This window comes from Pseudoalteromonas sp. T1lg22 (assembly GCF_002964645.1).
In the GTDB taxonomy this organism is placed as follows: Bacteria; Pseudomonadota; Gammaproteobacteria; order Enterobacterales; family Alteromonadaceae; genus Pseudoalteromonas.
In genome coordinates this window covers 176,283-233,953 of sequence record NZ_PQBY01000023.1, presented here as the reverse complement: position 1 = coordinate 233,953, position 57,671 = coordinate 176,283, and the positions used below count along the sequence as shown (strand labels likewise).

Annotated in this window: 50 protein-coding genes and 1 pseudogene (1 of these 51 only partly in view); 28 read left to right on the top strand and 23 right to left on the bottom strand. The window is 49.8% G+C overall.

The genetic code is table 11. The annotated features are described in order from the left end of the window. The 3 genes from C2M24_RS14040 to C2M24_RS14030 form a co-directional block, all read right to left on the bottom strand. A protein-coding gene (locus tag C2M24_RS14040) for a YeaH/YhbH family protein (protein ID WP_105200605.1) crosses the window boundary here: on the bottom strand, positions 1 to 1,015 show its 5' portion. It extends 272 nt beyond the left edge of the window; only the first 1,015 of its 1,287 coding nucleotides appear in the window; it begins with the start codon at positions 1,013 to 1,015; the stop codon falls past the left edge of the window. 29 nt (positions 1,016 to 1,044) lie between these two features. Then, on the bottom strand, positions 1,045 to 2,967 hold the full coding sequence (locus tag C2M24_RS14035; protein WP_105215658.1) for a PrkA family serine protein kinase: 1,923 nt from the start codon (positions 2,965 to 2,967) through the stop codon (positions 1,045 to 1,047). Between the two features lie 226 nt (positions 2,968 to 3,193). Then, on the bottom strand, positions 3,194 to 3,778 hold the full coding sequence (locus C2M24_RS14030; RefSeq protein WP_105200604.1) for a Fe-Mn family superoxide dismutase: 585 nt from the start codon (positions 3,776 to 3,778) through the stop codon (positions 3,194 to 3,196). 337 nt (positions 3,779 to 4,115) lie between these two features. Between C2M24_RS14030 and C2M24_RS14025 the strand changes: the two genes are divergently transcribed. The 4 genes from C2M24_RS14025 to C2M24_RS14010 all read left to right on the top strand — a co-directional run bounded on the left by C2M24_RS14025 (position 4,116) and on the right by C2M24_RS14010 (position 11,758). Continuing rightward, positions 4,116 to 4,457 carry a Grx4 family monothiol glutaredoxin gene (locus C2M24_RS14025; RefSeq protein WP_105200603.1) on the top strand — a complete coding sequence of 114 codons (342 nt, stop codon included), beginning with the start codon at positions 4,116 to 4,118 and terminating at the stop codon, positions 4,455 to 4,457. Positions 4,458 to 4,702: 245 nt separating this feature from the next. After that, on the top strand, positions 4,703 to 5,533 hold the full coding sequence (locus C2M24_RS14020) for a substrate-binding periplasmic protein (RefSeq protein WP_158683771.1): 831 nt from the start codon (positions 4,703 to 4,705) through the stop codon (positions 5,531 to 5,533). Between the two features lie 343 nt (positions 5,534 to 5,876). Beyond that, positions 5,877 to 10,334: a glutamate synthase large subunit gene (gene gltB / locus C2M24_RS14015; RefSeq protein ID WP_105215654.1), complete on the top strand. Its 4,458-nt coding sequence runs from the start codon at positions 5,877 to 5,879 to the stop codon at positions 10,332 to 10,334. Between the two features lie 8 nt (positions 10,335 to 10,342). Next, the gene (locus tag C2M24_RS14010; protein ID WP_105215652.1) at positions 10,343 to 11,758 is read left to right on the top strand and encodes an FAD-dependent oxidoreductase; all 1,416 of its coding nucleotides are present in this window, start codon (positions 10,343 to 10,345) and stop codon (positions 11,756 to 11,758) included. Between the two features lie 77 nt (positions 11,759 to 11,835). Here the strand turns inward: C2M24_RS14010 and recN are convergent, their stop codons facing one another. Continuing rightward, a complete protein-coding gene (recN, locus tag C2M24_RS14005; RefSeq protein WP_105215650.1) occupies positions 11,836 to 13,509 on the bottom strand; it encodes a DNA repair protein RecN in 1,674 nt (557 codons plus the stop codon). A gap of 246 nt (positions 13,510 to 13,755) precedes the next feature. Continuing rightward, on the bottom strand, positions 13,756 to 14,640 hold the full coding sequence (gene nadK / locus C2M24_RS14000; protein WP_105200598.1) for an NAD(+) kinase: 885 nt from the start codon (positions 14,638 to 14,640) through the stop codon (positions 13,756 to 13,758). Positions 14,641 to 14,728: 88 nt separating this feature from the next. On the opposite strand from nadK, the gene C2M24_RS13995 reads away from it, so the two are divergent. Next, positions 14,729 to 15,673, top strand: a complete 945-nt coding sequence (locus C2M24_RS13995) for an HrcA family transcriptional regulator (RefSeq protein ID WP_105215648.1) — start codon at positions 14,729 to 14,731, stop codon at positions 15,671 to 15,673. Between the two features lie 59 nt (positions 15,674 to 15,732). Continuing rightward, positions 15,733 to 16,308 (top strand): nucleotide exchange factor GrpE, encoded by a 576-nt coding sequence (grpE, locus tag C2M24_RS13990; RefSeq protein ID WP_105215646.1) that lies wholly within the window; start codon positions 15,733 to 15,735, stop codon positions 16,306 to 16,308. Between the two features lie 30 nt (positions 16,309 to 16,338). Here grpE and C2M24_RS13985 read toward each other — a convergent pair whose 3' ends face one another. Further along, positions 16,339 to 17,532 carry a multidrug effflux MFS transporter gene (locus tag C2M24_RS13985; protein ID WP_105200595.1) on the bottom strand — a complete coding sequence of 398 codons (1,194 nt, stop codon included), beginning with the start codon at positions 17,530 to 17,532 and terminating at the stop codon, positions 16,339 to 16,341. A gap of 212 nt (positions 17,533 to 17,744) precedes the next feature. Here C2M24_RS13985 and C2M24_RS13980 point away from each other — a divergent pair, with 212 nt between their 5' ends. Both C2M24_RS13980 and C2M24_RS13975 read left to right on the top strand, forming a co-directional pair. Next, positions 17,745 to 18,539 (top strand): M48 family metallopeptidase, encoded by a 795-nt coding sequence (locus C2M24_RS13980; protein WP_105215644.1) that lies wholly within the window; start codon positions 17,745 to 17,747, stop codon positions 18,537 to 18,539. Positions 18,540 to 18,554: 15 nt separating this feature from the next. Beyond that, the gene (locus C2M24_RS13975; RefSeq protein ID WP_105215642.1) at positions 18,555 to 19,088 is read left to right on the top strand and encodes a hypothetical protein; all 534 of its coding nucleotides are present in this window, start codon (positions 18,555 to 18,557) and stop codon (positions 19,086 to 19,088) included. A 62-nt stretch (positions 19,089 to 19,150) separates the two neighbouring features. On the opposite strand, the gene efpL is transcribed toward C2M24_RS13975, so the two are convergent. From efpL to C2M24_RS13960, 3 genes are all read right to left on the bottom strand, one after another. After that, positions 19,151 to 19,717, bottom strand: a complete 567-nt coding sequence (gene efpL / locus C2M24_RS13970) for an elongation factor P-like protein EfpL (protein ID WP_105200592.1) — start codon at positions 19,715 to 19,717, stop codon at positions 19,151 to 19,153. A 42-nt stretch (positions 19,718 to 19,759) separates the two neighbouring features. Then, a complete protein-coding gene (locus tag C2M24_RS13965; RefSeq protein WP_105215640.1) occupies positions 19,760 to 20,554 on the bottom strand; it encodes a nucleoside-binding protein in 795 nt (264 codons plus the stop codon). Positions 20,555 to 20,652: 98 nt separating this feature from the next. Beyond that, the gene (locus C2M24_RS13960; protein WP_105200850.1) at positions 20,653 to 21,966 is read right to left on the bottom strand and encodes a Na+/H+ antiporter NhaC family protein; all 1,314 of its coding nucleotides are present in this window, start codon (positions 21,964 to 21,966) and stop codon (positions 20,653 to 20,655) included. A 389-nt stretch (positions 21,967 to 22,355) separates the two neighbouring features. On the opposite strand from C2M24_RS13960, the gene dapB reads away from it, so the two are divergent. The 5 genes from dapB (at position 22,356) to C2M24_RS13935 (ending at position 29,341) form a co-directional block, all read left to right on the top strand. Beyond that, positions 22,356 to 23,168, top strand: coding sequence for a 4-hydroxy-tetrahydrodipicolinate reductase (dapB, locus tag C2M24_RS13955; RefSeq protein ID WP_105215638.1), 813 nt, complete (start codon positions 22,356 to 22,358; stop codon positions 23,166 to 23,168). Positions 23,169 to 23,374: 206 nt separating this feature from the next. Then, entirely contained in the window at positions 23,375 to 24,511 is a 1,137-nt protein-coding gene (gene carA / locus C2M24_RS13950) for a glutamine-hydrolyzing carbamoyl-phosphate synthase small subunit (protein ID WP_105200589.1), read from the top strand. An 18-nt stretch (positions 24,512 to 24,529) separates the two neighbouring features. Then, positions 24,530 to 27,748 (top strand): carbamoyl-phosphate synthase large subunit, encoded by a 3,219-nt coding sequence (gene carB / locus C2M24_RS13945; RefSeq protein ID WP_105200588.1) that lies wholly within the window; start codon positions 24,530 to 24,532, stop codon positions 27,746 to 27,748. Between the two features lie 49 nt (positions 27,749 to 27,797). Next, the gene (gene greA, locus C2M24_RS13940; protein ID WP_105200587.1) at positions 27,798 to 28,274 is read left to right on the top strand and encodes a transcription elongation factor GreA; all 477 of its coding nucleotides are present in this window, start codon (positions 27,798 to 27,800) and stop codon (positions 28,272 to 28,274) included. Positions 28,275 to 29,083: 809 nt separating this feature from the next. After that, entirely contained in the window at positions 29,084 to 29,341 is a 258-nt protein-coding gene (locus tag C2M24_RS13935; RefSeq protein ID WP_105215636.1) for a hypothetical protein, read from the top strand. Positions 29,342 to 29,531: 190 nt separating this feature from the next. Here the strand turns inward: C2M24_RS13935 and C2M24_RS13930 are convergent, their stop codons facing one another. Then, positions 29,532 to 32,693: an efflux RND transporter permease subunit gene (locus tag C2M24_RS13930; RefSeq protein WP_105215634.1), complete on the bottom strand. Its 3,162-nt coding sequence runs from the start codon at positions 32,691 to 32,693 to the stop codon at positions 29,532 to 29,534. Positions 32,694 to 32,696: 3 nt separating this feature from the next. Further along, positions 32,697 to 33,869 (bottom strand): efflux RND transporter periplasmic adaptor subunit, encoded by a 1,173-nt coding sequence (locus tag C2M24_RS13925; RefSeq protein ID WP_105200585.1) that lies wholly within the window; start codon positions 33,867 to 33,869, stop codon positions 32,697 to 32,699. A gap of 129 nt (positions 33,870 to 33,998) precedes the next feature. Here C2M24_RS13925 and C2M24_RS13920 point away from each other — a divergent pair, with 129 nt between their 5' ends. Then, positions 33,999 to 34,247, top strand: a complete 249-nt coding sequence (locus tag C2M24_RS13920) for a YkgJ family cysteine cluster protein (RefSeq protein WP_105200584.1) — start codon at positions 33,999 to 34,001, stop codon at positions 34,245 to 34,247. Positions 34,248 to 34,278: 31 nt separating this feature from the next. Here the strand turns inward: C2M24_RS13920 and C2M24_RS13915 are convergent, their stop codons facing one another. Then, positions 34,279 to 34,827, bottom strand: coding sequence for a DUF4136 domain-containing protein (locus C2M24_RS13915; RefSeq protein ID WP_105200583.1), 549 nt, complete (start codon positions 34,825 to 34,827; stop codon positions 34,279 to 34,281). 344 nt (positions 34,828 to 35,171) lie between these two features. Here C2M24_RS13915 and C2M24_RS13910 point away from each other — a divergent pair, with 344 nt between their 5' ends. The 3 genes and pseudogenes from C2M24_RS13910 to C2M24_RS13900 all read left to right on the top strand — a co-directional run bounded on the left by C2M24_RS13910 (position 35,172) and on the right by C2M24_RS13900 (position 37,664). Beyond that, positions 35,172 to 35,381, top strand: coding sequence for a cold-shock protein (locus C2M24_RS13910; protein ID WP_105215632.1), 210 nt, complete (start codon positions 35,172 to 35,174; stop codon positions 35,379 to 35,381). Positions 35,382 to 35,564: 183 nt separating this feature from the next. Next, positions 35,565 to 35,870, top strand: coding sequence for an H-NS family histone-like protein (locus tag C2M24_RS13905; RefSeq protein WP_105200581.1), 306 nt, complete (start codon positions 35,565 to 35,567; stop codon positions 35,868 to 35,870). A gap of 52 nt (positions 35,871 to 35,922) precedes the next feature. After that, a pseudogene (locus C2M24_RS13900) lies at positions 35,923 to 37,664 on the top strand (DEAD/DEAH box helicase). A gap of 19 nt (positions 37,665 to 37,683) precedes the next feature. Here the strand turns inward: C2M24_RS13900 and C2M24_RS13895 are convergent. Then, entirely contained in the window at positions 37,684 to 38,022 is a 339-nt protein-coding gene (locus tag C2M24_RS13895) for a ribonuclease E inhibitor RraB (protein ID WP_105200579.1), read from the bottom strand. A gap of 254 nt (positions 38,023 to 38,276) precedes the next feature. Here C2M24_RS13895 and C2M24_RS13890 point away from each other — a divergent pair, with 254 nt between their 5' ends. From C2M24_RS13890 to C2M24_RS13880, 3 genes are read left to right on the top strand one after another with little or no spacing between them, the layout of a single operon-like run. Next, a complete protein-coding gene (locus C2M24_RS13890; RefSeq protein WP_233999557.1) occupies positions 38,277 to 40,034 on the top strand; it encodes an autotransporter assembly complex protein TamA in 1,758 nt (585 codons plus the stop codon). Then, a complete protein-coding gene (tamB, locus tag C2M24_RS13885) occupies positions 40,031 to 43,792 on the top strand; it encodes an autotransporter assembly complex protein TamB (protein ID WP_105215630.1) in 3,762 nt (1,253 codons plus the stop codon). The genes C2M24_RS13890 and tamB overlap by 4 nt, the downstream gene beginning before the upstream one ends. 17 nt (positions 43,793 to 43,809) lie before the next feature. Then, the gene (locus C2M24_RS13880; protein WP_105215628.1) at positions 43,810 to 44,703 is read left to right on the top strand and encodes a peptidylprolyl isomerase; all 894 of its coding nucleotides are present in this window, start codon (positions 43,810 to 43,812) and stop codon (positions 44,701 to 44,703) included. Here the strand turns inward: C2M24_RS13880 and queF are convergent. Further along, positions 44,690 to 45,538 carry an NADPH-dependent 7-cyano-7-deazaguanine reductase QueF gene (gene queF, locus C2M24_RS13875; RefSeq protein ID WP_105215626.1) on the bottom strand — a complete coding sequence of 283 codons (849 nt, stop codon included), beginning with the start codon at positions 45,536 to 45,538 and terminating at the stop codon, positions 44,690 to 44,692. The genes C2M24_RS13880 and queF overlap by 14 nt on opposite strands. Positions 45,539 to 45,594: 56 nt before the next feature. Here queF and syd point away from each other — a divergent pair, with 56 nt between their 5' ends. Beyond that, entirely contained in the window at positions 45,595 to 46,137 is a 543-nt protein-coding gene (syd, locus tag C2M24_RS13870) for a SecY-interacting protein (RefSeq protein ID WP_105215617.1), read from the top strand. Positions 46,138 to 46,139: 2 nt separating this feature from the next. Here the strand turns inward: syd and C2M24_RS13865 are convergent, their stop codons facing one another. The 3 genes from C2M24_RS13865 to C2M24_RS13855 all read right to left on the bottom strand — a co-directional run bounded on the left by C2M24_RS13865 (position 46,140) and on the right by C2M24_RS13855 (position 47,559). Then, positions 46,140 to 46,913 carry a Zn-ribbon-containing protein gene (locus C2M24_RS13865; protein ID WP_105200574.1) on the bottom strand — a complete coding sequence of 258 codons (774 nt, stop codon included), beginning with the start codon at positions 46,911 to 46,913 and terminating at the stop codon, positions 46,140 to 46,142. Between the two features lie 2 nt (positions 46,914 to 46,915). Then, positions 46,916 to 47,182, bottom strand: a complete 267-nt coding sequence (locus C2M24_RS13860; protein WP_105200573.1) for a hypothetical protein — start codon at positions 47,180 to 47,182, stop codon at positions 46,916 to 46,918. 146 nt (positions 47,183 to 47,328) lie between these two features. Beyond that, positions 47,329 to 47,559, bottom strand: a complete 231-nt coding sequence (locus C2M24_RS13855) for a DUF2789 domain-containing protein (RefSeq protein ID WP_105200572.1) — start codon at positions 47,557 to 47,559, stop codon at positions 47,329 to 47,331. A gap of 68 nt (positions 47,560 to 47,627) precedes the next feature. Between C2M24_RS13855 and C2M24_RS13850 the strand changes: the two genes are divergently transcribed. Further along, positions 47,628 to 48,269: a GNAT family N-acetyltransferase gene (locus C2M24_RS13850; protein ID WP_105200571.1), complete on the top strand. Its 642-nt coding sequence runs from the start codon at positions 47,628 to 47,630 to the stop codon at positions 48,267 to 48,269. A 539-nt stretch (positions 48,270 to 48,808) separates the two neighbouring features. On the opposite strand, the gene C2M24_RS13845 is transcribed toward C2M24_RS13850, so the two are convergent. Then, positions 48,809 to 49,093: a DUF3301 domain-containing protein gene (locus C2M24_RS13845; RefSeq protein ID WP_442792519.1), complete on the bottom strand. Its 285-nt coding sequence runs from the start codon at positions 49,091 to 49,093 to the stop codon at positions 48,809 to 48,811. Positions 49,094 to 49,107: 14 nt separating this feature from the next. Continuing rightward, the gene (locus C2M24_RS13840; RefSeq protein ID WP_105215615.1) at positions 49,108 to 50,139 is read right to left on the bottom strand and encodes a DUF3549 family protein; all 1,032 of its coding nucleotides are present in this window, start codon (positions 50,137 to 50,139) and stop codon (positions 49,108 to 49,110) included. Between the two features lie 103 nt (positions 50,140 to 50,242). On the opposite strand from C2M24_RS13840, the gene C2M24_RS13835 reads away from it, so the two are divergent. Genes C2M24_RS13835 through C2M24_RS13825 form a run of 3 tightly spaced genes read left to right on the top strand, consistent with a single transcriptional unit; the run spans position 50,243 to position 51,865 of the window. Further along, on the top strand, positions 50,243 to 50,569 hold the full coding sequence (locus tag C2M24_RS13835; RefSeq protein ID WP_105215613.1) for a YqcC family protein: 327 nt from the start codon (positions 50,243 to 50,245) through the stop codon (positions 50,567 to 50,569). Then, positions 50,562 to 51,380, top strand: coding sequence for a tRNA pseudouridine(65) synthase TruC (gene truC, locus C2M24_RS13830; RefSeq protein ID WP_105215611.1), 819 nt, complete (start codon positions 50,562 to 50,564; stop codon positions 51,378 to 51,380). The genes C2M24_RS13835 and truC overlap by 8 nt, the downstream gene beginning before the upstream one ends. 41 nt (positions 51,381 to 51,421) lie before the next feature. Further along, the gene (locus C2M24_RS13825; protein ID WP_105200566.1) at positions 51,422 to 51,865 is read left to right on the top strand and encodes a flavodoxin; all 444 of its coding nucleotides are present in this window, start codon (positions 51,422 to 51,424) and stop codon (positions 51,863 to 51,865) included. 65 nt (positions 51,866 to 51,930) lie between these two features. Here C2M24_RS13825 and C2M24_RS13820 read toward each other — a convergent pair whose 3' ends face one another. Next, entirely contained in the window at positions 51,931 to 53,493 is a 1,563-nt protein-coding gene (locus C2M24_RS13820; protein ID WP_105215609.1) for a LysM peptidoglycan-binding domain-containing protein, read from the bottom strand. A gap of 92 nt (positions 53,494 to 53,585) precedes the next feature. Beyond that, positions 53,586 to 54,350 carry a hydroxyacylglutathione hydrolase gene (gloB, locus tag C2M24_RS13815; RefSeq protein WP_105215607.1) on the bottom strand — a complete coding sequence of 255 codons (765 nt, stop codon included), beginning with the start codon at positions 54,348 to 54,350 and terminating at the stop codon, positions 53,586 to 53,588. Positions 54,351 to 54,402: 52 nt separating this feature from the next. Here gloB and C2M24_RS13810 point away from each other — a divergent pair, with 52 nt between their 5' ends. Further along, a complete protein-coding gene (locus tag C2M24_RS13810) occupies positions 54,403 to 55,176 on the top strand; it encodes a class I SAM-dependent methyltransferase (RefSeq protein WP_105215605.1) in 774 nt (257 codons plus the stop codon). On the opposite strand, the gene C2M24_RS13805 is transcribed toward C2M24_RS13810, so the two are convergent. Beyond that, positions 55,153 to 55,950 carry an MBL fold metallo-hydrolase gene (locus C2M24_RS13805; protein ID WP_105215594.1) on the bottom strand — a complete coding sequence of 266 codons (798 nt, stop codon included), beginning with the start codon at positions 55,948 to 55,950 and terminating at the stop codon, positions 55,153 to 55,155. The genes C2M24_RS13810 and C2M24_RS13805 overlap by 24 nt on opposite strands. 100 nt (positions 55,951 to 56,050) lie before the next feature. Further along, entirely contained in the window at positions 56,051 to 56,515 is a 465-nt protein-coding gene (gene rnhA / locus C2M24_RS13800; protein ID WP_105200561.1) for a ribonuclease HI, read from the bottom strand. A gap of 66 nt (positions 56,516 to 56,581) precedes the next feature. On the opposite strand from rnhA, the gene dnaQ reads away from it, so the two are divergent. Beyond that, positions 56,582 to 57,295 carry a DNA polymerase III subunit epsilon gene (gene dnaQ, locus C2M24_RS13795; RefSeq protein WP_105215592.1) on the top strand — a complete coding sequence of 238 codons (714 nt, stop codon included), beginning with the start codon at positions 56,582 to 56,584 and terminating at the stop codon, positions 57,293 to 57,295. 148 nt (positions 57,296 to 57,443) lie between these two features. Beyond that, positions 57,444 to 57,581, top strand: coding sequence for a hypothetical protein (locus tag C2M24_RS16020; RefSeq protein WP_158677884.1), 138 nt, complete (start codon positions 57,444 to 57,446; stop codon positions 57,579 to 57,581). The last annotated feature ends 90 nt before the right edge of the window (positions 57,582 to 57,671 follow it).

Here is a 57,671-nt window from a genome sequence, read left to right as displayed (position 1 = left end):
AGATATTCCACTCACTGGAGGAATAGCGGGCGGCAATGATCTGGTGCATCAGCTTTAGGGCGCTGGAAACTATGGTGCCGCCAGTTTCTTGAGAATAGAAAAACTCTTGCTCATCGACCTCCTTGGCCTGGGTATGGTGGCGTATATACACTACCTCAATGTCTTTATAGGTGCGGGTCAGGAATAAGTAGAGCAGAATATAAAAGCGTTTCGCCATATCCTTGGTGGCCTGATCCATGGATCCGGACACATCCATCAAGCAAAACATCACCGCCTTGGAGGTGGGGTGGGGGCGTTTTTCATAGTTGCGAAAGCGCAGATCATAATTATCGATAAAGGGCACGGCCGAAATTTGGCGTTCCAGCTCTTCTATTTGCACCAGCAATTGATTGATACGAGTTTGCTCCGGCACAGGTTGTTGCTCTAGGTGCATAAGTTCTTGTTTGAGTTCGGCCAACTCACGCTTTTTCCCTGCTGTCATGGCCACTCGGCGCGCTAAGGAGCTTTGCAATGAGCGGATGATATCTATGTTGCTTGGCACCCCATCGCTACAAAAACCGGCCCTGTGGGTGCGCATCTGCACCAGCTTGTCGAGGCTGTTTTCCTGTAAGTTAGGTAGCTCTAGATCTTCAAAAAGGAGGTCGAGATATTCGTCCTTGGAGATGGAGAACACAAAGTCATCCGTGCCTTCTCCTTGGTCGCTGGCTTCGCCTTCACCGGCACCACCGCTTTGCCCTGCGGGAGGGCGCTTGATCCTGTCGCCGGTATTGAACTGATCATTGCCCGGGTGCACCTGCTCGCGAAAGCCGCCCTTGCCCTGATGAAACACCGGCTCTTTGATGTCTTTTGCGGGTATGGATATGCTCTCACCGCTGGACACATCGGTGACACTGCGTTTGTTTATGGCGTCTGAAACGGCTTCCTTAATTTGCTTTTTATAGCGTCGAATAAAGCGTTGACGATTAAGCGTACTTTTATTCTTGCCGTTCAGGCGCCTATCGATAAAGTGCGCCATAAAATTCCCCTCAACTTACTTCAAAGGCGTTATTGTGATTTGCGTACGCGCAAGTACCACTCAGATAACAGCCTTACTTGTTTCTGGGTGTAGCCCTTAGCTACCATGCGATTTACAAAGTCTTCGTGCTTCTTCTGATCTTCCGCCGAGGTTTTGGCATTGAAGGAGATAACCGGCAACAAATCCTCGGTATTTGAGAACATTTTCTTCTCTATCACGGTGCGAAGCTTCTCGTAGCTGGTCCACAAGGGGTTTTTGCCATTGTTGTGCGCCCGTGCCCGCAGGACAAAGTTGACGATTTCGTTGCGGAAGTCCTTAGGATTAGAGATGCCCGCAGGTTTTTCAATTTTTTCCAACTCGGCGTTCAGAGCGGCACGGTCAAATAGCTGCCCCGTATCCGGGTCTCGGTACTCCTGATCCTGAATCCAAAAGTCTGCATAGGTCACATAGCGGTCGAAAATATTCTGACCATATTCGGAGTAGGACTCTAAATAAGCGGTTTGCAGCTCTTTACCGATAAATTCAACGTATTGCGGGATCAGGTAGCCCTTAAGGTGCGATAAGTAACGCTCTTGTACCTCGGCACTGTATTGTTCACGCTCGATTTGTTGCTCAAGCACATAAAACAGGTGCACCGGGTTGGCCGCCACTTCGCTGTGATCAAAGTTAAAAACCCGGGACAGTATCTTAAAGGAGAAACGTGTCGACAGCCCGGTCATCCCCTCATCGACGCCAGCGTAGTCGCGATATTCCTGATAGGATTTGGCCTTGGGATCCGTATCTTTGAGGCTTTCGCCGTTATAAACCCGCATTTTTGAATAAATACTGGAGTTTTCCGGCTCTTTAAGGCGGGATAAAACTGAGAACTTGGCTAAAGTCTCGAGTGTGCCTGGGGCGCATGGTGCGTCGCATAGCTCACTGTTTTGTAATAGCTTATCGTAAATTTTTACTTCTTCGGTAACGCGCAGGCAATAGGGCACTTTAACGATATAAACCCTGTCGAGGAAAGCCTCGTTGTTTTTGTTGTTTTTAAAGGTTTGCCATTCTGACTCATTGGAGTGAGCGAGAATAATACCGCTAAAGGGCAGGGCCGAAATGCCTTCGGTACCGTTATAGTTGCCTTCTTGGGTTGCAGTAAGCAGTGGGTGCAGCACCTTGATTGGCGCCTTAAACATTTCCACAAACTCCATCAGGCCTTGGTTGGCCAGGCATAAAGCGCCGGAATAGGCGTAGGCATCGGGATCATTTTGGGCAAAATGCTCTAGTTTACGAATATCGACCTTACCAACTAGGGCCGAGATATCCTGGTTGTTCTCATCGCCGGGTTCGGTTTTGGCGATGGCGATTTGATTTAAAATAGAGGGGTAGCGCTTAACCACCCTAAACTGGCTGATGTCGCCATTGTATTCTTTTAAGCGTTTCGCCGCCCAAGGCGACATTATAGTGCGCAAGTAACGTTTTTTGATGCCGTATTCGTTCTCTAACAGGTCGCCATCTTCCATGGCGTTAAAAAGGCTTAATGGATGGTCATTAACCGGCGAGCCTTTTAAACAATAAATCGGCACCTGTTGCATCAGGTATTTCAATTTTTCGGCGATGGATGACTTACCGCCACCAACTGGGCCAAGTAAGTACAGAACTTGTTTATACTCTTCAAGGCCTTGCGCAGCGTGTTTAAGGTAAGACACTATTTGCTCTATGGCATCTTCCATACCATAAAACTCACTGAATGCCGGGTAGCGGGCGATCACCCTGTTGGAAAATAGGCGACTGAGTATCGAGTCTTGCGAGGTATCTATCATCTGCGGCTCGCCTATGGCCGTCAGTAGTCTTTCAGCGGCCGTGGCGTAGGCCGTTTTGTCTTGTTTGCACAACTCTAAAAACTCGCTAACGCTATATTCTTCTTCTTGGGATGCTTCAAAGCGAGATTGATAATGCTCAAATATTGTCATAGCGACCTCCAAGGAACCCGAAGCTAAGATGAAAGGCAAAGATGCAACTCGGTTACTTAAAGCGTAGACAGTGTTATAAAAATTTGCGAAATATATTAGGAATTTAGTCCTCTGGATTGGCGTTGGATTCAGGCATAAAAAAAGCCCAGTTGTACACCGACAACAAGGCTTTTTTTGTCATTTAGTCAAGGTGAAATTAATTCACCTTAACATGAATGTTTGGCGATTAAGCAGCGAAGTTTTGGTTCGCGAAATCCCAGTTAACTAGTGCCCAGAAACCTTTAAGGTAATCAGGACGCAGGTTACGGTAATCGATGTAGTAAGCGTGTTCCCACAGATCCACAGTTAGGATAGGAGTTACGCCAGCTTCAGTTAGCGGAGTCGCTGCATTTGAAGTGTTAACGATATCTAGAGAACCGTCGGCAGTTTTAACTAGCCAAGTCCAGCTTGAACCGAAGTTGTTAACTGCTTTATCGTTGAAAGCTTCTTGGAACGCTTCGAAAGAACCCCATTTAGCGTTGATAGCATCGGCAACTGCGCCAGTTGCTACACCACCGCCATTTGGAGATAGGCTGTGCCAGTAGAAAGTGTGGTTCCAGATTTGTGCAGCATTGTTGAAAACACCGCCTTCTGATGAACATACGATCTCTTCTAGTGATTTACCTTCGAAATCAGTACCTTCGATTAAGCCGTTTAACTTTACTACGTAAGTGTTGTGGTGCTTACCGTGGTGGTACTCAAGAGTTTCTTGAGAAATGTGCGGCTCAAGAGCGTTGATTTCATAAGGTAGTGACGGTAGTTCAAATGCCATGTTTTTCTCCATCTGTCTTTATTTGAAAATGGGCTTTAACCGGGTGCACGTTGCGCTCGGTGTACTGAAAGCCTTTATAGTGGTACTATAATTCCCGAGTATTTTACTCAAGTTTAAACAAACAGCAACGCTTTAAGAAGTGTAAGCTATTCTCGCTTTTACCAATGTTAGCAAGCATGGCACTATTTTTCGTTAACTTTGCGAGAAAAATAGCTCATGTGTTTACCCTGGGAAACTATCCAGCGTTGGCCGTTTGCTTTAACATACCCTAAACATTGTGGTCGCGGTGGTGGTTTTCAATACAAACCAGCATCGAAAATTGAAATAGAGGTTGTTAATGGAAACCATTGATAAGATTAAACAGCAAATTGCCGAAAACCCGATTCTGCTTTATATGAAGGGTTCGCCTAAATTACCAAGTTGCGGCTTTTCTTCGCAGGCTTCACAAGCGTTGATGTCTTGTGGTGAGCAATTTGCTTACGTGGATATTCTACAAAACCCGGATATTCGCGCTGAATTGCCTAAATATGCCAACTGGCCAACCTTCCCACAGCTTTGGGTTGAAGGCGAGTTGATCGGCGGCTGTGACATTATTATCGAAATGTTCCAACGCGGTGAATTACAGCCACTTATTCAAGAAACTGCTGCTAAATATAAAGAAGCGGACAGCGCCGAGTAAGCAAACAGGCTATGCTCTTGGGCGCAACCAAGGGCTATGTCGTTGATAAACGATAAAAATAATACTTAAGCCGGCAGTCGCCGGCTTTTCTTTTTCTTTCCATCTCGCCAGCATCTATTACACTTTCATCTAGGCATTAATGGGTGACTATGGAAGTGGGTGATGTTCTCAGTGCGAATTCAGGAATACTCGTGTTACTCCTTGCGACAAGCTGGCCGTTTAAGTGGGTCGTAGCAGCAGACAAGGTGACACAAGTAACCCTGGAATACCGACTTGATAATCAGAACTACAGTTACACCGGTATGTGGCAGGGTGCGACTCTGAGTTTTGATGGCGGCCGAGAGCGCAAGGCGGTGGTAGCTACTCTTGATTGGCCTCCCTACATAGGCCGGCAAGAATGCCAAGGTGGCTGGCTGCTTCAGTATATGGCGGCGGTGATAATACAGGCCGGCTACAATCCCGAATTTCGCTTTTTACCCTGGGCCCGTGCTGTGCGTATGGCGGAGCTGGGTCATGTGGATATACTCGCTCCCGAATATGAAATAGAAGCTTCGGCACCGTCCGATGTGGTGCTAGGCAATACTCGTTTACAGCATTTAGCCTTGTCCTCTCCTTACGCCCACACTCCCGTGCATTATATTAGCGCCGCCAACAGCGAGCTCACCCAGGCTCCGGCTCCTCAATCCTTGTCCGATTATGCTGTGGGCGTGGTACGTGGCTACCAAAATGCGCCCGAGGTGGACAAAGTGCTCGACGGTGGTCGCGTGATTGTGCAGCAAGCCATAGACGACAGCCAGAACCTGCAATTATTACTTTCGGGGCGAGTCAACCTGATTGTGGCCGATCCCCTAGTGATAAACACCCTGGCTCAGCGTCAGAATGTCGCCAGCGATAGCTACCGAGTATTGCAACCGGCTATCACCGAGCAGCCCTTGTATTTTGCGCTGTCAACGGCGCGGCCTCAGTGGCAAAGGTTAATGTTGGATATTAATAGTGAGATCGCGCAGATGCAGAAACAGGCGTTGCGTACGCAACTGATGTCCCGACTCAAACAAGCCTGCCCTGCATACAATTAAAAAACCAGTGAATACCCACTGCTCGATGTGAATAATTATTCACTATGAGATCTCGTTTACGTTAACGTAAAGTGCAGGTTTACCTTAACGTAATTTAGCGTTTTTTCATTTTGACACTGGTGTCATGTTAAAAATAACGAATATAAAGCGGATAAATAGTACAAGGTGTTTACTTTTTATGGTGATCACAAATAATGAAAAATATTCAAGATTGTGAATATGTATTCGTTATTTCGTTGACACCCCAGATGCAAAGGGTTAGCGTTGACGGTCCGCTAGCACCACAGCAAGGGTCAATAATTGCCAAGCTAGCACGCAGTAGCAATGGGGAGAGGGGTCCAACATGTTATATGACTCAAGTTTAGAAAAAGATAATTGCGGCTTTGGCTTAATAGCCCAGGTCAACGGTCAGGTTAGCCATAAACTTATTCGCACCGCCATTACCGGATTGGCGCGTATGGAGCATCGTGGCGGTATTTCTGCCGATGGTAAAACCGGCGATGGCTGTGGTTTATTGATGCAAAAGCCCGATAGCTTCTTTCGTGCTATTGCCAAAGAAAATGATTGGTTGCTGGGAAAAAACTATGCTGTCGGCATGCTTTTTTTAAGTCAGGATCCCGTCCAGGCTCAGGCGGCCAAGGCGCTGGTGGCAAAAGAATTAGAGCAGGAAACCCTGACCTTGGTGGGCTGGCGCGAGGTGCCGGTGGATACCAGTTATCTGGGTGATATTGCCTTGGCGCAATTGCCGCAGTTTGTGCAGGTATTTGTCAGTGCCCCTGAGGGCTGGCGGCCCAAGGATTTAGAGCGCCGCTTGTATATCGCCCGGCGCCGAATCGAAAAGCAGTTGCAGCAGGATAAGGATTTTTATATCGCCAGCTTGTCTGGTTTGGTGACCGTCTACAAGGGCTTGATGATGCCCGAAGACTTACCTAATTTTTATCTCGACTTGGCCGATATGCGTATGACCACGGCGATCTGCGTGTTCCACCAACGCTTCTCTACCAATACCCAACCGCGCTGGCCTTTGGCCCAGCCGTTTAGATATTTGGCGCACAATGGCGAGATCAACACCATCACGGGCAACCGCCAATGGGCCAGAGCTCGCGCCTATAAATTTGCCTCGCCGCTGTTGCCGGACTTACAGACCGCGGCGCCTTTTGTGAATGAAAGCGGTTCGGATTCATCGAGCCTGGATAATATGCTCGAGCTGTTTTTGGCCGGCGGCATGGACTTGTTCCGAGCCATGCGTATGTTGGTGCCGCCAGCATGGCAGAAAAACCGCGCCATGGATGAGGATTTACGCGCCTTCTACGATTTTAACTCCATGCATATGGAGCCCTGGGACGGCCCAGCCGGCATAGTGATGTCGGATGGTCGCTTCGCCGCTTGTAATCTGGATAGAAACGGCCTGCGTCCGGCACGCTATGTGTTGACCCAGGACGGCTTTATTACCCTGGCCTCGGAAGTGGGGATCTGGGATTATGCCGCCGATGAGGTGGTGGAAAAAGGCAGGGTAGGCCCAGGTGAGCTGATGGTCATAGATACCCTGCATGGCAAGGTGTGGCATTCCGATGAAATCGATCAGGATCTAAAAGCCCGCCACCCTTACAAGCAATGGCTTGAGCAAAACGTTAGGCGCCTGACGCCTTTTGAGTTACTGAGCGATAAAGAGGCGGGCAACCGTTCATTCGACGAAGAAACCCTGCTTATCTATCAAAAGATGTTCGCCTATACCAATGAAGAGTTGGATCAGGTGATCCGAGTGATGGGTGAAAATGGCCAGGAAGCGACCGGCTCCATGGGTGATGATACCCCGTTTGCCGTGCTTTCCGAGGGACATAGATCTCTGTTCGACTATTTCCGCCAGAAATTTGCTCAGGTAACTAACCCGCCTATCGATCCACTGCGGGAAAATCATGTTATGTCTTTGGCGACCTGCATTGGCCGCGAACAAAATGTCTTTAACGAGACCACGGGCCATGCCAAGCGCTTGCAGTTTGACACTCCCATACTTATGTATTCCGACATGGTACAGCTGCGCAGCGCCAATGATGAGCACTACAGCCATAGCTCAATCGATTTAAACTACACCGCCGATGAAACCCTGGAGCAGGCATTAGTGCGCATTTGTGATGAAGCCCAGCGCAAGGCCGAATCCGGTGTGGTGATGTTGCTGCTTAGCGACAGACATATAAGTCAGGACAGCCTGCCTATTCCGGCCGCCATGGCCGTGGGAGCTGTGCACCAGCGCCTGGTCAACAACAGCCTGCGCTGTGATACCAATATCATTATCGAAACCGGCAGCGCCCGCGACCCGCATCAATTTGCGGTCTTACTTGGCTTTGGTGCCACCGCTATTTACCCTTATCTGGCCTATGAATCCTTGGTGGCGATGAGCGATGCCAAGGTCATTAACAAGAGCTATCGCGAAGTGACGCTTTCGTATCGTAACGCCATCAACAAGGGCCTGCTTAAAATCATGTCTAAGATGGGTATTAGTACAGTGGCTTCCTATCGCTGTTCCATGTTGTTCGAAGCCGTTGGCCTGTCCGAGCAGGTGGTGGATCTTTGCTTTAACGGCGTTGCCAACCGCATTAGTGGTGCCGGCTTTGAGGATTTCGAGCAGGATCAGTTGAAGTTGCGACAGCTTGCCTTTAGCGCGCGTAAGCTTTTGACTCACGGTGGTTTATTAAAGTTTGTTCATGGCGGTGAATACCATGCCTATAACCCGGATGTGATCCAGTCGCTGCAAAAAGCAGTTCGCTCTGGCGATTATCAGGATTATCTGCGTTATGCAGACTTGGTTAATAACCGGCCGATCACCAACATTCGCGATATGTTGGCGCTTAAGGGCGGCACTAAGGCCATTGCCATCGATGAGGTAGAAGCACCCGAGGAGCTGTATAAGCGTTTCGACTCGGCGGCCATGAGTATAGGTGCCCTGTCACCGGAAGCGCATGAGGCTCTGGCGATTGCCATGAACCGCCTCGGCGGTTGCTCCAACTCGGGTGAGGGCGGCGAAGATAAGTTGCGTTATGGCACAGAGAAAAACTCCCGTATCAAGCAGGTGGCCTCGGGGCGCTTTGGCGTTACGCCGCATTACTTGCGCAGTGCCGATGTTATTCAGATCAAGGTAGCGCAAGGCGCCAAACCGGGCGAGGGTGGACAATTACCAGGGGAAAAGGTCACCCCCTATATCGCCAAATTACGTTACTCAGTGCCCGGTGTAACCTTGATTTCACCGCCACCGCACCATGATATTTACTCCATTGAAGACCTGGCCCAGCTGATTTTTGATCTTAAACAGGTGAATCCTGAGGCCATGATCTCGGTTAAGCTGGTGTCTGAGCCCGGTGTTGGCACCATAGCCACTGGGGTGGCCAAGGCCTACGCGGACCTGATCACTATAGCTGGCTACGATGGCGGCACAGGTGCAAGCCCGCTGACCTCAGTCAAATACGCCGGCAGCCCATGGGAGCTAGGTCTGGCGGAAACCCAGCAGGCTCTGGTTGAAAATGGCTTGCGACATCGTATTCGCTTGCAAACCGATGGTGGCTTAAAAACCGGTCTCGACATTATTAAAGCGGCTATCTTGGGCGCCGAAAGCTTTGGTTTTGGTACTGGCCCCATGGTGGCACTGGGCTGTAAATACCTCAGAATTTGTCATTTGAATAACTGTGCCACAGGTGTGGCGACTCAGGATGAAACCCTGCGTGCCAAGCACTATCACGGCCTGCCGGAAATGGCGATGAACTACTTTAAGTTTATCGCTCAGGAAGCGCGCGAATTGATGGCCTCCTTGGGCGTAACCCGATTGGTTGATTTGATCGGGCGCACCGACTTGCTTGAGGCGCTCGAAGGCAAAACGGCGAAGCAGCAAAAGCTGGATTTATCGCACTTGCTGGCACAACCAAAAAATATAAGCGGTCAGTCCTTATATTGTTCTATGCCTAATACCTCGCACTATCGCGGCGCCCTTAATGAAGAGCTGTTGGCGAAGACGAAGCAGGCCATAGATAATCGCAGCGGAGCCAATCTGGTGACGCGTATCTGTAACACCGACCGCTCGGTAGGGGCCATGCTTTCCGGTTATATCGCCGCCCAGCATGGTAACCAGGGCATGGCTGCAGAGCCGCTGCGTATTGAATTGCATGGCACCGCAGGTCAGTCGTTTGGGGTGTTTAATGCCGGTGGTCTGGAAATGACTCTTGTCGGTGATGCCAATGACTATGTGGGCAAGGGCATGGCTGGCGGCCGTTTGGTGGTGCGTCCGCCTTTGGGTTCTTGTTTCCAGTCACACCAGGCGGCAATTGTAGGTAATACCTGTTTATACGGTGCCACTGGCGGCAAATTATATGCCGCGGGCTGCGCTGGTGAACGTTTTGGCGTTCGTAACTCCGGAGTTACCGCCGTGATTGAAGGTCTTGGCGACAACGGTTGTGAATATATGACCGGCGGAGTGGTCTGTGTGCTGGGTAAGGTAGGCATTAACTTTGGTGCTGGCATGACCGGAGGTTTTGCCTATGTGCTTGATGAAGCACATGACTTTACCAAACGCATGAACCCTGAGCTGGTGGAGATAGTGAGCCTGGAGCAGTTGCCGACTCATCAGGAGCATCTGCGTGGTTTGATTGCCGAGCACCTGGAGCTGACTGGCTCGCAGCGCGCCGAGGCCATCCTCGCCAGCTTCGATCTTTACTTGCCCATGTTTAAGTTGGTGAAGCCGATTTCCAGTGATGTTCATAGCCTGTTGGGACACCGCGCCCGCAGTAGCGCCGAACTACGTGTGCAGGCGCAATAGGAGGAAGTATGAGCCAGAATGTTTATCAGTTTATCGATGTACAGCGTGTCGATCCGCGCAAAAAGCCGATTTCTACGCGCAAGCAGCAGTTTGTTGAGATCTATGAGCCGTTTTCACAAAACCAGGTCGACTCTCAGGCGGATCGTTGTCTTGACTGTGGCAACCCCTATTGTGAATGGCAATGTCCGGTGCACAATTATATCCCGCAGTGGTTAAAGCTTATTCGCACCGGGCGTATTCTCGAAGCGGCGGAGCTTTCTCACCGCACCAACAGTCTGCCCGAGGTGTGTGGGCGCGTGTGCCCGCAGGACAGGCTTTGTGAAGGCGCCTGTACTCTGAATGAGGAATTCGGTGCCGTCACCATAGGCAATATCGAAAAATACATTACCGATACCGCCTTTGCCATGGGTTGGAAACCGGATATGAAGCACGTGGTATGGAGTGATAAAAAGGTCGCCATTATCGGTGCTGGGCCGGCGGGACTCGGCTGTGCCGATGTGCTGGTGCGCAATGGAGTTAAACCCGTGGTGTTTGACCGTCACCCGGAAATTGGCGGTCTGCTGACCTTTGGTATTCCTTCGTTTAAGTTGGAAAAAGAAGTGATGCAACGACGTCGGGAAATCTTTACCGAGATGGGTGTCGAGTTTCGTCTGAACACAGAGGTGGGCAAGGATATCGAGCTGCAACAGATCATCGATCAGTATGATGCGGTCTTCCTCGGCGTCGGTACCTATCAAAGTATGCGTGCCAACCTTGAAAACGAGGATGCCGAAGGCGTGCACGACGCCCTGCCATTTTTAATTGGCAATACCAACCGAGTGATGGGCTATGAAGAGGGCGATGCTCCCTATCTTGATATGCAGGGTAAGCGGGTAGTGGTACTCGGTGGTGGTGATACCGCCATGGACTGTGTACGTACCTCGGTGCGTCAACAGGCGCAGCAGGTGATCTGTGCCTATCGCCGTGACGAAGAGAATATGCCCGGTTCTAAACGCGAGGTAAAAAATGCCAAGGAAGAAGGCGTCGAGTTTATGTTTAATGTTCAGCCTAAGGGCATAGTGGTGGACGAGCAAGGTCGGGTGAGCGGCGTTCGCATGGTGCATACCCAATTGGGCGAGCCCGATGAAAATGGCCGTCGTCGCGCCGAAGAAGTTCCCGACTCAGAGCATACAGTTGCTGCCGATGCGGTGTTGATGGCCTTTGGCTTTAAGCCCCATAAGATGGAATGGCTGGAGCCCTTTGGTGTGGAAATAAATCACTGGGGTGGCATTAATGCCCCAGAGCAGGGCGCCTTTACGCATCAGACCACTAACCCGAAAATTTTTGCCGGGGGTGATGTGGTACGGGGCTCGGATCTGGTGGTTACCGCCATCTTTGAAGGCCGTAATGCCGCAGAAGGCATTATGGATTACCTGGAAGTTTAATTTTGGATAAACCTTGGAAGCAGCAAAGCGGGCATTAGCCCGCTTTTTTTATGCGCTGTTTTTACTCATTGATAATGTTAAGCGTGAGCCGCAATCAGCTCCCTAGCATTGGCCAAGGTGGTTTTACTGATATTGTCACCGGCCAGCAGGCGGGCGATTTCATCAACGCGGCCTTGTTTATTAAGCGCCAGCATTTGTGTAAAGGTTTCATCATTGGCCACCTGTTTGCCCACGAAGAACTGGTTCATGGCGCTGGAAGCCACCTGGGGCAGGTGGGTCACACATATAACCTGAGTAGATTGGCCAAGGCGACGCAGCAACTTACCTACCGCTGCTGCGGTTGGCCCGGAGATACCTACATCCACTTCATCGAAAATAAGCGTTGGCGTGGTCACGCGCTGGGCGATGATCACCTGGATTGCCAAACTGATCCGCGAGAGCTCACCGCCAGAGGCAACCTTAGACAGCGCCTGCATGGGTTGGCCCGGGTTGGTGCTTACCAAAAATTCGATGCGGTCTAAACCAAGGCGGCTGGGTGTGCGCGCTGAGTCAAAATCGAGAGCAATGGCAAAGCGGCCATTTTCCATCGACAACTCATGCATACTGGCGCCGATCAGTTCGCTTAATTCTTGCGCCGCCTCTCTACGGCTGGCGGATAATAGCTCGCAGCACTGCTGATATTCATTAAGTGCTTCGGCTATCTCATCATCGAGCTGAGCCAAGCGTTGATCGTCAACACAGATTGCTTCCAGATCCGTTTTAATTTGCAGGTGATGTGCCACCAGAGCCTTAGGTTCAACCATATGCTTGCGCGCCAAGGTGATGGCAGTGCCAAGGCGTTCATCGAGCTGGGCTAAGCGCTCCGGGTCCAACTCAGCGCTATCGCAATAACCGCGTAGCTCGCGGCTTGCTTCTTCTACCTGCACGCAGGCGTCGTTAAGCATGGCGGCGATGCCTTCTAAGCTTGGGTCTATGGCGGCCAGCTCGCTAATGGCAATGGCGCTGTGCTGTAGGGCACCGTTAATGGTTTGCTCATCGCCTTCGTACAAGGCATAAAGTTGCTGCTGTGAGCCTTCCAGTAAGTGCTGGGCATGGCTAAGACGATTATGCTCCACCTCGATTTGCTCATATTCGCCGTCCTCCAGAGCAAATTCGTCGAGCTCGGCGACCTGATATTCAAGCAGTTGCTTTTGTGCTTGTTGTTGGGCGTGCTTGGCCTCTAACTCGCGTAGCTCCAGCTGTAACTTTTGGTATTGGCTAAAGCTTTTCGCCGTATTTTCAAGTAAGGATTTATGGCCGGCATAGCCATCGAGTAATTGCAGCTGATGGTCGTTTTTCAGCAACAACTGGTGCGCATGCTGACCATGGATGGATAATAAGTGCTGCCCCAATTCCTTTAACTGAGCGGCGGTAACACTGATGCCGTTGATATAGCTTTTGCTGCGGCCATTTTTCGCAACTACGCGTCGCAGCAGGCATTCTTGCTCATCTGCCTCCAGCATATGCTCTTGCAAAAACTGTTGAGCCTTGGGCAGGCGACTAATATCGAAACGGGCGCTAATGTCTGCCTGTTTGGCGCCGGGGCGCACGGCGGCAGCGTCGGCACGCTCACCTAAGCACAGAGAGAGGGCATCGATGGCAATCGATTTACCTGCACCGGTTTCCCCTGTGATTGCGGTCATACCGGCATGCCATTGGGTTTCAAGCTCGCTAACAATAGCAAAATTAGAAATAGTTAATCCCGAAAGCATACTGTTTATCCATCCAGTTATATACTAACTGTTAATCTATACAGTAGTCCGTTTTTTTGCAAATTAAATTTTAAACAATTTGCGCTTGCTCTGGCTCGGTGTATTTGTTGGCTGGCACTCTAAAGGTATCTTTTACTCGATACCTGGCTTAGGGAACGCTCTAAGCCATTTATCTTCTTGCCAGCGTCAATTAACTTGCTTTGAAAGCCGTGTAATTCCCGGTCGCTGATGTATTCCAAAGTAACTCTAATACAGGCGTGAGCCCCAATTTAGTTTTTGGCGCAGCACGTTATAGTAGGAGTAATCCGTGGGGTGAATTAAGCGCAGCGGCCTTTCTGCTTTTTTGATCACCACTTCATCGCCGGGCAGGGTGGCTAGCACCACATGGCTGTCGCAACTGACCTGCAGGCTGTCGGTATTATCCAAGCTCAGTTTAAGACGAATAACGCTCTCACCATCGACCACCAAGGGTCGGCTCGATAGGGTATGAGGGAACATGGGCACCAGGGCCATGGCATTAAGACCCGGAGTAAGAATAGGGCCGCCGCCAGACAGTGAATAGGCGGTGGAGCCGGTCGGCGTTGACACAATCAGGCCATCGGACTTTTGCGAAAACACAAAATCATCGTTAATAAAGCATTCGAATTCGATCATGTGTGCCACCTTGTCGGCGTGCAGCACAGCTTCATTCATCGCCGAGTTGGCACTTTTGAGCTCGGCATGACGAAATACTTCCACTTCCAGTAAGAAGCGTTTTTCTTCTATGTAATGGCCGCTGAGCACCTGCTCCAAGGCAGGCTCAAAGCCGTCCGGGTTAAGGTCGGTTAAAAACCCCAGGTTGCCGCGGTTTACGCCGATCACGCCAACATTAAAGCGGGCCAGTACGCGCGCGGCGCCAAGCATATTGCCGTCACCGCCGACCACTATGGCCAAGTCTGCTTGCTCACCTAGCTCGACCAAATCGACCAGATTGGCATCTTCGGGATTTGCCAATTGCCCGCCATAATGACGCTCCACCAAGACCCGGTAACCTAAAGCTTGCAAAAAGGCATAGAGGCGTTGTAATGTCAGCGCCGCGCCTTCATGATGTGCTTTACCAATTAAGCCAATAGTTTTAAAAGAAGCGCTCATATCTGTGCCATAAATGAAGTAACTCTTTATAGAGTAACGCAAAAGTGGTGGGGTTGAAACTGAGGCAAAGAGCCTAAATTATAACAATATGAAATTATCTCCACGTGATGAGCAGATATTCTCTGCGGTAATGAGTTTATACTGCGACGGTCAGGGTCAGCCGGTTGCCTCTTCTCGTATTGCCAAGCAAAAGGGGATGGCGGTGTGCAGCGCCACCGTACGCAACGCCATGGCACGCCTAGAAAAACTGGGCTTACTCTATTCGCCCCATACTTCGGCCGGACGTATTCCTACCCAGCAAGGCTTTGATTTTTGGTTCGATTCCTATTTTCATCTAGATCAGCTGGGTCAATATTGGCAGCCGCCACAGAAAAAACTGGTTGAATTTGCCCACCACCTGGCTCGGCGCTACAAGGTCTGTTGCTGTGTTGGTCTGCCTCAGGTCACCACTCAGTGGGTGTTCCGAGTAGAAGTGCTGGATTTTGACCGCACCCATTGGCTGGTGCTGCTGTTGGACCGCCAAGGTCAGGGCCACAATATTCTTATTACCAAGCCCCTTGAGGCCAATGATGATATTCGCTATCAGTTTGCGACCTGGTTGAATTCGGTTTTTGCGCAGCAAAACCTGCTTGAAGGACTGCACCGAATGAAGGCCATGAGCCGCACCGCGCCCCATTATTGTCATGGCTCCTTGGCGCAGTGGACGCGCGAGTTAGGAAATAAACTTGGCAGCGACAACAGTATAGTGGTCGGCGAAAATAACCTTTATGCCTACACAAATAGCGAGCAGGAACTCAACATAGGTGCGCGCTTCTTACATGGCATCGAAGATAAGCTGGCGTTTCGCAACGGTGTGTCCGTGTTGTTTGGCGATCAGTTGCCCTTACCGGGTTTTGAACCCTTCTTAGTTTTTAGCCTGGCTTACTTTGCCAACCAGGAATATCAAAGTCGATTTTGCGTGATCTTGCCCAAGTCGGCGCCGATTGAGGCGATCATTCAAGAATTTGCGCAAATCGAGCACCTTGACTCTTGAATCCGCTAAATACATCCCCATAATGAATCGCAGTTACGCAGTTTTTGGAGAATATAAAGATGTCTGAGCAACCACAGGCTAACGAACACGAACAGGAAAACGTCGAGGCTCAAGAAGAGCAAGAACAAGAGCAGGGCTCACAAGAGCAAAGCATTGAAGCTGAGTTAGCGGCTCTATATGCGGAATTAGAAGCTGCAAAGCAAACCGTTGAAGAGCAAAAAGACAGCGTGATTCGCGCCGCCGCCGAAGTTGAAAACATTCGTCGTCGTGCTGCACAAGATGTTGAAAAAGCACATAAGTTTGCGCTAGAGAAGTTTGCCAACGAACTGCTTCCGGTGATCGATAACCTAGAGCGTGCCATCGAGTTTGCTGACAAAGAAAATGAAGCCCTGGTTCCTATGCTTGAAGGCATCGAAATGACGGCCAAAAGCTTTGTTGAAGCAGTTGCCAAGTTCAATGTCGAAGTGGTTAACCCTCAGGGTGAGGCGTTTAACCCGGAACTTCATCAAGCCATGGCTATGCAACCGAGCGAAGATGTCGCACCTAATACCGTTATAGCGGTTATGCAAAAGGGTTACACCCTGAACGGTCGTTTGTTACGCCCGGCCATGGTTATGGTATCGAAAGCGCCTTAAGTTTTTGATTAATAGAAAAATGCCCACTTTTTAGTGGGCATTTTTTTTGCGTTGCCAAAGCTGAGTCACGGCGATTAGGATAATAGCCACAAACATCATGCTGGAGAAGGGCACCGCATTAACCGGGTGGATCAGCGCTAAAAAGGGTCCCACTAAAGCACCGCTGCCAAAGCGCAGTGTACCTATGACAGCCGTAGCCGTCCCCGAGTTACGTTCAAACTCCATTAGAATAAGGGCATCGGCATTTGAGGCGATAATGCCTAAACTCATCATCAGCGGCGCTATGCTCCACACTATGTAGTACAGCGACTGCTCCATCAGGCTAAAGGCCAACAAGGCGCTGCCGCTGACTAGCGCCAGAGCCAGACCAAAATACAGCATCTTGCGCGAGCCGACCTTAGGCACCACTCGGGTGTTAATAAAGTTACCCAGCATCAAGGCAATAACATTAAACGCAAACAGCACGCCAAAAAGTTGCTCCGAAACTTTAAAATAACCCAGGTAGATAAAAGGAACCGAGGTTAAAAAGCAGAAAAATGCAAAGGAGGCCAACATGGAGCTAAGTATATCGGCGCGAGCTTTGGCCTCACTGAGGACCACAGCATAGCTGGCAAAAAACAGCTTCAGACCACGGTGCTCACTGCGATAAATGGGTATATCGATCAGGTGCATCTGCACCCAGACAAGACATGAGAAGGCATAGCCACCGAGTACCAGAAATATCACCTGCCACTGTGCCAGGGTTAGAATTGCTGAGCCTATGCTGGGCGCCGCCAGGGGCGCAACCATCATGATCATCGACACATAGCTCATGCCCTTGGCGGTATTTTGCTGATAAATATGGCGGATAATGCCGGGCACCACCACGGTCGCGGCGGCGCCGGTAAAGGCCTGTACACTGCGCAGTAACCAGAATAAATAGATGTCTTCGCAAAAGGCCAAAGCCACCGAACTGAGCCCAAACAAGGCGAGGCCGATACGCGCCAAACGGCGACGACCCATTTGATCGGCAATGGGGCCAAAAAACAGCATGCCCAAGGCATAGCCAGCAAGGTATACGCTCAGGGAAATTTGCACCTGAGGCATGGTGGCGCCAAGATCCTTGGCGATTTGCACCATGGCTGGCAAATACATATCCACGGCCAGCGGCGTAATAGCCACAATACTGGCCAACAAAGGCAATAGCACACGCCGACTGGGCGTTCTTGTGTCGGTTAAGGACATAGATACAATATCTTCTAAGTTGGTGAAGGAGAGACTAGGGGAAAGTGCGCAGGCAGCGTCCAGTGCCTAGTTTGTTCACTATAGCACCAAGGTTTCGGCCAGAATAGGGGAACCTTATTAACATTATGTTAATTAGACACTTTATTCGACGCTAGGCGTTGCCTTTGTGGTTTGCTATGCTTGGCGCAAGAGAAAAATGGGAAGCATTAATAATGAAAAAACTAATCTTAGCCCTTAGTGTGGCGGCCGTTATCGCCGGTTGTAAAACCTCACCGACCGGACGCACTCAGGTGACCTTGTATTCCGATGCGCAAATGAGCCAGTTAGGCGGCGCCAGCTTTGAGCAGATGAAAAAAGAACAAAAGGTTAACACCGACTCGCGCACCAATGCCTATGTACAATGTGTGGCCGATGCGGTGATCCAGGTGTTACCGACAAAGTATGCGCAGCAAAAGTGGGAAGTGGTGGTATTCGAGGAAGACTCGGCCAATGCCTTCGCCCTGCCAGGCGGCCATATAGGTGTGCACACCGGCTTACTTAAGGTAGCGCAGAACCAGGATCAACTGGCCACCGTGATTGGCCATGAAGTGGGCCATGTGATCGCCGAGCACTCCAATGAGCGTGCTTCACAAAGCCAAATGTTGCAAACCGGTATGCAAATTGGCGCCGTGGCAATGGATATGGGCGAGATAGGTTATCGCAATGAAATCATGGCGGCGCTTGGTTTAGGTGCTCAGTATGGCGTGGTATTGCCATTTAGCCGCACCCATGAAAGCGAAGCGGATGAAGTGGGTCTGGAGCTGATGGCCAAGGCTGGTTTTGAACCACAGCAATCCGTTTCCCTGTGGCAAAATATGGCGCAAAGCGGTGGCGCAACTCCTCCTGAGTTCTTATCGACACACCCGGCGCCAACTAGCCGTATTAACGAATTGCAAAAGCGCATGCAAGGTGCCAACGCCTTGTATCAGCAGGCTAGAAGTCAGGGTAAGCGTCCTCAGTGTCGTTAATTCTGGGTTTGTAGCATGCCTAAGCTAGCCCTGTGCTTGACCTTGCTGCTGGCTGCTGCCTTGACCATTGACAGCCTGATCTCGGCGCCTGTCTTTGCCATTCAGTGGCGCAGCCCCGAGTTTATGGCGGGCATAGCGCCGACCTTTAACCTGGTTAAATTACTGGGTATGGCGGTGCTTACGGCCTACTTATGGTGGGGCGTACCGCAACGACAGTATTCCCCCGCCATCACCATTGCGCTGCAATGTGTGGTGCTCATCTGTGCGGTACATACGGTGGTGTTACTGATCGGCAGACAAAGCCTGGTGAGCGATGCTGAGCACTATACCTCTGAGGGTCCCTATACGGTGCACACCATAGAATCTCAGGATGCCCGCACCAGCCGGCAGGTGATCTATTGGCGTTGCCAGCGCTCGCTTGGTTTTTACTCCCTTGAGGAACTACATCAGCTTCCCTATCACCCAGGTGCCTATATAGAAGAGCAAGATGGCAAGTGGTATTACATAGGTGAAAAGCGTTATGAATTGGCGGCAGGGCAGTGTGACTAGCAAGCTAATCAGCAATAAAAAAGGTGAGCAAGTGCTCACCTTTTTCAATTACGAGGTAGTTATTAGGCGCGGCTAATAAACTTGCTCTCGGCGGTGTTGATTTTAATTTTATCGCCGCTTGAGATGTGCTCTGGCACCTGAACCACAAGACCTGTGGTCAAGGTAGCCGGCTTAGTACGCGCACTGGCAGAGGCACCTTTGATTGACGGAGAGGTGTCTTCAATTACCAATTCAACGCTGGTCGGCAAGTCCACAGAAACTGGACGGCCTTCTACTAGCACTACCTGCACACCCTTGGTCGACTCGTCGATAAACAACAACTGCTCGGCAATGCTGTTTTTGTTCAGGTGGTACGGCGTGTAATCTTCATCATCCATAAAGATGTACTCGTCGCCATCAACGTACGAGAACATAGCCGCGCGGCGCTGTAGATCGGCAAAGTTCAGCATGTCTTCGGCTTTGAAGGTTTCATCAACCTTGCCGCCATCAACCACGTCATACATGCGCATACGGTACAGGCTACCACCGGCGCGGCCCTGAGGCACAGAGCGCTCGATATCACGGACGATCATAACGCGACCATTGTATTCAATGGCGGCGTGTTTTTTAATTTCGCTAGCCTTAGGCATAGTCTTACTTCCTAATTTAATTGACCGGGATAAGTTACCCGATTAAAAGGTCCAAGCCAAGTGGATTTGCGGCACAGATTCTGTGGTGTTGGTGCCCAATTTGTTATGCCAGTACTGCCACTCAACACCCAGCATCAGGGTTTGCTCCGGCATTTGCAGGGCGTGACCCAAATCCCATTGCACTATCGGCTGAGCTAAAAGCCAGCTCTTCACCTTGTCGCCAAACTCGTTGTCGCGCTCATCGATATATTCAACATGGCCGGTAAAGTAAAACTTTTGCTCGCCTATGCTAAAAGGTGCGCCCCAGGCCAGGTCCAACATCCAGCTGTCGCTTTCAGTCGGTGCACCGCCTGAGCCGACGCCATCGCTGTCATCGATATAGGCGGTTACCAGGGTTGAGAAGAAATCAAAACCTTCTACTTGCCAGTCTAGCTTCACACCGGGCAGGTACTTCATCACATTGGCATCGCCGGCGGCGTTAAAGCCCATCACAAAGCCCACATCTTTTAGCGGACCTAGCTCAATTTGGTTACCGCTGATCTTGCTGTAGCTGAAGTTGGAGTACAACTCGCCGTAGAAATCGCTGTCCTGATAACCATCTTCTAGGTCGTCATTGATGATATCGATAAAGAAGAAGTTATCGCCCAGGCTGTAACCCGAAGCGTGTTGCAAAGAGACGATACTGGTGCCCGCTTCTTTTTTAGTGAAGGGGTTTTTAAAGTCGCCATAGTTTACATGTAACTGAGTTTGGCTCCAGGTTGCGGCTTGTGCATTGCTTACACTGGCACACAAGGACAGCGCCACCGCGCCGTATAACAAGGGTGTGGTAATTTTCATAACTACAAGGTGATTAATAAATAAAAGAAATGTCGGCGGCTATTGTAACAGATGGCGGCATTAGGCCGCCACTGTAAGCGGGAGGGCAGGATGCTGGGTTATACCTTATGGCGGCGTAAGATGATGATCAGTACCGCAGTGATAGCCAGGATAAAGCAATAGAAGGCCGAGGTAGATACCTGCCAAGGGCTAATGCCAAAGGTCGCGCCGAGAAGCAGCGCCTGAGCGCCATAGGGCAGTGTCCCTTGCAGCACGCAGGCAAAGATATCGAGCAAGCTGGCAGAGCGCTTTGCGGAAATCTCGCCGTCCTGGGCCAGCTTTTTAGCAATTGGACCGGCAACGATAATAGACACGGTATTATTGGCGATACACAGGTTCGATGTCATTACCAGCACGGCGATACCCAGCTGATCCGCCACCTGGCGATTAAACCTGGCCACTAGCTTGGTTACCGCCTGGATTTTTCGTGCCAGGTAATCAAGGCCGCCACCGCGACGAATAAACTCAGACAAACCGCCAATAAACATCGACAGCAAGAAGATCTCCTGCATATTGCTAAAGCCCTTGTAGATGTCTTTAACAAAGGCGCCACCTTCATAACCTGAAGTAAAACCCATCAGTGCCGCGAAAATAATGCCGCTAAAGAGCACCACAAAAACGTTTAAGCCCATAACCGCAAGTACAAGAATAAAGACGTAGGGCAACACCAGAAGCCAGTCAAAATCACCCACCTCTACAGGTTGCGGCTCAGGGGTCAGGTAAACCAATAGCGCTATGGTTAGCACGGCCGCAGGCAGGGCGATTTTCAGGTTCTCGCGAAACTTATCTTTCATTTCACAGCCTTGGGTGCGGGTGGCCGCGATTGTGGTGTCGGAAATAATAGATAAGTTGTCGCCAAACATGGCGCCAGACACTATGGTACCGGCCATCAGTGCTGGGTCTATGCCGGTTTTCAGTGATACCGCCAAGGCAATAGGGCCAATGGCGCCGATTGTGCCCATGGACGTGCCCATGGCGGTGGAAACCACGGCCGAAATCAAGAACAAGCCGGGCAACAGCATGCTTGGCGGAATAAAGGATAAACCGGCATTGACTATGGCATCCACACCACCGGTCGCACCGGCCACCGCCGAGAAGGCACCGGCGAGCAAATAAATAAGACACATGGTGATGATGTTGCTGTGTCCGGCGCCGCGAATAAAGGTTTCTACCGATTCGTTGATGCGCTGCTTAGCGAGTACAAAGGCCAGTACTATGGCAGGCAAAATGGCCACAGGAGCCGGTAATTGATAGAAAGCGTAATCAACGCCTTGCGATTGTAAATATAGACCTGTGCCTAAAAATATAGCGACAAAGACCAGTAGGGGGACGAGTGAAAGTTTTGCCACAGTGGCATTATAGTTAGGCTGCATGTATACCTCAATTTCGATCACCAACAGCCAAAACCTTCTTTTAGCTGCATTTATTTTGCAAAACAAGCTAAGCCCTGTTGTGCATGCGCCCGCAAGCCAAAGACCAAATCGGCGCCAAGTGGAGAAGTTTAAACGTGTGGATGGCTAAAGTCTATGGTGATCACGTTTTTGTTATTGTTTTTCATTTTTGTAGCACAAAAAAACAACGATATCTAATTTGTGTCACTCACATAGGTAATACCTAAAGCTAAGCCCTTAAGCAAAGCCCATATTTGTCTGATGCCTTTGCTTAAGGATGCTTTTAGTTTGCACGGTGCTTGTGCCTAGCACCTAACACCTATCTGCGTTAGCATATGATTAGTTAAATGAACAAGATTATGGGGAAGAAAATGAGCGTAGGTTTAGGCATTTTAGGCGCCAATGGGCGCATGGGTCAGGCGCTGTTGGAAGCGGGTAACGAGGATACACAAGCCTGTATTAGCGGCGCCTTTGTACGTGAGCAGTCGCCATTAAATGGCCTGGCGGTAGAAACCCTGGTCAAAGGGCTTAAAGAGAGCGCGCAGACCCTTACCTTTACCCCTCTTACGCCCAGCGACAAGCTGGATGTGTTGATCGATTTTACCCTGCCCGAAGGCATGCTGGTTCACCTAGACTTTGCCGTTGCCAACAAGATCCCTATGGTTATCGGCACCACGGGCCTGAATGATGCGCAAATGCAGCGCTTGCATGAGGCCGCCAAACATATCCCCATCGTCTTCGCCCGTAACTTCAGTGTTGGCGTTAATCTGCTTTTGGATTTGGTGCAAACGGCGGCGACAAAATTCGGTGACGACGCGGACATCGAAATATTTGAAGCCCATCACCGTCATAAAATCGATGCGCCTTCGGGCACCGCCCTGGCCATAGGCGAAGCCATTGCCGAAGCCAAAGGCTGGGAGCATGATCAAGTGGCGGTTTATGATCGCTCACAAAGCGAACAGGCTAAATCGCAAAAGGAAATTGGCTATTCGGTGCTCAGAGCGGGCGATATAGTTGGCGAACATACGGCTTATTTCGCATTAATGGGAGAAAGGCTTGAATTAACACATAAAGCTAGCTCAAGAATGACCTTCGCCCGTGGCGCTGTGAGGGCTGCAAAGTGGGTGCAAAACAAACACCCTGGCTTTTATTCCATGCGTGAAGTGCTGGAACTGGGTAAGTAAACGTGTTTTTTTAGGCTCTTCGGTTGTTTTTTGTGTCAAAGGTTCTGTTTTCTATATTTATTGATATTTAATTAGATCTTTTTGCTACTCTCGTGTAGAATATCGCCAATTTGCCAAAATTTCATAATGCGCCTAGTTAAGCGCTTTAAACGGGTCGTAAATCAGTCGCATTTTTTACTCCCGTTTTTTACTGTTAGGAGGTTAACTTGACTAAATCCGCTCTGTTAGTCCTAGAAGACGGCACAGTGTTTCGCGGTACTGCGATCGGCGCTGACGGCATGTCAGTCGGTGAAGTAGTATTCAATACGTCTATGACTGGGTATCAGGAAATTCTGACCGACCCGTCTTACGCGGAACAAATCGTAACTTTGACTTACCCGCATATCGGTAACACGGGTACTAACAGCGAAGACGAAGAAGCGAACAAGATCTGGGCCAAGGGCCTGGTTATTCGCGATTTGCCACTGCTAGCGAGTAATTTCCGTAATGAACAATCACTCAGTGATTACCTAAAAGAGCGCAACATTTTAGGTATCGCCGATATCGACACCCGTAAGCTTACTCGTATCCTACGTGATAAGGGCGCGCAAAACGGCTGTATCATCGCCGGTGATGAGGTTGATGAAAGCAAGGCGCTAGAAGCCGCTAAAGCCTTCCCAGGCTTAAAAGGCATGGATTTAGCTAAAGTAGTATGTACCGAGTCAACATATCAGTGGTCTGAGACAAGTTGGACTCTGGGTGAAGGTTTTAAAACGCTTGCTCCAGAAGACGAGAAATTCCACGTTGTTGCCTATGACTTCGGTGTTAAGCGCAATATCCTGCGCATGTTGGTAGACCGTGGCTGTAAGCTGACTGTAGTTCCGGCGCAAACCAGCGCTGAAGAAGTACTGGCACTAAACCCAGACGGCATCTTCCTGTCAAATGGCCCTGGCGACCCTGAGCCATGTACTTACGCTATTGAAGCGATCAAAACCTTCCTAGAAAAAGATATTCCTATTTTCGGCATCTGCCTTGGTCACCAGCTATTGGCGTTGGCCTCAGGCGCGAAAACAGTAAAAATGAAGTTCGGCCACCACGGTGGTAACCACCCGGTTAAAGACCTAGACCGTGATGTTGTGATGATCACCGCGCAGAACCACGGCTTTGCTGCGGATGAGGCAAGCTTGCCTGATAACCTTCGTGCAACGCATAAATCATTGTTTGACGGTACCTTGCAGGGTATTCACCGCACCGACAAGCCAGCATTTAGCTTCCAGGGTCACCCTGAAGCCAGCCCAGGCCCACACGATGCAGCCCCTTTGTTCGATCATTTTATCGAACTGATGCAAGCGCAATCTAACTAATTTGAGACCGGAGTAATAATGCCAAAACGTAATGATATTCAAAGCATTCTTATCTTAGGCGCGGGCCCGATCGTGATCGGCCAGGCCTGTGAGTTTGACTACTCAGGTGCTCAAGCCTGTAAAGCGCTAAAAGAAGAAGGTTACCGTGTAATCCTGGTTAACTCGAACCCGGCGACCATTATGACCGACCCGGAAATGGCTGATGCGACCTATATTGAGCCGATTCACTGGGAAGTGGTAGAAAAAATCATCGAAAAAGAAAAGCCGGATGCGGTACTGCCTACCATGGGTGGTCAAACTGCATTGAACTGTGCCCTTGACCTAGACAAGCACGGTGTACTGGCTAAGCACGGTGTTGAGCTAATCGGTGCAACCGCTGATGCCATCGACAAAGCGGAAAACCGTGAGCGTTTCGACGTAGCGATGAAAAACATCGGCCTTGAGTGTCCGCGTGCAGAAATCGCCCACTCAATGGAAGAAGCGCTAGATACACTAACGCGTATCGGTTTCCCTTGTATTATTCGTCCTTCTTTCACCATGGGTGGTACCGGTGGTGGTGTTGCTTACAACATGGAAGAGTTCGAAGAGATCTGTACCCGTGGTCTTGACCTGTCACCAACGAGCGAGCTTTTAATCGATGAAAGCCTGCTAGGTTGGAAAGAGTACGAGATGGAAGTTGTTCGCGACAAAAACGACAACTGTATCATCGTCTGTTCAATCGAAAACTTCGACCCTATGGGTGTACACACAGGTGACTCAATCACGGTAGCGCCAGCGCAAACCTTGACCGACAAAGAATACCAAATCATGCGTAATGCCTCTATGGCGGTACTGCGTGAAATCGGTGTTGAAACCGGTGGTTCAAACGTACAGTTTGGTGTGTGTCCTAACACCGGCCGTATGGTTATCATCGAGATGAACCCGCGTGTATCTCGTTCATCAGCACTTGCTTCAAAAGCAACGGGCTTCCCAATCGCGAAGATCGCTGCCAAGCTGGCTGTGGGTTACACTCTTGATGAGCTACAAAACGACATCACAGGCGGTGCAACCCCTGCGTCATTCGAGCCGTCAATCGACTATGTTGTAACTAAGATCCCTCGCTTCAACTTTGAAAAGTTTGCCGGTGCTAACGACCGTCTAACGACGCAGATGAAGTCGGTAGGTGAGGTAATGGCGATTGGCCGTAACCAACAAGAATCATTGCATAAAGCACTTCGTGGCCTTGAAGTGGGCGCGACTGGCTTCAACCCAATCTTGCCTGTAGGCGAGAAGGGCGCAATTGAAAAGATCACTCGCGAGCTTCGTGAGCCGGGCGCTGAGCGTATCTGGTACATCGCCGATGCCATGCGTCACGGCATGAGCGTTGAAGATGTATTCAACCTAACCAAGGTTGACCGTTGGTACCTGGTACAAATCGAAGACATCATCAAAGACGAGCAGCAAATCGAAGAAGTAGGCTTTGCCGGTCTTACTGCTGACTTCCTACGTCGCCTGAAGCGTAAAGGTTTTGCCGATGCGCGTATCGCCGAGCTTGCCGGTGTATCTGAAGCGGAAATCCGTAAGAAGCGTCACCAGCTTGAAATCTTGCCTGTGTACAAGCGCGTAGATACCTGTGCGGCTGAATTCAGCTCAGACACGGCCTACATGTACTCAAGCTACGATGAAGAGTGTGAAGCTGCACCGTCTGACAAAGACAAAATCATGGTAATCGGTGGCGGCCCTAACCGTATCGGCCAGGGTATCGAATTCGATTACTGTTGTGTACACGCGGCCCTTGCCATGCGTGAAGACGGCTACGAAACCATCATGGTTAACTGTAACCCAGAAACCGTTTCTACCGACTACGACACATCAGACCGTCTATTCTTTGAACCAATCACGCTTGAAGACGTGCTTGAAATCGTGCGTGTTGAGAAGCCAAAAGGCGTTATCGTGCAGTACGGTGGTCAAACACCACTTAAACTTGCCCGTGAACTAGAAGCGAACGGCGTGCCAATCATTGGTACTTCACCAGATGCAATCGACCGCGCAGAAGACCGTGAGCGCTTCCAGCAAATGGTTGAGCGTTTGAACCTGCTTCAGCCTGACAACGCAACGGTAACGTCACTTGAAGAAGCGGTAGCCAAGTCTAAAGAAATCGGCTTCCCACTGGTTGTACGTCCTTCGTACGTACTGGGTGGTCGTGCGATGGAAATCGTCTACGATGAAGACGACCTGCGTCGCTATATGACAGAAGCGGTATCTGCTTCTAACGAAGCACCGGTATTGCTAGACCGCTTCCTGGACGACGCCATCGAAGTGGACGTTGATGCCATCTGTGACGGCACCGAAGTGATCATCGGCGGTATCATGGAGCACATCGAGCAAGCGGGTGTTCACTCAGGTGACTCGGCCTGTTCATTGCCAGCGCACAGCCTAAGCCAGGAAATCCAAGACGTAATGCGTGAGCAAGTACGTGCTATGGCCCTTGAGCTAGGCGTTGTGGGTCTGATGAATACTCAGTTCGCGGTTAAAGACGGTCAGGTTTACCTAATCGAAGTGAACCCACGTGCTGCACGTACCGTGCCTTTCGTATCAAAAGCAACCGGTGTTGCCCTTGCTAAGGTAGCGGCCCGTTGTATGGCCGGTCAGTCACTTGCAAGCCAAGGCATCACCAAAGAAATCATTCCTCCTTACTACAGCGTGAAAGAAGTGGTACTTCCTTTCGCTAAGTTCCAAGGTGTTGACCCAATTCGTGGCCCAGAAATGCGCTCTACCGGTGAGGTAATGGGTGTAGGTGATACTTTCGCCGAAGCCTTCGCTAAAGCCCAGCTAGGTGCAGGTAATGCTTTACCACGTGGTGGTCGCGCGTTACTATCGGTTCGCAATGGTGATAAAGCTCGCATCGTTGAGCTTGCTAAGACCATGATCGAATTAGGTTTTGAACTAGACGCAACCTCAGGCACCGCTCAGGCGCTTGAAAATGCAGGCATCGAAGTTCGCCGTGTAAACAAGGTATTCGAGGGTCGTCCTCATATCCTTGACCGCATTAAGAACGGTGAATACAGCTATATCGTTAATACCACAGAAGGTCGTCAAGCGATTGAAGACTCTAAGGTATTACGTCGTGGCGCCTTGATGCACAAGACCAACTACACCACAACATTGAACGCCGCGTTTGCTAACTGTACAGCAAACTCTGCGGATGACCGTGGTAGTGTCTCGTCAGTTCAAGAGTTACACCAACGAATCAACTAAGCAATAGGCCGCAGCGCTTGCGCTGCGGCTTGCTGTAAGTGGGAATATTATGCAAAAGATTCCAATGACCACACGCGGTGCCGAGTTATTGCGTGCAGAGTTAAACGAATTAAAAACTGTTACTCGGCCAAAAATCATCGCTGATATCGCCGAGGCGCGTGAACACGGCGACTTGAAAGAGAATGCCGAGTATCATGCCGCTCGCGAGCAGCAAGGTTTTTGCGAAGGACGTATTCAAGAAATTGAAGCTAAATTGTCTAATGTGCAAATCATTGACGTAACGAAAATGCCTAACAATGGTAAGGTAATTTTTGGTTCGACTGTGAGCATTGTAAACCTAGACACGGATGCTGAAGTGACTTACCGCATTGTTGGTGACGATGAAGCAGATATTAAGAACAACTTAATCTCTGTAAACTCACCCATTGCTCGTGGCCTTATCGGTAAAGAGCTGGACGACTGTGTGAACATCGAAACACCCAATGGTACGGTAGAATTTGAGATCACTGAGATTGAATATATCTAACCTTCATTGATGTGTTTAAAAACCCGCTTAAAAGCGGGTTTTTTTATGGGTATAGATTGGTGCTTTGGGCTGCTGTCAGGCTTTGCCGTGTTGGGCGAGCGCGTTAAGAAAATAGTCCGGTGAACTATTTTTAGCAAGCGAACGCCTTGAGCCAGCGAAAGGCCGGGGACGGCAAGTCAGAGGAAATGCATAACCACCGTGCAAGTAATTCATCCGTGAAGCTGGGCTCCTTTTGTGACGAAGTTACGGCGTCCCTGCCTCCGCCTCCGAGCGCTGCGAAGCGGTGCTTCGGTCACTCGTCGCCCTCTTGGAACTCTTAGGGCACCCGTGATTCGCTAATGCTTGCGAACTCAGCGTTTTGTTAAGCGCTGCGTTTAGTCATTGAGGCGATTTAACAGCACACTCCACAACAAAAGCCGATTTCTTCAGCGCGAATCGAAACGGGGAAATCCATACCTGTTATTTCGTATTAGTGCCGTAAGCCTTTTTCAAAGAGAGATAAGTAAAAATGTGTCAATTGTGGTTGTTCTGGCACGCTATGTAACACACAAACCGGCTCGGTTATGTGGTGATAAGAGATAGGTTTCTGATATTCACTGGGAAAATAAATTACATAGCGAGCCAAGCAAGGCTCGAATAAGTAACGACTCGTTTTACTTAATTACTTCTTCATTGCTCGCGAGAAAAACACCTGCTAACTTATTACTATCATTAAATAAAAATTTTATTAGTGGGAAAAGGTTAGGTTGTGGATAACTTCCTTAACCGGGAATTCGCACTAAGATGCTGTTATAAGCCTAGGAGAGAGTATGCCAATATTTGCTAGTGTGCTTTTGTTCGTAGGCTTCTCATGTGTTGTCTTTGCAACAATTTTGGTTGTGGTATTTAAGCAGCCAGATATTAGTTGTCAAGAACTGCTCGCAAAAGGCAGCACTATATTTCGTGACCTCAACGCCTACGTTGCATCAAATATGGTTAAGCCGATATATGCTTTGATTTATTGTGGGTTAAGTATTTTAGTAGCCGTAATATTTGGTTTATTGATATTTAAGACATTAGACTTATAACAAGTCATTTAAGAAAGACTCGCCACGGCTTGCTAGAGTTCCTTCGTCACTTAGTTTAGCAAGCCTAAACTCGCTTCTTAATGAGGCGTTGTTCTGATACCAGAGTCAATTCAAAGTTTAATCAACCTTGAGGCATAAAAAAGCCTTGCCATGGGGCAAGGCTTTTTTGGTTGGGATAAATACCAAGTACTTAACTTTGCTGTTTTAGTTCTGGCGTTGGCTCTACCTTAGGGGCTCTGCCAAAGAGTTTACGCAGGCCGCGTTTACAGTCTTCCAGGGCTACATATTGGCAAGGGATCAACACCAGGGTGATAACCGTGGCGAACAGTACACCGAAGGCCAGCGACACCGCCATGGGGATGACGATTTGCGCCTGTAAGCTGGTTTCCATAATGATGGGCACCAGACCAATAAAGGTGGTGATCGAGGTCAGTAGGATGGCCCTAAATCGTTTACAACCGGCTTCTACCACCGCCTGTTTAATGGCAATGCCCCGGGCGCGTGCCTTGTTCACATAGTCAACCATCACCAGTGAGTCGTTCACCACCACCCCGGCCACGGCGATAATACCGAAGAAGGACAGGCTGCTCATGGTCATACCCAAGATCACGTGACCGTAGACGGCACCGACCACACCAAAGGGGATCACCGACATGATCAGCAGCGGCTGCGAGTAAGAGCGCAGTGGAATGGCCAACAGCGCGAAGATGATAAGAAGCGAAAGCACTAAGTCACGGCGCTGCTCGGCGACGCTATCCATCTCTTCTTGCACTCGACCGGCGACATTACTCTGTACGCCAGGGTAGTTTTTCAATAATGCTGGAAGGTATTCATCGCGCACTTGTTTTGCGATTTCAAACGGCTGTGCCTGATTGGTGTCTACGGCTGCCCAGACATTAACCGTGCGCTTAGCGTTTTCCCGACGAATACGGTTTACCCCGTCAACCAGGTTTACGCTGGCTATTTCTGCTAAAGGCACTTCCGCTCCGGCGGGAGTAATAATGCGCACATCATTGATTTCGCTGATAGAGTTACGCTTTTCAATGGGGTAGCGGATCATTACTTTGAGCTCTTCGCCATCGCGCAGAATACGCTGTGCTTCTAGGCCATAGAAGCTGAAGTTCACCTGTGAGGCAACATCGGCCAAGGTCAAACCCAGGCTATAGGCAATGGGTTTCAGTTCAAGTTGCACTTCATCGGTGGCGCTTTGCATTGAATCATTGATATCGCCTACGCCCTTGATGGTCGACAGCTTCTCTTTCAATTTACCGGCAACTTCTTTCAACTCAGCGGCATCATTGCCCTCGAGGCGGAAGCTGATATCACCATCATCACGGCCACCACCGCCATTCACAACGCTGTCGTTAATGGTCATTGATTTCATGCCAGGCAGCGGCGGCATATTATCACGCCACAGTGCACTTAACGCGAAGGTGTCGATAGGGCGCAGGTGCGGCTCTACCAAGACCATCATTAAGCGGGCGTTGGTGCGCCCTTGCATATTAAGGGAGATATCCTTAACCATGGGCATGCCATATTGCTGCTCTATAACCCGCTCGACATCCATCACCACACGTTCAATCTTTTTGGCCGTATCCAGGGTTGCTGTTTCCGATGACGCCAAATTCATCTCAATGTTAATACTTGGGAAATCATGAGGAATTTTCGGGTTGGCGATAAACTTAATCAGGCCACCGGCAAATAAGCCAGCACTGACTATAAGGATGCCAAAGAAGCCAACAATCACGGTATAGCGATAATGAATACAGCGCTGTACTGCAGGGCGGTATATGCGCTCGATAACATATTGCAAGCCACTGTCTACCTTATTACGTAAGCGGTGTAATGGGTTACGCGGGTTAACAGGGCGGTTCTTCATGGCCGCTAGGTGCGCAGGAAGAATGAGCTTAGACTCGACCAGTGAGAATAATAGGCAGAGAATAATCACCCCGCCTATGGCTTTAGAAAACGCCGCTCCCGGGCCGCTGGCCAAGGTTTGTGGTAAGAAGGCGGCGATAGTGGTCAGTACCCCGAAGGTCGCGGGGATGGCCACGCGTTTTACGCCACGCACCACGTTATCCAGACTATGACCATGCTTTTCGATTTCGGCGTGAGCCGACTCACCCACCACTATGGCATCATCCACCACTATCCCCAGCACCAGAATAAAGGCAAACAGGGAAGCCAAGTTAATGGTGACATCTAAAAAGCCCACCGGCATCATTAAAAAGGCGCCCAGGAAGGACACGGGCAGACCCATCATCACCCAGAAAGCGAGGCGGATACGCAGGAACAAGGCCAACATCAGCATCACCAAGATACCACCCCAGATCATATTCTCGATCATCATGTCGAGGCGACCTTCAAGGTAATACGTGATGTCAATCATAGGGGCCAGGGTGACGCCCTCGGGAAGCTCCGACTTTTTGCGCTCTAAATAGGCGTCCATCACATCGGCAACACGGGTGATATCTTGATCTTTTGACGCACGGACCTCAAAAATTAGTGAGTTTTTACCATTGTATTTTGAATATTGCAGGCCTTCTTCAAAGCCGTCTTGGATGGTTGCTACATCACCTAGAAATACCTGGGCGCCGTCTTCTAATGTTAAAAGAGGAAGACGTTCAAATTCACCGCCGCGATAGGCCTGGTTTTCCACGCGCATGGAAATATAGCCATTATCGGAGCGAATTTGTCCCGCCGACATATTAGCCGAGAAGTTGCGCACCGCAGTGGCGATATCACGGAACGTCAGGCCATATTCACGCAGCTTGTCCGGGCTGACTTCTATGCTTATCTCATAATCCAAACCCGAATTAAAATTGACGAGATTGACCTGAGGCAAAGCGCGCATTTCATCATGCAGCTTATTGCCCAGCTCCTTTAGATCGTAATTGCTCATATCGCCATACAAGGCGAGGATCATCACCTCTTGAGTGTACTTTTCGCGGCGAATATTGGGTCGTTCCATCTCTGCGGGAAAGCTGGAGATGGAGTCGATTTGCATCTTGACTTCGTCGAGCACTTCTTGAGAGTCATAGCTTTCATCGACTTCGATCCAACTTTGAGAAAAGCTGCGGTTTGAATAGGTGATAAGGCGTTTAATGCCCTCTAAGCCTTGCAGGGACTCCTCGATTTTTATGGTGATCCCTTCTTCCACTTCTTGCGGAGCGGCGCCGGGATACACGGCCTGCACACTGAGCCAGTTGCTCTCAAATTGGGGGAATGCCTGTTTACGAATAGAAAGCGCGCTGAGAATACCACCGACTATGATGATAATCATCAGCAGGTTGGCGGCAACCGGGTTGCGGGCAAACCAGGCGATCAAGCCTTTTTCTGTGCTTTGCACCATAGCTTAGTCCTCCTTCAGCGCCAGCTGCGTGTGCGCCGTTTTCGGCTCTTGTTCGTCTAAGCGCAGTTGCATGCCTTGCGTGGGGTATTCCAGCGCCGAGGTGATAACTTGCTGGCCACTGTTTAGACCGGCGGTGACATAGGCCATGCCGTTTTGCTCGCGGATCACCTCAAGGTCGCTAAACATCAGCTTAATTTCATTATCAATGAGGGCAATTCGGTTGTCCTTGATCAGGTGGCTGGGAACAATGGCGGTATCGCGTACATGCTTACCCACTATGCTGGCATTGGTGTAGGCACCAAAGCGCAGAGGTTGTGCCTGCTCATAGGGTGCGTCTACATAAGCCACAAGGTAGGTCATGCGTGAGCGCTTATCGACCACGCCTTCATTACGCACTATGGTGCCTTGCCAGGTACGCATTTTACCGGCCACTTCGCTGGTTAGGGTGACTTTAGCACCGATACCGCCATCAACCAGGTATTGCAGATCATGGTTGGCTACCGGTAAACGCACTTTAGCGATGCTGGTGGCATCGATTTGACCCAAAACATTACCCGGGTTCACCACGCTGCCAAGGCTGATTTTTTTTGCCGTAACCAGGGCATCGTAGGGGGCGCGAATCGAGGTGCGCTCTAAATTGCGCTTGGCGCGTTTAACCTGGGCCTGAGCAGCGCGGAATTTTGCCAGCTTTTCTGCGAGCTGAGGTTTGCGCAAATAGAGCTCCGAGGGGATCACCGCATTGGCATTGTCCTTAATGCGTTGCCATTCGGTTTTGGCCACATGGGCTTGTGCTTGTTCTATTTCCAGCGCCGATTGTGCCTGCGCCAAGCCGGCCTGGGCTTCAATTAGGGCCGCTTCATAGTCATTGGGGTCAATGCGAATAAGTTCGTCCCCTTGTTTTACAAAGCCACCTTTTACAAATTGCTCGGCTATGGATACCACCTGACCGGACACCTGAGCGACCAGTTCGGTTTGTTCTTGCGCCATGACCTCGCCGTAGGAATGCACTTGCATGGTTACATCGGTCAGGTTGACCGGGGTGACCTCTACCAGTGGGGCGATGTTTTCCTGTTGTTTTTGCTCCGGTGGCTTTTTCATTGCCATAAAGGCGGCGAACAGTGCCACTGACACCCCCAACACACCAATAGGTAATAGTATTTGTTTTTTGCTGGCCACAATGCAGCTCCCTGTATAGTTCGATGACAGGCTATATGGTAGCGGCAATCATGTTTACAGGTATGTGTAATATGTAACAAAGCATGTAATCTGTTAAAATGGCGGCCGCGTTTGTTTTAGGGGGCGAATATGAATTGTCGTTTAGGGTGTGGTGCGTGCTGTATAGCGCCTAGTATTTCCAGCCCCATACCTGGTATGCCCGAGGGTAAAAAAGCGGGGCAACGATGTGTCCAGTTAGACAAAAATAATTTGTGTAAATTGTTTGGTGATCCGTCCAGACCGGCTGTGTGTTTACAATTTAAGGCGTGCGAAGATGTGTGTGGCAGTAATAATGCCGAAGCGATGTGGAGAATTACCCAATTAGAGGCGCTTACCTAAAGGCGGTAAGCACCTCGAAAGGATACAAATATTATTGATTTGATCCTGGCGGGTAGTTACTGAAAATTTCAGCGACCGATTCGCGGATCACCGCGGTGCGCTCGCTTGGCGTCTGGTTTTTCTTCAAACGACCTTCTTTGGCGGCGCGCCATACCAGCTGGTTCGAAGCGCGGTCGACCACGTCAATCACTAGGGTGCCTACTTCATATTCGCGGGTAGTGGTTTGCACATTGTAGCCCAGACCCCAGTAATCCCAACGGGCGCTGTAGCCTGTGGTAAAGGTATCAACATCGACTTTCTTTTCCACCGAGGCATGGTAGTTGATCAGCACATCCGCTTGATCTGCCGTCACCATGCTCATGCCCTTGGCGCTCAGCTCATCATTAACGGCCTGACGCACACGGCGCTCCATTAATTCGCTGATCTGATAATTACTGCTGGCATTGGTCAGGCTGGCATCAGGAAACCAGGCAAAGGTTTTGTACTGAGTAAAGTTTACCGACTTGTCGTAATCAAAATCCGGCCCAGAGGCACAGGCGCTGAGTAACATAAGTACACCCGCCGCAAGTAAATTCTTCATTGACCGCTCCTTTATATCTGGCTGTAAGAATCTAGGTTTGTCAGTAACATATCATAATCTTAAAGGAAATATACAGCTCATGCACCGCTTTAGGGGCCATACCTGGATTATGTCATTACTGTGAATTTTAAATAATTTAAAGCTTATTAATATTTTCTATGGTAGTCTAGGAACTGCTTTGAGTTAATGCGTTCAATGTGACGGTTTTGTGCGGCCTACGCTGTAAGTGTGACTAACCTCGTTTAGTCCTGTACCTGACCCTAGCGGTAGCGACACTGGCTCAGGGAGGATAGTGCCTAATTTATAGGCGAGTTATAGAAATTGACTTACAGGAACACTTTAGTATGTCAGAAAATGTAAACGGTAAAGTAAAGTTTTTTAATGAAGCAAAAGGCTTTGGTTTTATCGAGCAAGAAAATGGCCCAGATGTATTCGTTCACTTCAGCGCGATCAATGGTTCAGGCTTCCGTACTCTAAGCGAAGGCCAACAGGTTTCTTTCAGCATTAAACAAGGCCAGAAAGGACCAGAAGCGGAAAATGTAACTCCGGTTTAATTCCTTATTGACTCTCTTAGAGTGAATAATTAGTGGAGCCGTTTCGGCTTCACTCTTCCCCCCAGGCGCCACGCCAAGATTATCTCCCAGCATTTAAGTCACTAATTAATATAATTACTTTGATATATCACTGATCTTCAATTATTATTTTATTTCCACATTTAAAGTATATAAGAGATCACAGTGAGAGAAATCAGAGCATTTGCCAAATCGGCATCTATTAATGAGTTGGAAAAAGCAATTAATATTCTGAACACTGCGCTCGATAATCAGCAACAGCAAGAAAAAGCGAAACAGGAAGTTCTTCAACTGATGAAGGAAAAAGGGCTCAGTGTGGAAGATATTGTTGATGTGACCCAGGACAAGCGTACTAAGGTTGAACCTAAGTATCGCCGCGAGTTCGAAGGAAAAATGGTTGAATGGTCAGGCCGTGGGAAACGCCCGAAAGCGTTTCAAGATGTAGACCTAGCTAAATACCTCGCGAAATAACAGCAAAGATAAATAAACCCAAAGGTCCAGCAATGGACCTTTACTTTTTTGGGTGTCAGTAGTGTATACACTCAGAGACTATCAACAACAAGCAGTCGACAATACCCTGGCGCATTTTCGTAAGTCACAGCGCTCGGCCGTTATTGTTTTGCCTACTGGTGCCGGTAAAAGCCTGGTTATTGCCGAGCTTGCGCGATTGGCCCGTTATCCCATCCTGGTATTAACTCATGTAAAAGAGCTGGTTGAGCAAAACGCTAATAAATTTCGTGACATGGGTTTAACACCGGGGATTTTCTCTGCGGGTTTAAAGGATAAAAATTTAAGCGAGCAGGTCACCTTCGCCAGTATTCAATCCCTCGCCCGTAGTATAGATAAGCTGCAGCAGCACTATTCTTTAGTGATTATTGATGAGTGTCATCGCGTTAGTACAGAGCAAACCAGCCAGTATGCGCAGGTTATAACCCAGCTTAAGAAAATTAACCCAGGCCTTAAGGTGCTAGGTTTAACTGCCACACCCTATCGGCTTATCAGTGGCTGGGTATATCACCGTCATTACCATGGTTTTGTTCGCGGTCCGAGCGATGCGCCATTTGATGATTGTATTTACGAATTACCGCTGCGTTATTTAATTAACAAGGGTTATTTAACGCCGCCGCGCATAGTCGATGCGGCGGTGCAGCATTATGACTTTTCCGCCTTGCTCAATGGCGGCTCGGCGCCCAGTGAGGGGGATCTAAATGCGCTGTTGCAACAAAGCACCCGGGCTACTAAGGCCATTATTACGGATGTGATGGTGCAAAGCGATACCCGACGCGGCGTGATGATTTTTGCCGCGACCGTTGCCCATGCCGAGGAAATACATCGTTATTTACCACCCGGGCAGGCCCATATTATTGTTGGCGCCACACCTGCCGCCGAGCGCGACGACATAATTGCTCGCTTTAAGCGACAGGAATTTAAGTACCTGGTAAATGTTTCTGTTTTAACTACAGGTTTTGATGCTCCTCATGTTGATTTTATTGCTTTGTTAAGACCCACGGAATCGGTCAGTCTGTATCAGCAGATCATTGGCCGCGGACTACGCTTATGCGCCGATAAGCATGAATGCCTGGTAATCGATTATGCTGGCAACGGTTTTGATATCCATCACCCCGAGGTAGGGGCGCAGCGCCCGGACCCAAACAGTGAGCCGGTGCAGGTGTTGTGTCCCGGTTGTGGTTTTGCCAATGTGTTTTGGGGTAAAAAGGATGCCGCGGGTCAGGTTATCGAGCATTATGGCCGCCGTTGCCAAGGCTTATTGGATGACGGCGAAGAGCAGCAGCAATGTGATTATCGCTTTAAGTTTAAGGAATGTCCCCAGTGTTTTAGCGAAAATGATATCGCCGCGCGCCGTTGTTATAGCTGCGCGCATCAGCTGGTGGACCCGGATGACAAGTTACGCCAGGCGCTCAACCTAAAAGATGCCTTGGTGTTGCGTTGCAGCGGTTTAAGCTGTGAGCAAACGGCGCAGGGTAAGCTCAAGATCACCTTTATGATGAAGACGGCGCCGAGGTGGCGCAAGTGTATGATCTGACTAATGCCAAGGTACTGGCCTTATTTAACCGCGAGTTCGGCAAGCGTCATAACGCCCCAGGCATAGATAAGTGGCGAAGCAGCGAGCAGGTAGTGGAGTTACAACAGAATTTGAGCTGGCCGGATTTTGTGATTGCCCGTAAGTCGAAAAAATATGGTTGGCAGGTGAGTGAAAAGATATTCGATTATCAGGGAAGTTACCGCAAAGCCTATAGTCGTTGATAGGCTCTGCATTTCACTGTTACTCGGCGCTGTTTTCGTCCAGCAGACCCCAGCCGTCACCGTAGCCGTTATGTTTATCCGCCAGGCTTTCCAAGTAGGCTTCCATATTATTGATAAGCTCATATTCGGGTACCATGGTAAGGCTGGCCTTCACTTCAAAAACACCTGTATCCGGGCAGGTGCTAAGGCTGGCTTGCGGCGCTACTTCGGCATGGGCCAGGGCATCGATAAAGCCTTGCGCATGTGCTTGCTGCTCAAACAACAGAAAGAAATCGACGTTGTGCAGTTGCGTCAAATCGACGCCTTGCTCATGCATTTGTTGCAAAATTTGGCCTGTTTCATCGTCGGGAAAGTGCATCGTTTATCTCATATAAGCGTGAATCTAGGGATTGTCTTATTTTTTGCTGGAAATAAAAAGCCACTTAGGTGAAATTTTTCGTCGTCATTAGTGAATGGCTCCAGGCAGCGGTGATAAACTTAAGCTATTAATAGAGTTTGTTTATCTTTTTGGCGTTTGGGGTTATTGCCCAGATAAACAGACCCGGGAATTACACGCGATTAAAAAGGCTGACACAGGCGGTGGTAAAGTGATTGCAATGGAGACACAGTAAGTTGAGGTTAAACCTACTAACAAGCCTGCTATTGGTGCTGGCCTTGTGCTCATTCGACGTCCTTGGCGCATGGAGCGCTGAGCCCGGGAAATTCCCCCAAGGGCGGGTAATATCAGGGTACAGCATTGACGGTATTGAAGGTGAGCTGGAGCAAAATGTTGCCCTGTATTTGCAGCAGCTCAGTGGCGAGCAGCCAACACGTCAACTGCAGCGTTATGCCACCGAGCAGGTTTTACTGAGTATGCGAGCCCTAGGTTATTATCATGCCGAGGTGGAGCTGCACTTAGAAGACGATACCGCTAACCCTAAGGTGATCGCGAAAATCAAACCCGGGCAAGCGACGCGCATCGAAAGCCTGGATTATCAATTGCTGGGGCCTGGGCTGCAGGATAAAGAGCTGACTCAGGTGCTTGCGCAGTTGCCACTTAAAGGCGGCGAGATCATTAATCATGGCCACTATGATGCGGCCAAAAGCGCTATCGACAAGCAACTGCTGGAGCTTGGCTATTTTGACGCTAAATGGCAGCAGGCGCGTTTGGCCATAGATCGCAGCCATTATCGGGCGGATATCAGCCTGGTGGTGAGCACGGGAATACGCTATCACTTTGGCCCCTTAAATATTGCCACCGACACGCCGGCGAGCGGTTATATTCATTCTTTAGCTGAGTTCAAAGCCGGACAGGCCTACAATGCCAATAAGGTCAGCGAATTTAACCTGGCCCTGTCGCAAACCCCTTATTTCAGTAGCGTGCGCGTCTATGCCGATATCGCCAAACGCAGCAGCCATGAAGTGCCAATTCGTGTTGAGGTGCTGCATAAACCACAAGACAGCTTCGAGGTCGGCGGTGGCTATTCGACCGACCTGGGTCCTAAGGTGCGTTTTAAATGGTCGCGCCCCTGGATAGGCGAAGATGGCCACTATTTAGAAAGTAACCTTAATGTGTCCGAGCGTCAGCAGGATATCAGTCTCTCTTATACTATCCCAGTAGACGACCCCATAGATGATATTTGGCGCTTTAGTCTTGGTTATAAGCTGGAAGACAATATCGACACGGATATCTTCTCAAAAACCTTAACCGGTCTGGTGCAGCGACAATGGAAGATAGAGGATGATTGGATTCGCACCGTCTTTATCCGTCGTGAGTTCGAAGAGTTCCGCATTGCCGATGAAGAAAAAACCACGAAAATGCTCTTGCCCGGTGTCAGTTTTGCCCGCAAGCGTTCGAAAGGGGGCACAACTCCCTATTGGGGACGACAATGGCTGATAAGCACCGAGGTCGGTGCTGATTCTCTTGAATCTTCCACGGATATAGTGAGGGTACAGTTGCAATATGCCTGGTTGGAAACCTATTGGCAGCGTCATTTGTTTTTTAGTCGCGTCAATTTGGGCGCCATGTATGTCGATAGCATCCGTGATGTACCTGTGTCGCTGCGCTTTTTCGCCGGTGGCGATCAAAGCATCCGCGGCTATAAATACGAGTCTATTTCCCCCGAGGTTGATGGCGCCAAGGTGGGGGGTAAGTACCTGGTAACTGGTACTTTGGAGTATAACTATCAGTTTGCCAGCAACTGGCGCGGCGCCTTGTTTGTCGATGCCGGTACGGCCACCAACGACTTTTCCGAAAAGCTATCTGTGGGCGTGGGTTTTGGCGTGCGTTACCTTACGCCCGTTGGCCCCATTCGTTTTGATCACGCCTGGGCCCTAGCCAGTCCCGGCAATACCACAAGATTAAGTATTACCGTGGGGCCTGAGCTATGAAGCGCGTTATTACCTTAAGCCTAAAAGTTTTCGCCGCAGCTCTTTTTACCCTGATCTTGTTGCTGTCCCTGTTACTCTTTACCGGATATGGCAATCGCACCCTGGTGGCCATAGCCAATAATCTGGTCGACGGACTTAATATAGAGCTAAAACAGGGGCGTTTGCTTGCCAATGATCCCTTTGACCTGCAATACCAAAGTGAAGGCCTGACTCTGAATGCCCAGGCAGTGCAGATTGACGTGCGAATTTTCGGCTGTGTCGGCGTGTGTTTAGATAATATCGCCGCAAAGCGTTTAAGCGTACAAAGCATCAGTGCCGCTCCACAACAGGACTCAGTATCAAGTTCAAACGTAAATGCCGATGATGATAAGAGGCAAACGAGCGGGCCTCTGGTGCAACTGCAATTACCTAATATTGCCGTTAAACGCTTCGCTATTGGCGAGGCGGACATCGCCGTGGCGGGGCAAGAGATCCAGGTAAAGAATCTGAGTGCCAGCCTGAGCGCCCAGGGTAACCGCATCAAGGTTAAGCCCTTTAAGGTAAAAGAGCTGCAGCTTGAGTTGGCTCCTGCGGCACCAGAGCCAAAAAGCGAGCCCTTGTTGCAATTGCCGCCACTGGCCGAGATTGCCTTTGATCTAGGTCTGGATATTCGTATTCAGGATTTTGCCTTAAATAATGCAACCTTGGTGCAAGGGGAAAGCACACATAAGCTCAGCAATGTGCACTTAAATGCGGCCTTGCTAGGAAATAAGCTGGCCATCGACCAAGTTAGCCTCAGCTATGAGTTACCTTTTGAGGCGACTGATACACAAACCCAGGCCGAATTACTGCACGCCGCCCTAAGCGGTAACCTTGCTTTCTCTGGTGATAATGCGCTGCAATTGGCGCTGCAAGTGAAAGCCTTGGGCGAGCATAGCCAGTTGGATGTGAGTGGCAGCCTTAGCGAGCTGCAATTAACATTGGCAAATCAGGGGCAATATCCGCTGACCTTGAACGCCACAGCAGAGCTGCGACAAAGCAACTGGCCCTTTACCTTGCATGCCAAGCAACAGCAATGGCAGCTGCCATTGAGTTCGGCCTCGGGCGCTCAGACTTTGCAATTGCTGCAAAGCGATATCCAAGCACAGGGTAATATCGACGACTATCAAGTTGAGCTGACATTGCGCTCGCAGTTGGGCGATTACCCAGAGCTGCACAGCCAACTAAACGCCAGTGGGACGTTAAGCTCGCTGCAAGTGGCGTCATTGCAATTACTGGCAGGTGAAAGTAAAGCCGAGGTAAAAACAGCGCTTAATTGGCGCGATGGCCTAAGTGCTGAATTTAGCGCCGAGCTGGCAAATCTGCATAGCGAATATCTTATCGATACGGTGCAAAGTGATATCTCCGGCCAGGTATCTGGCTCCTTCGAAATGGACTCTCAAGGCCAGTGGCAACTGGCGGTGGCCCCCTCGACCTTAAGCGGGACGGTAAACGACATGGCGCTGCAATTGCAGGCCGATCTCGACCTCAATAGTTCACTGCATGGCGTGGTACGTCAGTTGCAGCTGCGCCAAGGCGACAATATCTTAAACCTCAAGGGGGAGGTAGACGAGCAGTGGCGCCTCGAAGGGGCTTTGGCCTTGTCCGCCGACACGCCATTGATGCCAGGTTATGGCGCCAAGGGTCAGGCCCAATTGCAGATCCGTGGCCAGCGTTTGGCACCGAAGATAAAGCTTGAGGCTCAACTGGCCCAAGTACAAGGTGCAGGCGTCAGTGTGGACAGCCTCAACCTGGATGTTGAAAGTGAATATCAAGACGCGCTTCAGTATGATATTTCTGCCCAGCTATCGGGCATTAAAACCGGCGGGCAACACCTTGATAGCCTTGAATTACAATCCCGTGGCAGCGACAAGGTGCAACAAACCTCCTTGCGTCTGGACTCGCCACTGGCACAGTTGCAAAGTGCTTTTACCAGTGAATTGTCGTCGTCATATCAGCAAATAAAGCTGCAATTGGAGCAATTTGAGCTCCAGTCTCAGGAGCATCAGGTGGCTTTGGCTGCACCGACCAAGGTGCATCTGGATTTGGCCAAGCAGGCGCTGCACTCGGAGCGTTTGTGTCTGCGCGGTGAGGCTTTGGATTTATGCCTTGAGCCTGCAAACATAGACCCATTGCAAGGCGAGGCGAAAGCTACGCTAACGCACTTATATTTGCAGGCGTTAACTCCGTATCTTGGCCCTCATACCGGGTTGACGGGAGTAGCCAAAGGTCATGCCCAGTTTAAATGGCGCAGCGGCGCGGCGCCGCAAATAGATGTTGAGCTACAAAGTGAACAATTGCAGGCGAGTTATCGTTATCAGCAACAACTGCATAACTTCCCCGTTGAAACCTTAGCCCTGTCTTTGCACAGCGATATTAACCAGGCTCAGGCTAAGTTACAGCTGAAATCATCCATTTTGGGGAACTTGAGCGCCAACCTTAAGGTTTCCGATGTGATGGCGGCGCAGGAGCTCGATGGGCAACTGCAAATGGATGGTGTGCAACTTACTAAGCTTGCTGCATTAGCTCCCGAGGTTAAGAATCTGGCCGGGGATATCAGTGCCGACTTGCGTTTTACCGGCAATATCAGTCAGCCTTTGGTGCATGGCCAAATTAATGCAGAAGGTTTGTCTTTAGAGGGGGAAACCTTGCCCTTATCTTTAGCCGAATCGCGCCTAAATGTGCAATTGGCGGGTGAGCAAATCCAGGTGACCGGTCACTTAGCCAACCCAGATGGGGGAGACTTAAATGTGAGCGGTGACGGCCTATGGTTAGGCGAGCAACCGCACCTGACACTTAAGGTGCAGGGGCAGCGATTTGTCGTCATTCCCGATCAGGGCATCATGATTGCGCTTTCCCCAGACCTTAATATTGAAGTGAATTCCCAGCAGGTGAAGGTGGGGGGCATTGTCGACGTCCCCTATGGTCGCATTAAAATAAAAGAGCTGCCGCAGGGGGCGGTGAAGGTCAGTGATGATGAAATCATTGTCGATGCTCCGGTGCAGGAGCAGACCGTGCCTTTTATGTATGATGTTGATTTAAAGGTTAATATTCAAGACGATGTGTATATAGATTCATTTGGTTTGAAGTCCTATATTAAGGGCGACCTGATGATCACCGCCAATAATGAAAGTCATCCCCTGGCGGTGGGCGAGCTGAATTTGGTGGATGGGAAATACCGTGCCTTTGGCCAAGATCTGCTGATCCGCACCGGACAAATAGGTTTTAGCGGTACCTTGGATAAGCCTCATATTAATGTCCGCGCCATTCGTAACCCAGATAATACCGCCAATGGTGTGGTGGCCGGCATTGAGTTGGTTGGCAGCGTAGAGCAACCGCAGCTGCATGTATTTTCCGAGCCCGCCATGGACCGCTCTCAAGCCTTGTCGTATGTGCTCAACGGCCAACCCTTAGGGGATGGCGACACTAATACCGATGCTTTATTAACGCGTATGCTACTGGCCCAAGGCACCAATCGTGGTGAAGGCTTGGTATCGCGCATAGGTGAGTCCATCGGCTTGCGTGATGTGACCCTTAACTCCAGCGGCAGCGGCGATGATACCAAGGTGGAAATCGCCGGTTATATTGCTCCGGGGATCCAGGTTAAATACAGTGTTGGCGTGTTTGAGTCTATCTCCGAGGTGGCGGTGCGCTATCAGGTATTGCAAAAGCTTTATATCGAGGTGACCAGCGGCTTGTATGATACGCTGGATATTCTTTATCGCTTCGATATCGATTAAATAATAGGGAAATAATAATGATAAAAAAATCCTTAGCCTTGCTCAGTGCGGGGCTTTTGGCTGCGCAAATGAGCGGTCAATTAACTCCTAAGGCATATGCCTTTAACCCGGCTAAGCCAGCTGCGCAATCGCCGGGGCAAATTATCGCCGCCGCTCAGGAGTCGGACTGGCGTCAGGTGGATAGCGATAATCTGATGATCCTCACCCTGCAAACCGGCTCCGTGTATCTTGAGGTGAACCCACTGTTGGCGCCTAAGCATGTGCAGAGACTGCGCGAGTTGACCAAAGCCGGATTCTATCAAGGGCTAAGCATGTATCGCTTTGTTGAAGGTTTTGTCGCCCAAGGTGGGGCCGGGGAGCAAAAAACCGATATTGCGCCGCTGCAGCAGGAGTTCGTCTGGCACAGTGAGCAGCCCATGCCCCTTGATATCCAAGTTAATGACAATGACGGTTATGCGCCGCGCAGTGGCTTTATCAACGGCTTTGCCGTAGGTCAAAATGAAGCAGGTACGCAAACCTGGCAGCTCCATTGTATGGGCGCCCTAGGCATGGCCCGAGGCAATGGTGTAGACAGTGCCACCAGTGAGTTTTATGTGGTAATTGGCCACGCCCCGCGCTATTTGGATAAAAACATCACGGTATTTGGTCGCGTCCTAAGTGGCATGGAGCACCTGCAGCAGTTACAGCGTCCCGGTAGCAAGAAAATGCCCTTTAATCCTATTCAAGACTTGCAATTTGCCAGTCAATTGGAAGTGGCGCAACAGCCAAAAATTCGCGTGATGCGCACCGACTCGCCACGCTTTGGGGCGCTGGTGGCGGCTCGAAAGAACCGCCCGGAGGACTGGTTTGTGGCCACCCCGAACTACATAGATACCTGCGCCATGGCGGTGCCCAGCGTTATTGACGATTAATACGCAGACTAAAGGGAATATGTTGCTGATGCGTTGAGCGATAGGGGTTGATGTCCAAGCCGCCGCGACGGGTGTAACGGGCATAGACCTCTAGTTCTTGCGGTTTGGCCAGCGCCATAATATCGCTAAAAATACGCTCTACGCATTGCTCATGAAACTCGTTGTGGGAGCGAAACGATACCAGGTAGCGCAGCAGGGATTCATGACTCAGTTGCGGTCCTTTATAACGTATCACCACACTGGCCCAGTCCGGCTGCGAGGTGATCAAACAGTTCGACTTGAGTAGGTGGCTATACAGGGTTTGCTCTACCTGTTCGCTATTAGGTGCAAGTTGTAACAGCGCCGGGTCAAGGTCGAAGGTATCAATTTCTATATCCAGCTCATCGATACAGAAGCCCGGCATTGGCGTGGCGGCAAACAAAGATGTGTCGTCCGGTCCGTACAAGCTTACCTTAACCTGAGTTTGCACTGCCTGACTCAGATCCGCTTCAAGAACTTTCCGTACCTTGTCCATACTCTCAAAGCGCGTCTGATTAAAGCTGTTCAAATACAGCTTAAACGATTTGGACTCGATAATGCTTGGGCTTTGGCAGGGAAACACAAATTCCGCTACCGCCACTTGTGGTTTGCCCTTGCTATTGAGCCAGGAAAGCTCATAGCCGGTCCACAGGTCTTCGCCTTTAAATGGCAGCGCCTGCTCATCTATGCCTAAATCATCGCGGTTAAGCTTACGGGCAATGGGGTAGAGCAGACTCGCATCGTAAGAGTCTTTGTATTCGGTGGTTTTACCCAGCATGCTGGCCTGCAGCTCGGGGGCGTTACGGTAATCTGTCATGATGCTATAAATCTAGTTACAATGACGTCATTATAACGAATTTACGGAAAGCATGCATGAGTGTAAGCACACAACTCCAACAGGCACTACAAACCCATATCGATAAGCACCAGGCCCAGTTTAATTCTAATCCTTTGGCCTATTTCGACCCCGAGTCACCTAGTCCGGCGGCCATCAGCGGCACCGAGCAGGGCGAACAAGTACAGTGGCAAACTTATGTGCGCGATGATAAGGCGACCTTAAGCGATTTGGCCAAGGCGTTAGAGGTTGAATTCCCGGCGCAATTGGAGCAGCTGTTTTGCAGCTGCTATGGCGGTAACTTGCCGGCGCAAATCGATGGTCACGGTATCGAGTTGTTATTGCCCTGGAATGAAGAAGACTTTGTGCGTTTGCAGCAAAATATTACCGGTCATGTGCTGATGAAGCGCCGTTTAAAGCAACAGGATACTGTGTTTATCGGTTTAACCGAGCAGGACGATCTCTTGCTGACGGTGCGCTTAAGCGACGGCGCCGTGTGCCTAGAATATGTGGGCAAGGAGCCGCATCATGTATTAGCTGAGAATATCGGCGCCTTTTTAGACGCCATTGAGGTGATCTGATCCTATTGGTGATCCCAGGAAATATTCGAGACCAGCTCACAGCTATCACAACGGAAATCGAATAAGCCAAACCAAGGTTCGGCGAGTGCCCACTCGCCATCACAGCCCGGACAGCGGCGCTGTTGTTCGTGCTGCAGGCTCTCCCCACCAACTCGGTACAAATAGTAGTACACCGGCTTTTTGGTAAGAAAACGAATGCGCTTGCTCAAGTCCAGACCTCGGCGGGTGAGCGAGCTATCGAGCAGGCTCATTTCATCTAGCGCCGCAAATTCTGCACGGGTGGCACCGTTAATCTGCAGTTGGTCGCAGGCCTGCCAGTCTTCTTGCCACTTGATTAAGGTCTTGTAATCGCCATTGGCAATGGCGGGGAGCTTATAAAGTGGCACCGGCAAGAAATCATCGCCACAATACAGCGGGCTGCAGGTATGCAAATAGGTGGTATAGAGAATATAACAGCTCGGCTCGGCGCAGGCGTCGGCACTGTTGGCATGAATATCCTGACCGATCACCTTAACCTTGGGCGCCAGCAGTCCGGCTTCATTAAGTTTGTTGATGGCGTGTTTAACAAAAGGGCTGTGATGCAAGGGGTGCAGCGAGTCTTCTTCTGGGCACATGACCCGGGTAAGAAAGTAGCCCTCTTTTAATACCGTGGGAAATTCGTCACCGATTATCTGCCCATTCGCGCGCAGCGCCACCACCATTTGGTTGATTGCCTGCTCGGCGTCGGCTAATTGAGTATCTTGATAACAGTCAAAGGTTAAATCGGCAACAAACATCTTTATTTCTTGGCTTCTAATAAAGCCAATAGTTTATCAAGTTTTTGCTCAATACGATCCAGTTGCGAAGATTTTTGTTGCGAGATCTGTGTACTAGGTTCAATAACCATGTTCTTGAAGGCTTCAGGGTTATTTTTGTATTGGCTGACCGCAGCGATGATCATCGGCATGGGCACAGGTTCGCTTAACATGGATTTGGTTAGGGCAACGGTAGGGGTTTTGTTTTGAGCCAATAGGGCTTTGATCGCTTCAAACACCACAGGGTTCATTGTGCTAGGTCCTCTTACTGAAAATCGACGCATTATAAAGGCAGATTCGCTTGGGGGCGAAAAATATCCGCGCAGTGTAGTGCGATTTTGCTGAACCCAAACTGTCCGCAAGCCCAGTGCTGGCGCCAAATTCGCCCGGTTACAGCCTAGTGTCTAAGCTGAGCATCAAGAATATCAATGAGTTCCGCCCAATCTGCATCCTCGGCAAGAGATTCACTAATAAAATGACGCTGGGCATTGGACCAAAACGGCGCATCTGCAAGTTTAAGACTGTTATCTAGTTTGTGATTACTAACAAACTGTTCAATCTGGCTATCGCTGCTCGGCAGACCCAATTGATCGAACAGGGTATTCATACTGTGCTTTGAGGTATCCATGAGTTTCTCAATTTTGTTGATAGCAACTATGTTTAAATATAGAACAACAATGATAACAAGGAAATTCTATGTCAGTGACCGTCGAATACAGGGTCAAATACCTTACTCCAGAGGACTTAAACGTAGCCGCCAGCCTGATTTATCAAGCCTATCATAACGACCCATTAATGCGGGAATTGCTCCATGGCCATGAACAGTCAGAGCAACACTACGAAAAGAAATTGCGCGCCTTAATTCGAGAAGAGCTGCATACCTTTTGGCAGGCCAAACAACCTTTGGTGGGGTTATTTGAAGACGACAGGTTACAGGCCATCGCCTGCGTGTTTGCCTCGGCGGCATCCTTGCCGGCCCAGCGTTACTGGCATTGGCGTTTGAAATTAATGATGAGCGCCGGTTACCTGACTACCCAGCAGCTTATTGAAAAAGAGCAAACCATACGCAATGCCTTGCAAACCATGGGTAATTATTTGTTTTTGGCCTTTATTGCCGTAGCGCCGCAAAGCCAACGTCATGGCTTAGGGCATTATCTGTTAAATAGCCTGGATAGCCTGATGCAGGAGGATAATGATCTTAAAGGCATGGCCGTGTTTGTCACCCAACAACCTCATATCGACTTTTTTATCAGCCACGGTTTTGAAGTATTGCAGACATTGCAATTTAGTAAGGTCAGTGGCGAGCTGCTTTTCAAACATAAAAGCAATGGCGTATAGGGAAATTCGCTTGTAGGAAATATCTCACATTGATGTGCGGTATTCCTGTGTTTTACTTTCTAAAAAAGCATCAAAAAAATTTCAATGTCATGATTTTAAAGGTATTTGTTTTTATGTCATTTTAATGACACTGGTTTTGATTACTTCCTAATGGCTGTATTGGCGGCATTTTTCTCTATCATTAAAAGAGTCAGGAAGACAAGGGTGCAGGATGTACCGGGCCAAGGAAGGGATAGAGGCCAACAAAGCAAGGTGTTGCAGGAATAGCAAGGGAATAGACGGTTAGGAAAGCCGTTCAGGGACTGGAGTACAGGAAGTACAGGGAAGGCTTGGAGCCTAGGAATAGCCAAGATGGCAAGTGGACACTTCAGGACGAAGCAGGAATTAGGGCACGGAGTGCTGTCGGTTAAGATAGGTAATCGAACCAGGAAGGTATAAGGACGACCATGGTGGTCAGCGATAGAGGATATCGCACAGGGAAGAGTTAGATTAGGGCGTGACCAAGGTCACGCCTTAGTTTTATGTCTTACATTTGCGCTTTATATTTTGTGTGGCGGAATGTCTTTGCCGTGCAGGCGCTCATTGTCCATATACAGCTTTCCTTGATACAAGCTCTCACCATCGCTCGAAAACTCAAACAGATAAGTGCTGCGTATTCCCAACTTACCGTTAGTTAATATACCAATACGCCATTTTAGACAGGCCACACTGACAAGCTGAACACCCAGCTGTTGGCACTGATGCTGCGCATGTATCCGCGCCTGTTCAGCTAACTTGCGCTGATACCAAAATAAGCCGATCACCGCCGCGACCAGCATTAACATCCATAAAGTTGCCACTAAGAGAACAAGCCTCCAATTGCCCGCGACAGCGCTTCAGAGCGTTGCTCGCACCTTAACATGGCTAATACATGGGGGCGCAGCGTTGGGATTGCAACGAGATCGGCAAACAGGCTGGCAAAAACAGGCTGTTCAGATTTGATTTGCGCACTTTTCTCCATAAAGGCGGCAAGGCGTTCTGGCGCTTGCAGGTGAGTCCATAAACGCCCGGCGATCACCTGACAAATATCCGCATCTTCAGCCCAGTTTGATGCCAGGACCTCATCGATGGCGGCGCAACAGATGCCAGAAGCAGGAGCAAAGCTGATAGCACGCAGGCTGTCTATCAACAAGGCTTTGTCATTTTTACCTAAGGCATGCTGTATCGATTGCTGTAGCATCTCTGCCACCTGTGTCGATACCTGAGCGTTTTCCAGTTGTGCCGCTAAAGGCTGGCGTACCTCGGCGGGAAGATGTTCCCAAGCGCTGCATAACCGCTGCTCGTTATCGCCTTGGTTTAAGCGCGCGGCAAAATCCGCCAGCCCTTGCACCGCTATGCTTTGCCACTGCTGCCAACCCAGTTTACCGCTGAAATACAGCTGCGTGTGCTCATAATACTGAGATGCACTTTGGCGTAGCTCTACCTTAATATGCGCATTAAAGGCTGCGCGCTTATTGGCATTGGGGGTAAACACATAAGGGTTGTTGTCGAGCTTGCTTTGCTCTTTTTCATCAACCAGTAATTGAGTCCCCACGGCTTCTAGCACCATGTTGGCGAAGTGATCGCGACTGGCGGCAACCAGTTTACTTTGCTCATCCAGTGGCAACTTTAAAAACCACACATAGGGTTCGGCACAGGCCTTGGCATCCCAGAATTGTATGGCGAGTAGGGCATGCTGTGCCAAAGGGAAAGGATAAGCCTGCTTGGTTGACTCGATATCGGCAAAGGTGGCTTTATCTAGTTTCTGCACGCGACGGCCAATGTCGTACACCCGCCAGGTAGTACCTGCGGCGTCGAGTAGCTCGGCTAGGGTGGCAATATTTGCAGTCATGGGCTGCTCCTGGAAATAAAATTCCGCAAATTATAGGCATATTGCGTCATCAACCCAAGGGAAATGCTATTATGGCGGCTGCTAAATTTTTTTAATTCCTAGTATGTACGATAAAACCGCGTCGCTGTTACAGCAGCTAGAAACTCAATTACAGGCACATAAATTGTGGCAAGCCGAACCCATAGATGCGCATTTGCTGCACTCTGGGCAGCCCTTTTGCGTCGATACCCTGCGTTTTGAGCAGTGGTTGCAATTTGTCTTTATCGTAAAAATGCGCGTCTTGGTACAAAATCGCGCCGTGCTGCCAAGTAGCATAGCGCTGACACCCATGGCCGAGTTACAGTGGCCCGGACGTTACTTGGACCTACATAAGGTGCTTACTGCTTTGGATCAGCATCTAAGCCATGATGCGGGTGGCACTTATGAGTGAGCAAACACAGTCGCATGAGATTGAGGTGCTGCCGGTCGAGCCCTTGGAGATCCTTTATCGCGACGAGCATTTTATTGCTATCAATAAGCCGTCCGGCTTGCTGGTGCATCGCTCGCCCATAGACAAAAGAGAAACTCAGTTTGCGATGCAAATGCTGCGCGACCAAATAGGTCAGCATGTTTACCCTTTGCATCGTCTCGACAGGCCTACTTCAGGCGTCTTGTTGTTCGCCCTTAGCAGCGAAGCGGCGCGGGATGCGCAAACTTTGTTTAGCGACAAGCTGATCTGTAAACGTTATTTGGCTTTAGTACGTGGCTTTGCACCAGAAGATAGGTTTATCGACCGGCCATTAAAAGAAAAGCTGGATAAAATTGCCGATAAGTTTGCCGACACCAATAAAGGGCCGCAAGAGGCGCAAACTCAGGTGCATTGCCTGCATCAGGCAAGCTTGCCAGTAAGCCTAGGGAAATTTCCCAGTGTGCGTTATTCGCTGGTGGAGTGTTGGCCGAAGACCGGGCGCAAGCATCAGATCCGTCGTCACCTTAACGGCATTAACCATCCCATTATTAATGACGTAAACCACGGTGATAACACCCAAAACCACTTTTTTATTGACCATTTCGACTGCACCCGCCTTATGCTGTTTGCAACGGATCTGTACTTTGTGCATCCTTATACGCAAACAAGAATTCATATTCGTGCGCCCCTTGGCGAGCAGGCTTTGGCAATTTTTGCACGCTTGGGCTGGCCGCAAAGCGAAGAAAGTTATTATACCAAGGCTGTTAGCATGATGTTTAGCTCGCTAGAATGATTAGCTATTTAAGTGAATTGGTATTATGTAAAGGACCATAAATGGCAACCATAAGTATTTTTTACGGCAGTGTGTATGGCGCCGCCGAACGTCTTGCCGAAACCCTCAGTGCTCATATTAACGAGTTGGGCGGCAGTGCTAAGCTAGTAGATAACCCTCAGGTGGAAGATATTATTGCCGCTGAACAGATTTTGGTGGTCACTTCGACCACGGGGCAGGGCGACTTGCCGGATAACATCTTGCCACTGTATTTAGGTTTGCAAGATCAGTTTCCGCTACTGGGTGCTAAACCTTGTGCAGTGATTGCCCTTGGCGATAGCAGTTATGGCGAGACTTTTTGCGGCGGTGGACGCCAGTTTGAAGAGCTGCTTATTGAGCTACAAGGCAAGATTATCCAACCACGCTTGGATATTGATGCCATGGTTGATTTTGAGCCCGAGCCTGTCGCTCTGCCTTGGGTGGAGCGCTTGGTAGCGCAATCTTAAGCAGGTAATAAACTACTCTTTAAATTAAAAAAAAGCGCTCAAGGAGCGCTTTTTTCGTTCATAAATTACCCGCGTTTTACATCGACAATCAGTTTGAGTTTTTGCCCAGGCTGCAGGTATTTTTTGCTGTCCAGTTTATTCCACTTTTGAATGTCGCTGACGCGCAGACCAAACTGCGAGGCGATACGCGAGAGGGAATCACCGCGGCGTACCTTGTAGGTGATGGTGCGGTTAACACTTTTAACGGCCCCCGAGTTGGCCGCCTGGCGAATTTTTAACTTTTGCCCCAGGCGCAGCACCGCATTGTCTTTAAGGTTATTCCAGGCTTTAAGCTGGGCTACTGTCACATCATATTCGCGACTGAGATCCCACAGGGTATCGCCGGATTTCACCGTATGGCTTCGGGTCACACTTGAACCGCCATTAACAGCCAAACGTACACGCTCGGGTAGATGGGCGGCACCCTGGTCCGATAAGGGGATCATCAGGGTCTGGCCGACGCGGATATTGGTGGACGATAAGGAGTTAAGGCTTTGAATGGCTTTAACATTGGTGTTGTGCTTGCGGGCAATCAAGGACAGGCTGTCGCCGGAGCGCACAGCATACTGTTGCCAGCGCATGCGGTCTTTGAGTTGTGCCGTCGCCAGACGTTTCTCGAAGCGCTCTATGCTGTCGAGCGGCAGCAATAAATGATGTGGCCCTTCAGGGTCGCTGGCCCAGCGGTTAAAAGCTGGATTCAGGCGGTATAGCTCCGACAAGGAAATGCCCGCCATTTTTGCGGCCATCTCAAGATCGATTTGCGTACCGGCATCGACGCGGTCAACGACCTGGGCGTTAACGATTTTATTCCAACGTACACCAAACTCATCCTGACGCTTTAGCAAGTCGGCAAGGGCCAACAGCTTAGGCACATAGGCGGTGGTTTCTTTAGGTAGCTCTAAGGACCAGAAGTCGGTAGGTAAGTGTTTGCGACGGTTCTTTTTAATGGCGCGCATCACCCGGCCTTCGCCCGAGTTATAGGCGGCGATGGCGTTAAGCCAATCGCCCTCAAGGGTTTTGTGCAAATATGACAGGTAATCTAGAGCCGCGCGCGTCGACTCGGGAATATCGCGACGACCGTCGTACCACCAGTTTTGCTTTAAGCCGAAACGCTTGCCTGTTTGCGGCATAAATTGCCAGATACCACTGGCGCTGCGATGGGAGTAGCCATAGGGGTCAAAGGCACTTTCAACTATGGGCAGCAGGGCGATTTCGATGGGCATCTGCCGCTTTTCCACTTCTTCAACTATGTAGTAAAGATACGGTTCGGCGCGTTGTGAGATGCGATCCAGATAGGCTTGATGACGGGCATAATAATTACGCTCGGTCACCACAGGGCGATTTTGTGGTATGTCGATAGAGAGCTGGAAGCGAATGCGCTCCCATACATCATCAAAAACGGGTACCGGCTCTTCGCTGTCGGCCTCAAGCTGCTGCCCATCATCGAGCAGGTCCAGGGTGAGCGCTTCACTTATTTCTTGCGGGCTGGCGCCATTATCCGGTAATTGTGCCACCGGAGTGGTCTCGGTTGCCGTACAGCCCGTTAATAGTGCCAACAACAATGCCAGCGAATAGGTAATCTTGTTCATGAACCGTTAATTTTTGCAAAAACTGCGCGCATACTAGCAAAAAGTTATGAGCGTAGACAAATTTTGCACAGTTTGCTGAGCTCGCAATGGCCTTAGAAGTTATCCTTCCAGGCGCGCAGGGCGGCAAACTTGGCCGCCGCATCGTCCTGTTGTGGCCGATATTGCTGAGGAAGGGCGTTCAGGGCTATTTCATCGGCACGCAAAAATGGATTGATGCGTTTTTCCAGGCCTATGGTGCTCGGCAAGGTGTTTAGATCCTGCTCACGCTTGGCCTCGACCTCGCGCTTGTAGACTAAGACATCTGCATTATTGGGCTGACTGGCAGCAGCAAACTGCATATTGGCCTGCGTATATTCATGGGTGCAATAAACTTGTGTGTTGTCATCTAACGCCCTAAAAACCTGCATTGATTGCCACATCTGCTCGGCGCTGCCTTCAAACAGACGCCCACAACCGCCGCTAAACAGGGTGTCACCACAGAAAACCAGGCCGACTCCGATATAACAAATATGATCAAGCGTGTGTCCTGGGGTGGTATGAACTTTAAAGTCGTATCCAAGCACGCTTAGCGTATCGCCGTCGCCAAGTGCGACATCGACATCAGTAAAGGGACTGTTTTTAGGCCCGTACACTGTGATTTGTGGATAGGCCTGTTTGAGTGCGTCCACCCCTGTGGTGTGATCCCAGTGATGGTGGGTAATAAGGATGGCGGCCAGAGTTTTGCCTTGCTCCTTAAGGTAGTCAAAAACCGGCTCTGCCAGGCCTGGGTCGACGACCACTACCTGTTTATTATCGCTACCTTGTAGCGCCCAAATATAATTATCCTTGTAGGCTTTTATTGCCTCTACTTGCACCATGGGCCATTGCTCTATATCGTTAACATATTCATTAGTATAACGAGCTAATTGTGTGAAACCAGCACTGAGTTTGCAAAGACATCCGCCGCCCCATGCCTGGGGGCAGTTTCCTCATGGCGAGTATCTGCAAAGCGATATTGAACGCAAGATGCAGCCTTGGCTGGAGCGCATGTTTGGCTATCACCTGTTGAAAATAGGTGATCTCAGCGTGCAACTGGATACTTCCGCCAGTCCCATCAAGCACCAGGTTGGAGTGGCGGCGCGTACGCCAAAGGCCGGGGTGATTGCCGAGGTGGATGAGTTGCCCTTTGCCGAGGGCAGTGTTGATGCCTGTGTTTTAAGCCTGTGCCTGGAATACAACACAGATCCCCACCATATACTCAGGGAAGCCCATCGCACCCTGATAGCCGGTGGCTATATAGTTATTACTGGTTTTAATCCTCTTAGTTTTTGTGGCTTAGCCAGTTTGATGCCTTTTAGCCGAAAAAAATTACCCTGGAGCGGTCGTTTCTTTACCCCCTCAAGGGTTAAAGACTGGCTGGATTTACTGGGGTTTGAATTGGTTGCCGAGGAGCGTTTTTTGCACGCCTCTTTAGCGCGTGGCTCACGGTTATCCCGCTTTGCTCGCTGGCGCAGCTTTTGCCGTCATTATCTAAAACCCATGGGCAGTGTCTATATGCTGGTGGCGCGCAAAAGAGTGACACCTTTGACGCCAATCAAACCCAAGTGGCAGGCTCGTCCAACCTTTAAGCCTGCCATCAAGGGAGTGGAGGTGAGTCGCCGAGGACGCACCAACAAAACCTTAAAGGACCAGCGCCCCCTGTAGATTAAAGGGCACGGCGATATCCATCAGTCTTGGCTTGTTTAGGCTGGCATCTCGCAATTGGCGTTGGGCGATAAAATCCTCTTTGCGCTGTTGCAAATGCACATTTGCCTGGCGTTGCTCCAAGATTGTACTGTGGCAATCCAGGGCGCGGTCATTGGGCTGATAATCATGACAAACCCACACCTTGGTGTGCCCGGGTAGGGCCAGCAGGCGAGTGATGGAGTCATACAGCTGTGCTGCACTGCCATTGGGAAAATCGCAACGGGCGCTGCCGGAGTCCGGCATAAACAGGGTGTCGCCAATAAACACCTGATTATTGCAATAGAGGCTAATGCCATCGGGCGTGTGGCCCGGGGTGGCAATAATCTCAATATTCAGGTCACCCAGAGCTAAAATATCGCCGTCTTTCACATGCACATCGAATTGCGAGCCATCGGTGGCGCAGTCCAGTTGATAGATGGGTTTCAGGGTTTGTTGCACTTCGGTGATATGCTCGCTGACCACGATTTTCCCGTGACTGTGCTGGCGCAGGTAGGCGCAGGCGCTGAGGTGATCGGCATGAACATGGGTTTCAATGATCCACTGCAGCTGTAACTGATGCTTATTGATATAGGCCAGCAGCTTGTCGGCGCTGCTATAGCTGAGGGTATGCGACTCGCTGTTATAGTCGGCGACGGCGTCTATCACCGCCGCGACCTTAGTATGGGCGCAATAAAGAATGTAACTCAGGGTGTTACTGTCATCATGGAAAAAGGGAATGACCTTGAGTGACATAGCTATTCCAAAATTAGTTATAAGTTATATCCATTCGTTATATAACATTCACACCCTTGAGTAAAGTTAGCCTCGGCTAACGGCGGCGGCATCTTTGGGACTAACCTTGGTAGCCCTCATCCACCAATAAATTATGGCTCATGGCCGCATCACGGGCTAAATCATCAACGATTTCATTTTCATCATGGCCGCTGTGACCCTTTACCCAGTGCCAGCTTACCTGGTGTGCAGTACGAGCTGCATCAAGACGTTGCCATAGGTCGACATTCTTTACCGGCTGTTTATTGGCGGTGCGCCAGTTGCGCTTCTTCCAATTGTCTATCCAACTTTCAATGCCTTGTTTTACGTATTGGCTGTCGGTGGTGATATCGACATGACAGGGGCGTTTAAGGGATTCCAGGGCGACAATGGCCGCAAGTAGCTCCATACGATTATTGGTGGTGTTCTTATAGCCCTGGCTGAGCGTCTTTTGATGTTCTCCGTAGCGTAATAACACGCCGTAGCCGCCCGGTCCGGGATTACCTAAACAGGAGCCGTCGGTATAAATTTCTACGCTTTTTTGCACGCTTTACCTTGTTATTATGTACAATGTCCGAAGCAGCAAAGATAGCAAATATGAGCGTAAACTGATATGGCGCAAAGACAAATAGTCCTAGATACCGAAACCACGGGCATCAACCCCAAAGACGGCCATCGCATTATAGAAATAGGCTGTGTGGAATTGGTTAATCGCCGCCTGACCGGCAATAACTTTCATGTTTATATCAATCCGCAACGGGGTATCGAAGACGAAGCCATAGATGTACACGGTATCACCACCGAATTTCTAAAGGGTAAGCCCTTGTATCATCAGGTAGCCGATGAGTTTCTTGACTATATTCGCGGTGCTGAGCTTGTCATTCATAATGCGCCGTTCGACGTCGGCTTTATGGATCACGAATTTGCCCTGCTTAATCGCGGCCTGCCAAAAACCGCGGACGTCTGTGAGGTTCTCGACACCCTGGTTATGGCCCGAAATATGCACCCGGGTCAAAAGAACAGTTTGGATGCCTTATGTCGTCGCTATGATATAGATAACTCAAAGCGAACCTTGCACGGCGCCTTACTGGATGCCGAGATCTTGGCCGATGTTTACCTGGCCATGACCGGGGGCCAGAAAAAACTGAATCTAGCGCAAAATAACGAACAACAAGACAGTGCCAACAGCGGCGGTATTATCCGCCTATCGAGCGATCGAGCCCCGCTTAGTGTGATACGCGCCAGCGAAGCTGAGCTGGCTGAGCATGAAGAGCGTTTGGACTTGGTCGCCAAAGAGGGTGGCAGCTGTTTATGGCGTGTTGAATAAATACCAGGCTTTTACAACAAGGATGTGCAGGATAACGTGCCGTCTTTGTTATCCGCAGGCAATGAGTTGCCCTAGCGGGTGCCGGGCAAGTTGATTATTTGCTGATTGGTACCTGTTTCGTCGTATTTTCGCTCTGAAAAAGCCACTAATGTCAGGTGCTAATTTGCTGTTTTGGTGGAAAAAACAACAAGGCTATATCAGTGCTTTACAAGCAAACTTAGGTAAAAATGGCTCAAAAAGTGATAAATCAGGTGAAATTTTAAACCTTTCGATGCCAGATGACTAAAAAAGCCTTAAAATTTCAAAAAAACTGTTGACTCACCAAGGGGTGATTCGTATCATTCACGCCGCTGTCAGGGCAGAGTCCTGAACAGTT

What these genes read in the sequence shown, in the direction of transcription:
- C2M24_RS14035 (WP_105215658.1), bottom strand. Translation starts at nt 2,967, where the DNA reads ATGACAATATTTGAGCATTATCAATCTCGCTTTGAAGCATCCCAAGAA.
- C2M24_RS14030 (WP_105200604.1), bottom strand. Translation starts at nt 3,778, where the DNA reads ATGGCATTTGAACTACCGTCACTACCTTATGAAATCAACGCTCTTGAG.
- C2M24_RS14025 (WP_105200603.1), top strand. Translation starts at nt 4,116, where the DNA reads ATGGAAACCATTGATAAGATTAAACAGCAAATTGCCGAAAACCCGATT.
- gltB (WP_105215654.1), top strand. Translation starts at nt 5,877, where the DNA reads ATGTTATATGACTCAAGTTTAGAAAAAGATAATTGCGGCTTTGGCTTA.
- C2M24_RS14010 (WP_105215652.1), top strand. Translation starts at nt 10,343, where the DNA reads ATGAGCCAGAATGTTTATCAGTTTATCGATGTACAGCGTGTCGATCCG.
- recN (WP_105215650.1), bottom strand. Translation starts at nt 13,509, where the DNA reads ATGCTTTCGGGATTAACTATTTCTAATTTTGCTATTGTTAGCGAGCTT.
- nadK (WP_105200598.1), bottom strand. Translation starts at nt 14,640, where the DNA reads ATGAGCGCTTCTTTTAAAACTATTGGCTTAATTGGTAAAGCACATCAT.
- C2M24_RS13995 (WP_105215648.1), top strand. Translation starts at nt 14,729, where the DNA reads ATGAAATTATCTCCACGTGATGAGCAGATATTCTCTGCGGTAATGAGT.
- grpE (WP_105215646.1), top strand. Translation starts at nt 15,733, where the DNA reads ATGTCTGAGCAACCACAGGCTAACGAACACGAACAGGAAAACGTCGAG.
- C2M24_RS13985 (WP_105200595.1), bottom strand. Translation starts at nt 17,532, where the DNA reads ATGTCCTTAACCGACACAAGAACGCCCAGTCGGCGTGTGCTATTGCCT.
- C2M24_RS13980 (WP_105215644.1), top strand. Translation starts at nt 17,745, where the DNA reads ATGAAAAAACTAATCTTAGCCCTTAGTGTGGCGGCCGTTATCGCCGGT.
- C2M24_RS13975 (WP_105215642.1), top strand. Translation starts at nt 18,555, where the DNA reads ATGCCTAAGCTAGCCCTGTGCTTGACCTTGCTGCTGGCTGCTGCCTTG.
- efpL (WP_105200592.1), bottom strand. Translation starts at nt 19,717, where the DNA reads ATGCCTAAGGCTAGCGAAATTAAAAAACACGCCGCCATTGAATACAAT.
- C2M24_RS13965 (WP_105215640.1), bottom strand. Translation starts at nt 20,554, where the DNA reads ATGAAAATTACCACACCCTTGTTATACGGCGCGGTGGCGCTGTCCTTG.
- C2M24_RS13960 (WP_105200850.1), bottom strand. Translation starts at nt 21,966, where the DNA reads ATGCAGCCTAACTATAATGCCACTGTGGCAAAACTTTCACTCGTCCCC.
- dapB (WP_105215638.1), top strand. Translation starts at nt 22,356, where the DNA reads ATGAGCGTAGGTTTAGGCATTTTAGGCGCCAATGGGCGCATGGGTCAG.
- carB (WP_105200588.1), top strand. Translation starts at nt 24,530, where the DNA reads ATGCCAAAACGTAATGATATTCAAAGCATTCTTATCTTAGGCGCGGGC.
- greA (WP_105200587.1), top strand. Translation starts at nt 27,798, where the DNA reads ATGCAAAAGATTCCAATGACCACACGCGGTGCCGAGTTATTGCGTGCA.
- C2M24_RS13935 (WP_105215636.1), top strand. Translation starts at nt 29,084, where the DNA reads ATGCCAATATTTGCTAGTGTGCTTTTGTTCGTAGGCTTCTCATGTGTT.
- C2M24_RS13930 (WP_105215634.1), bottom strand. Translation starts at nt 32,693, where the DNA reads ATGGTGCAAAGCACAGAAAAAGGCTTGATCGCCTGGTTTGCCCGCAAC.
- C2M24_RS13920 (WP_105200584.1), top strand. Translation starts at nt 33,999, where the DNA reads ATGAATTGTCGTTTAGGGTGTGGTGCGTGCTGTATAGCGCCTAGTATT.
- C2M24_RS13915 (WP_105200583.1), bottom strand. Translation starts at nt 34,827, where the DNA reads ATGAAGAATTTACTTGCGGCGGGTGTACTTATGTTACTCAGCGCCTGT.
- C2M24_RS13910 (WP_105215632.1), top strand. Translation starts at nt 35,172, where the DNA reads ATGTCAGAAAATGTAAACGGTAAAGTAAAGTTTTTTAATGAAGCAAAA.
- C2M24_RS13895 (WP_105200579.1), bottom strand. Translation starts at nt 38,022, where the DNA reads ATGCACTTTCCCGACGATGAAACAGGCCAAATTTTGCAACAAATGCAT.
- tamB (WP_105215630.1), top strand. Translation starts at nt 40,031, where the DNA reads ATGAAGCGCGTTATTACCTTAAGCCTAAAAGTTTTCGCCGCAGCTCTT.
- C2M24_RS13880 (WP_105215628.1), top strand. Translation starts at nt 43,810, where the DNA reads ATGATAAAAAAATCCTTAGCCTTGCTCAGTGCGGGGCTTTTGGCTGCG.
- queF (WP_105215626.1), bottom strand. Translation starts at nt 45,538, where the DNA reads ATGACAGATTACCGTAACGCCCCCGAGCTGCAGGCCAGCATGCTGGGT.
- syd (WP_105215617.1), top strand. Translation starts at nt 45,595, where the DNA reads ATGAGTGTAAGCACACAACTCCAACAGGCACTACAAACCCATATCGAT.
- C2M24_RS13865 (WP_105200574.1), bottom strand. Translation starts at nt 46,913, where the DNA reads ATGTTTGTTGCCGATTTAACCTTTGACTGTTATCAAGATACTCAATTA.
- C2M24_RS13860 (WP_105200573.1), bottom strand. Translation starts at nt 47,182, where the DNA reads ATGAACCCTGTGGTGTTTGAAGCGATCAAAGCCCTATTGGCTCAAAAC.
- C2M24_RS13855 (WP_105200572.1), bottom strand. Translation starts at nt 47,559, where the DNA reads ATGGATACCTCAAAGCACAGTATGAATACCCTGTTCGATCAATTGGGT.
- C2M24_RS13850 (WP_105200571.1), top strand. Translation starts at nt 47,628, where the DNA reads ATGTCAGTGACCGTCGAATACAGGGTCAAATACCTTACTCCAGAGGAC.
- C2M24_RS13845 (WP_442792519.1), bottom strand. Translation starts at nt 49,093, where the DNA reads ATGTTAATGCTGGTCGCGGCGGTGATCGGCTTATTTTGGTATCAGCGC.
- C2M24_RS13840 (WP_105215615.1), bottom strand. Translation starts at nt 50,139, where the DNA reads ATGACTGCAAATATTGCCACCCTAGCCGAGCTACTCGACGCCGCAGGT.
- C2M24_RS13835 (WP_105215613.1), top strand. Translation starts at nt 50,243, where the DNA reads ATGTACGATAAAACCGCGTCGCTGTTACAGCAGCTAGAAACTCAATTA.
- truC (WP_105215611.1), top strand. Translation starts at nt 50,562, where the DNA reads ATGAGTGAGCAAACACAGTCGCATGAGATTGAGGTGCTGCCGGTCGAG.
- C2M24_RS13825 (WP_105200566.1), top strand. Translation starts at nt 51,422, where the DNA reads ATGGCAACCATAAGTATTTTTTACGGCAGTGTGTATGGCGCCGCCGAA.
- C2M24_RS13820 (WP_105215609.1), bottom strand. Translation starts at nt 53,493, where the DNA reads ATGAACAAGATTACCTATTCGCTGGCATTGTTGTTGGCACTATTAACG.
- gloB (WP_105215607.1), bottom strand. Translation starts at nt 54,350, where the DNA reads ATGGTGCAAGTAGAGGCAATAAAAGCCTACAAGGATAATTATATTTGG.
- C2M24_RS13805 (WP_105215594.1), bottom strand. Translation starts at nt 55,950, where the DNA reads ATGTCACTCAAGGTCATTCCCTTTTTCCATGATGACAGTAACACCCTG.
- dnaQ (WP_105215592.1), top strand. Translation starts at nt 56,582, where the DNA reads ATGGCGCAAAGACAAATAGTCCTAGATACCGAAACCACGGGCATCAAC.
- C2M24_RS16020 (WP_158677884.1), top strand. Translation starts at nt 57,444, where the DNA reads ATGTCAGGTGCTAATTTGCTGTTTTGGTGGAAAAAACAACAAGGCTAT.